The 57,671-nt window shown below is 65.7% G+C and carries 43 protein-coding genes (1 of these 43 running past the window's edge); 18 read left to right on the top strand and 25 right to left on the bottom strand.

Features of this window, described 5'->3' with window-relative positions:
- From ACFPME_RS00280 to ACFPME_RS00250, 7 genes are all read left to right on the top strand, one after another.
- Nucleotides 1-561, top strand: the end of a protein-coding gene (locus ACFPME_RS00280; protein WP_377300858.1) for an NAD(P)/FAD-dependent oxidoreductase. It extends 741 nt beyond the left edge of the window; the window shows 561 of its 1,302 coding nt (coding positions 742-1,302); the start codon falls outside the window, past its left edge; it ends in the stop codon at nt 559-561.
- Complete coding sequence (locus ACFPME_RS00275) at nt 558-764, top strand: YgaP family membrane protein (RefSeq protein WP_377300856.1); 207 nt, start codon at nt 558-560, stop codon at nt 762-764. Before ACFPME_RS00280 ends, ACFPME_RS00275 begins: the two co-directional genes overlap by 4 nt.
- 22 nt (nt 765-786) lie before the next feature.
- On the top strand, nt 787-1,170 hold the full coding sequence (locus ACFPME_RS00270; RefSeq protein WP_377300854.1) for a DUF302 domain-containing protein: 384 nt from the start codon (nt 787-789) through the stop codon (nt 1,168-1,170).
- Nucleotides 1,170-2,243 (top strand): efflux RND transporter periplasmic adaptor subunit, encoded by a 1,074-nt coding sequence (locus ACFPME_RS00265; RefSeq protein WP_377300852.1) that lies wholly within the window; start codon nt 1,170-1,172, stop codon nt 2,241-2,243. The genes ACFPME_RS00270 and ACFPME_RS00265 overlap by 1 nt, the downstream gene beginning before the upstream one ends.
- Nucleotides 2,240-5,476 carry an efflux RND transporter permease subunit gene (locus tag ACFPME_RS00260; protein ID WP_377300850.1) on the top strand — a complete coding sequence of 1,079 codons (3,237 nt, stop codon included), beginning with the start codon at nt 2,240-2,242 and terminating at the stop codon, nt 5,474-5,476. The genes ACFPME_RS00265 and ACFPME_RS00260 overlap by 4 nt, the downstream gene beginning before the upstream one ends.
- Nucleotides 5,477-5,824: 348 nt before the next feature.
- Nucleotides 5,825-6,031 carry a dodecin family protein gene (locus tag ACFPME_RS00255; protein ID WP_377300848.1) on the top strand — a complete coding sequence of 69 codons (207 nt, stop codon included), beginning with the start codon at nt 5,825-5,827 and terminating at the stop codon, nt 6,029-6,031.
- Nucleotides 6,032-6,091: 60 nt separating this feature from the next.
- Nucleotides 6,092-6,775: a phosphoribosyltransferase gene (locus tag ACFPME_RS00250; RefSeq protein ID WP_377300846.1), complete on the top strand. Its 684-nt coding sequence runs from the start codon at nt 6,092-6,094 to the stop codon at nt 6,773-6,775.
- 259 nt (nt 6,776-7,034) lie between these two features.
- On the opposite strand, the gene ACFPME_RS00245 is transcribed toward ACFPME_RS00250, so the two are convergent.
- From ACFPME_RS00245 to ACFPME_RS00235, 3 genes are read right to left on the bottom strand one after another with little or no spacing between them, the layout of a single operon-like run.
- Nucleotides 7,035-7,739, bottom strand: coding sequence for an ABC transporter ATP-binding protein (locus ACFPME_RS00245; RefSeq protein ID WP_377300844.1), 705 nt, complete (start codon nt 7,737-7,739; stop codon nt 7,035-7,037).
- Complete coding sequence (locus ACFPME_RS00240) at nt 7,739-8,986, bottom strand: ABC transporter permease (protein ID WP_377300842.1); 1,248 nt, start codon at nt 8,984-8,986, stop codon at nt 7,739-7,741. Before ACFPME_RS00240 ends, ACFPME_RS00245 begins: the two co-directional genes overlap by 1 nt.
- Nucleotides 8,983-9,960, bottom strand: coding sequence for an efflux RND transporter periplasmic adaptor subunit (locus ACFPME_RS00235; RefSeq protein WP_377300840.1), 978 nt, complete (start codon nt 9,958-9,960; stop codon nt 8,983-8,985). The genes ACFPME_RS00240 and ACFPME_RS00235 overlap by 4 nt, the downstream gene beginning before the upstream one ends.
- A 495-nt stretch (nt 9,961-10,455) precedes the next feature.
- Between ACFPME_RS00235 and ACFPME_RS00230 the strand changes: the two genes are divergently transcribed.
- Nucleotides 10,456-10,899: an Hsp20/alpha crystallin family protein gene (locus ACFPME_RS00230; protein ID WP_377300838.1), complete on the top strand. Its 444-nt coding sequence runs from the start codon at nt 10,456-10,458 to the stop codon at nt 10,897-10,899.
- Nucleotides 10,900-11,088: 189 nt separating this feature from the next.
- On the opposite strand, the gene ACFPME_RS00225 is transcribed toward ACFPME_RS00230, so the two are convergent.
- Both ACFPME_RS00225 and ACFPME_RS00220 read right to left on the bottom strand, forming a co-directional pair.
- Entirely contained in the window at nt 11,089-11,703 is a 615-nt protein-coding gene (locus ACFPME_RS00225) for a phosphatase PAP2 family protein (RefSeq protein ID WP_377300835.1), read from the bottom strand.
- A 50-nt stretch (nt 11,704-11,753) separates the two neighbouring features.
- Complete coding sequence (locus tag ACFPME_RS00220; RefSeq protein WP_377300833.1) at nt 11,754-12,065, bottom strand: hypothetical protein; 312 nt, start codon at nt 12,063-12,065, stop codon at nt 11,754-11,756.
- Between the two features lie 266 nt (nt 12,066-12,331).
- Between ACFPME_RS00220 and ACFPME_RS00215 the strand changes: the two genes are divergently transcribed.
- The gene (locus ACFPME_RS00215; RefSeq protein ID WP_377300831.1) at nt 12,332-13,846 is read left to right on the top strand and encodes a sensor histidine kinase; all 1,515 of its coding nucleotides are present in this window, start codon (nt 12,332-12,334) and stop codon (nt 13,844-13,846) included.
- A 106-nt stretch (nt 13,847-13,952) separates the two neighbouring features.
- Here the strand turns inward: ACFPME_RS00215 and ACFPME_RS00210 are convergent, their stop codons facing one another.
- The 9 genes from ACFPME_RS00210 to ACFPME_RS00170 all read right to left on the bottom strand — a co-directional run bounded on the left by ACFPME_RS00210 (nt 13,953) and on the right by ACFPME_RS00170 (nt 25,520).
- A complete protein-coding gene (locus ACFPME_RS00210) occupies nt 13,953-15,422 on the bottom strand; it encodes an acetyl-CoA hydrolase/transferase family protein (protein ID WP_377302790.1) in 1,470 nt (489 codons plus the stop codon).
- A gap of 279 nt (nt 15,423-15,701) precedes the next feature.
- Complete coding sequence (locus tag ACFPME_RS00205; protein ID WP_377300829.1) at nt 15,702-17,144, bottom strand: APC family permease; 1,443 nt, start codon at nt 17,142-17,144, stop codon at nt 15,702-15,704.
- 204 nt (nt 17,145-17,348) lie between these two features.
- Nucleotides 17,349-18,794 (bottom strand): sugar porter family MFS transporter, encoded by a 1,446-nt coding sequence (locus ACFPME_RS00200; protein ID WP_377300827.1) that lies wholly within the window; start codon nt 18,792-18,794, stop codon nt 17,349-17,351.
- A 109-nt stretch (nt 18,795-18,903) separates the two neighbouring features.
- Nucleotides 18,904-19,827: an SMP-30/gluconolactonase/LRE family protein gene (locus ACFPME_RS00195; RefSeq protein WP_377300825.1), complete on the bottom strand. Its 924-nt coding sequence runs from the start codon at nt 19,825-19,827 to the stop codon at nt 18,904-18,906.
- The gene (locus tag ACFPME_RS00190; protein WP_377300823.1) at nt 19,824-20,588 is read right to left on the bottom strand and encodes an SDR family NAD(P)-dependent oxidoreductase; all 765 of its coding nucleotides are present in this window, start codon (nt 20,586-20,588) and stop codon (nt 19,824-19,826) included. Before ACFPME_RS00190 ends, ACFPME_RS00195 begins: the two co-directional genes overlap by 4 nt.
- Before the next feature lie 40 nt (nt 20,589-20,628).
- Nucleotides 20,629-21,777, bottom strand: coding sequence for a galactonate dehydratase (dgoD, locus tag ACFPME_RS00185; RefSeq protein ID WP_377300821.1), 1,149 nt, complete (start codon nt 21,775-21,777; stop codon nt 20,629-20,631).
- Nucleotides 21,774-22,415: a 2-dehydro-3-deoxy-6-phosphogalactonate aldolase gene (locus tag ACFPME_RS00180; protein WP_377300819.1), complete on the bottom strand. Its 642-nt coding sequence runs from the start codon at nt 22,413-22,415 to the stop codon at nt 21,774-21,776. Before ACFPME_RS00180 ends, dgoD begins: the two co-directional genes overlap by 4 nt.
- Nucleotides 22,409-23,353 carry a 2-dehydro-3-deoxygalactonokinase gene (locus ACFPME_RS00175; protein ID WP_377300817.1) on the bottom strand — a complete coding sequence of 315 codons (945 nt, stop codon included), beginning with the start codon at nt 23,351-23,353 and terminating at the stop codon, nt 22,409-22,411. The genes ACFPME_RS00180 and ACFPME_RS00175 overlap by 7 nt, the downstream gene beginning before the upstream one ends.
- A 34-nt stretch (nt 23,354-23,387) precedes the next feature.
- Nucleotides 23,388-25,520, bottom strand: a complete 2,133-nt coding sequence (locus ACFPME_RS00170; protein WP_377300815.1) for a beta-galactosidase — start codon at nt 25,518-25,520, stop codon at nt 23,388-23,390.
- A gap of 77 nt (nt 25,521-25,597) precedes the next feature.
- Here ACFPME_RS00170 and ACFPME_RS00165 point away from each other — a divergent pair, with 77 nt between their 5' ends.
- Nucleotides 25,598-26,620 carry a phosphotransferase gene (locus ACFPME_RS00165; protein WP_377300813.1) on the top strand — a complete coding sequence of 341 codons (1,023 nt, stop codon included), beginning with the start codon at nt 25,598-25,600 and terminating at the stop codon, nt 26,618-26,620.
- The gene (locus ACFPME_RS00160; RefSeq protein WP_377300811.1) at nt 26,613-27,947 is read left to right on the top strand and encodes an aminotransferase class III-fold pyridoxal phosphate-dependent enzyme; all 1,335 of its coding nucleotides are present in this window, start codon (nt 26,613-26,615) and stop codon (nt 27,945-27,947) included. The genes ACFPME_RS00165 and ACFPME_RS00160 overlap by 8 nt, the downstream gene beginning before the upstream one ends.
- 337 nt (nt 27,948-28,284) lie before the next feature.
- Here ACFPME_RS00160 and ACFPME_RS00155 read toward each other — a convergent pair whose 3' ends face one another.
- Nucleotides 28,285-29,199 (bottom strand): FadR/GntR family transcriptional regulator, encoded by a 915-nt coding sequence (locus ACFPME_RS00155; protein ID WP_377300809.1) that lies wholly within the window; start codon nt 29,197-29,199, stop codon nt 28,285-28,287.
- Nucleotides 29,200-29,543: 344 nt separating this feature from the next.
- On the opposite strand from ACFPME_RS00155, the gene ACFPME_RS00150 reads away from it, so the two are divergent.
- The 3 genes from ACFPME_RS00150 (at nt 29,544) to ACFPME_RS00140 (ending at nt 37,517) form a co-directional block, all read left to right on the top strand.
- Nucleotides 29,544-32,105 (top strand): TonB-dependent receptor, encoded by a 2,562-nt coding sequence (locus ACFPME_RS00150; protein ID WP_377300807.1) that lies wholly within the window; start codon nt 29,544-29,546, stop codon nt 32,103-32,105.
- Between the two features lie 144 nt (nt 32,106-32,249).
- Nucleotides 32,250-34,250: an MGH1-like glycoside hydrolase domain-containing protein gene (locus ACFPME_RS00145; protein ID WP_377300805.1), complete on the top strand. Its 2,001-nt coding sequence runs from the start codon at nt 32,250-32,252 to the stop codon at nt 34,248-34,250.
- Nucleotides 34,251-34,964: 714 nt separating this feature from the next.
- On the top strand, nt 34,965-37,517 hold the full coding sequence (locus tag ACFPME_RS00140; protein ID WP_377300803.1) for a M9 family metallopeptidase: 2,553 nt from the start codon (nt 34,965-34,967) through the stop codon (nt 37,515-37,517).
- Nucleotides 37,518-38,222: 705 nt separating this feature from the next.
- On the opposite strand, the gene ACFPME_RS00135 is transcribed toward ACFPME_RS00140, so the two are convergent.
- The 9 genes from ACFPME_RS00135 to ACFPME_RS00095 form a co-directional block, all read right to left on the bottom strand.
- Nucleotides 38,223-39,791 carry an APC family permease gene (locus ACFPME_RS00135; RefSeq protein ID WP_377300801.1) on the bottom strand — a complete coding sequence of 523 codons (1,569 nt, stop codon included), beginning with the start codon at nt 39,789-39,791 and terminating at the stop codon, nt 38,223-38,225.
- Between the two features lie 114 nt (nt 39,792-39,905).
- Nucleotides 39,906-41,684: a DUF885 domain-containing protein gene (locus ACFPME_RS00130; RefSeq protein WP_377300799.1), complete on the bottom strand. Its 1,779-nt coding sequence runs from the start codon at nt 41,682-41,684 to the stop codon at nt 39,906-39,908.
- A 36-nt stretch (nt 41,685-41,720) separates the two neighbouring features.
- Nucleotides 41,721-42,938, bottom strand: a complete 1,218-nt coding sequence (locus ACFPME_RS00125) for a M24 family metallopeptidase (RefSeq protein WP_377300797.1) — start codon at nt 42,936-42,938, stop codon at nt 41,721-41,723.
- The gene (locus tag ACFPME_RS00120; protein WP_377300795.1) at nt 42,935-44,533 is read right to left on the bottom strand and encodes an aldehyde dehydrogenase (NADP(+)); all 1,599 of its coding nucleotides are present in this window, start codon (nt 44,531-44,533) and stop codon (nt 42,935-42,937) included. Before ACFPME_RS00120 ends, ACFPME_RS00125 begins: the two co-directional genes overlap by 4 nt.
- Before the next feature lies 1 nt (nt 44,534).
- A complete protein-coding gene (locus ACFPME_RS00115) occupies nt 44,535-45,440 on the bottom strand; it encodes a dihydrodipicolinate synthase family protein (RefSeq protein WP_377300793.1) in 906 nt (301 codons plus the stop codon).
- Nucleotides 45,437-46,744, bottom strand: coding sequence for an FAD-dependent oxidoreductase (locus tag ACFPME_RS00110; RefSeq protein WP_377300791.1), 1,308 nt, complete (start codon nt 46,742-46,744; stop codon nt 45,437-45,439). Before ACFPME_RS00110 ends, ACFPME_RS00115 begins: the two co-directional genes overlap by 4 nt.
- Nucleotides 46,737-46,982 carry a (2Fe-2S)-binding protein gene (locus ACFPME_RS00105; RefSeq protein ID WP_377300788.1) on the bottom strand — a complete coding sequence of 82 codons (246 nt, stop codon included), beginning with the start codon at nt 46,980-46,982 and terminating at the stop codon, nt 46,737-46,739. Before ACFPME_RS00105 ends, ACFPME_RS00110 begins: the two co-directional genes overlap by 8 nt.
- Nucleotides 46,979-48,079, bottom strand: coding sequence for an NAD(P)/FAD-dependent oxidoreductase (locus tag ACFPME_RS00100; protein WP_377300786.1), 1,101 nt, complete (start codon nt 48,077-48,079; stop codon nt 46,979-46,981). The genes ACFPME_RS00105 and ACFPME_RS00100 overlap by 4 nt, the downstream gene beginning before the upstream one ends.
- The gene (locus ACFPME_RS00095; RefSeq protein WP_377300784.1) at nt 48,076-49,017 is read right to left on the bottom strand and encodes a 4-hydroxyproline epimerase; all 942 of its coding nucleotides are present in this window, start codon (nt 49,015-49,017) and stop codon (nt 48,076-48,078) included. The genes ACFPME_RS00100 and ACFPME_RS00095 overlap by 4 nt, the downstream gene beginning before the upstream one ends.
- 152 nt (nt 49,018-49,169) lie before the next feature.
- Between ACFPME_RS00095 and ACFPME_RS00090 the strand changes: the two genes are divergently transcribed.
- From ACFPME_RS00090 to ACFPME_RS00080, 3 genes are all read left to right on the top strand, one after another.
- Complete coding sequence (locus tag ACFPME_RS00090; protein ID WP_377300782.1) at nt 49,170-49,883, top strand: AraC family transcriptional regulator; 714 nt, start codon at nt 49,170-49,172, stop codon at nt 49,881-49,883.
- 414 nt (nt 49,884-50,297) lie between these two features.
- A complete protein-coding gene (locus tag ACFPME_RS00085; protein WP_377300779.1) occupies nt 50,298-53,357 on the top strand; it encodes a TonB-dependent receptor in 3,060 nt (1,019 codons plus the stop codon).
- A gap of 406 nt (nt 53,358-53,763) precedes the next feature.
- On the top strand, nt 53,764-55,269 hold the full coding sequence (locus ACFPME_RS00080; protein ID WP_377300777.1) for a peptide MFS transporter: 1,506 nt from the start codon (nt 53,764-53,766) through the stop codon (nt 55,267-55,269).
- Between the two features lie 209 nt (nt 55,270-55,478).
- Here the strand turns inward: ACFPME_RS00080 and ACFPME_RS00075 are convergent, their stop codons facing one another.
- The gene (locus tag ACFPME_RS00075) at nt 55,479-55,613 is read right to left on the bottom strand and encodes a hypothetical protein (protein ID WP_377300772.1); all 135 of its coding nucleotides are present in this window, start codon (nt 55,611-55,613) and stop codon (nt 55,479-55,481) included.
- A 256-nt stretch (nt 55,614-55,869) separates the two neighbouring features.
- Between ACFPME_RS00075 and ACFPME_RS00070 the strand changes: the two genes are divergently transcribed.
- Nucleotides 55,870-57,057 (top strand): polysaccharide pyruvyl transferase family protein, encoded by a 1,188-nt coding sequence (locus ACFPME_RS00070; protein WP_377300770.1) that lies wholly within the window; start codon nt 55,870-55,872, stop codon nt 57,055-57,057.
- Nucleotides 57,058-57,671: the final 614 nt, after the last annotated feature.

Here is a 57,671-nt window from a genome sequence, read left to right as displayed (position 1 = left end):
GAGACCGAGCTGCCGTTCGCGTTCGCCATGCTGCTGCCCGCGTTCACCGGCGTGGACGCGGTGCGCGGCATCGATGGGCTGACCAATCCGCGCGGCTTCGTGCTGATCGACCAGCACCAGCGCAACCCGCGCTTCGCCAACGTGTTTGCCGCCGGTGTGTGCGTCGCAATCCCGCCGGTCGAAGCGACGCCGGTGCCGACCGGCGCGCCGAAGACCGGCTTCATGATCGAGTCGATGGTCACTGCCATCGCGCACAACCTGCGCGACGAACTGGCCGGCAAGCCGGGCGAGGCGCGCGCGACGTGGAATGCCGTATGCCTGGCCGACATGGGCAATACCGGCGTGGCGTTCGTCGCGCTGCCGCAGATCCCGCCGCGCAATGTCACCTGGGCGAAGGAGGGCAGGTGGGTGCACCTGGCCAAGCTCGCCTTCGAGAAGTACTACCTGCACAAGATCCGCAGCGGCCATACCGAGCCGGTGTACGAGAAATACGCGTTCAAGCTGCTCGGCATCGAGCGGCTCAGGCCACCCGCCAAACACCTCGAAGGAGATCTGCCATGAACATCGATCGCGTGGTGCTGGCGTTCGCCGGCAGCATGGTGCTGTTGTCGGTCGCGCTGGCCTGGTGGGTGGCGCCCGCCTGGCTGTGGCTGGCTGTGTTCGTCGGGGCCAACCTGCTGCAATCGGCATTTACCGGTTTCTGCCCGCTGGCGCGGATCCTCAAGAGCTTCGGGCTCAAGCCCGGCTGCGCCTTTCCCCGCTGACTTCATCGTCCAGGAGCCCGCCGTGTACTACCTCAAAGACACCGCCAAACCCTTCGCCCAGGCCGCCGACGACCTCGATGCCGCCGTGCGCCGCCACGGCTTCGGCGTGCTGCACGTGCATGACATCGGCGCGACGCTGCGCGGCAAGGGCGTGCCATTCGAGCGCGAGTGCAAGGTATTCGAGGTATGCAACCCGCAGCAGGCGGCGAAAGTGATGGAGACGGACATGCGCCTGAACATGGCGCTGCCCTGCCGCATCTCGGTCTATACCGACGGCGGGCGCACGCATATCGGCATGATCGAGCCGGAGCGCATGCTCGGCATGCTGTCGACCGATGCGGCGCTGCAGCCGATCGCGGCCGAGGTCGAGGCGCAGACGCGCCAGATGATCGACGAGGCCTGCTGATGCGCCTGCGCCTGCTGCTCGGTCCGGCGCTGGTCCTCGCGTTGCTGGCCGGTTGCCGGCGCAACGAGCCGCCGCCCGTCCATGCGCAAGCGCCGTCGACCGGGTTGGCCAGCCGCGTGGTGCACCTGCAGGAGGCGCCGCGCGAACAGGCCTGGGACGGCGTGGTGGAGGCGGTCAACCAGGCCACCGTGTCGGCGCAGACCGCCGCCCGCGTGGTCGAGCTGCCGTACGACGTCAACGACACCGTGCCCGAGGGCGCGGTGATCGTGCGCTTCACCGACATCGAGCAGAAATCCGCGCACAACCGGGCGCAGGCGCAGATCGCCGCGGCGCAGGCCGCCTACGACGAGGCTGCTGCGTCCTACCAGCGCGTCGCGGCGATCGCCGCGCGCGGGCTGATCTCGCGCCAGCAGCTGGACCAGGAACGCGCCCGCCGCGATGCGGCGCTGGCCGCGTTGCACGCGTCGCAGGCGCAGTTGCGCGAGATCGGCCAGCAGCTCGACTACACGGTGGTGCGCGCGCCCTATGCCGGTATCGTCACGCGGCGCTACGTGCAGGTCGGCGAGTCGGTGCAGCCGGGCCAGCCGCTGATCGCCGGCGTCTCGTTGAAGGATCTGCGCGTGACCGTGCAGGTGCCGCAGAGTGCGGCCGAAGCGATCCGCCGGCAGAACCATGCCGAGGTGCTGCTCGACGACGGCGCGCGCCGGGTCGTCGCGACCAGGCTCACCGTGTTTCCCTACGCCGATCCGGACACGCACAGCTTCAGCGTGCGGCTGGAGCTGCCCGGCGAGGACACCGGCCTGTATCCCGGAATGACGGTCAAGGTGGCCTTCGCGATCGCGCGCGAGCGCCGGCTGCTGGTCCCGGCCTCCGCGCTGGTGCAGCGCGGCGAGCTGCAGGGCGTCTACGTGCTGGCCCAGGGCGGCCCGCAGCTGCGCCAGCTGCGCACCGGCGCGCGCTACGGCGAGGCGGTGGAAGTGCTGGCCGGGCTGGACGACGGCGAGCGCATCGCCACCGATCCGGCGGCGGCCGCGCGCTGGATCGGTGCCCACCGTGGCGGGGCCGCGCCATGAGCGAGCCGTCGCTCGGCTTGTCGGGACGCATCGCGCGCGCTTTCCAGGCTTCCCCGCTGACCCCGATCCTGGCAATTGCCGCGCTGCTGCTCGGGCTGGCCGCGGCGGTGATCACCCCGCGCGAGGAAGAGCCGCAGATCGACGTGACCATGGCCAACGTGATGGTGCCGTTCCCCGGCGCCGACGTGCGCGACGTGGAAAACCTGGTGGCCTTCCCGCTGGAGCAGAAGCTGGCCGAGATCGAAGGCATCAAGCACGTCTACTCGGTGAGCCGGCCCGGCCTGGCGATGCTCACCGTCGAGTTCCAGGTCGGCGTGCCGCGGCAGAGCGCGATCGTGCGGCTGTACAACCAGGTGTTCCAGAACCAGGACTTCGTCCCGCCGGGGCTGGGCGTGGGGCCGCCGCTGATCCGGCCGATGGGCATCGACGACGTGCCGGTGATGGCGCTGACGCTGTGGAGCGATGCCCCCGCGCAGAACCCGACCCGGCTGGCCGAGGTCGCGCACACGCTGGAGACCGAACTCAAGCGCGTGCCCGGCACACGCGACGTCTATACGATCGGCGGCCCCACCCGCGCGGTGGTGGTGGAGCTCGACGCGGCGAAGCTGGCCGCCTACGGCATGGCGGTCGGCGATCTCGCCGCGGCACTCAAGGCGGCCAACGTGGTCACCCAGGCGGGCGATCGCATCGGTGCCGGCCGCGACGTGCCGGTAACCGCCGGTACCTTTCTGGCCAATGCCGGCGACGTGGCGCAACTGGTGATCGGCCTGAAGCACGGTCAGCCGGTGTTCCTGTCCGACGTGGCACGCATCCATGCCGGCGCGGACCTGCCCGGCCGCTACGTCTGGTTCGGCGCGCCGGCCGCCAGGGGCGGCCCGGCTGGCAACGCGCCGGCGGTGACCATCGCGGTGGCGAAGAAGCCGGGCAGCAACGCCGCCGACATCACCACCGCGATCGACCAGCGGCTCGCCGCGCTGCGCAACGTGGTGATCCCGGCCGACGTCCACGTCACGGTCACCCGCGACTACGGCCGGACCGCCACCGACAAGGCCGACAAGCTGATCCACAAGCTGATCTTCGCCACCGGTTCGGTGGTGCTGCTGGTGCTGTTCGCGCTGGGCTGGCGCGAGGCGATCGTGGTCGGCAGCGCGGTGATCATCACGCTGATGCTGACCCTGTTCGCCTCGTGGGCGATGGGCTTCACCATCAACCGCGTGTCGCTGTTCGCGCTGATCTTCTCGATCGGCATCCTGGTCGACGACGCGATCGTGATCGTGGAGAACATCCACCGGCACATGGCGCTCGGCGGACGCACCCTGCGCGAGGCGATCCCGGAGGCGGTCAGCGAGGTCGGCGGGCCGACCATCCTGGCCACTTTCACGGTGATCGCCGCGCTGCTGCCGATGGCTTTCGTCTCCGGCCTGATGGGGCCGTACATGCGGCCGATCCCGATCAACGCCTCGGCCGGCATGTTGCTGTCGCTGGCGGTGGCACTCATCGTCACGCCGTGGCTGGCGCTCAAGCTGCTGCGCCATCCGCCACCGCCGCGCGAAGGCGAAGGTGGCGGCGCCGGGGCGCACGAAGCATCGGGCAGCCGCCTGCTCGGCCTGTTCCAGCGCGTGATGCGGCCGTTCATCGCCGGCGAACGGGCGCGTCGGCGCCGGCGCCTGCTGTTCGCGGCGATGGGCGTGCTGGTGCTTGCTGCGGTGGCGCTGGTGGTGGTCAAGGCGGTGGTCCTGAAGATGCTGCCGTTCGACAACAAGTCCGAGTTCCAGGTGGTGGTCGACATGCCCGAGGGCTCCACTCTGGAGCGCACCAACCAGCTGCTCGGCGAGCTGGCCGGCGCGGTGGCCACGCTGCCCGAGGTCGCCAACTGGCAGGCCTACGCCGGCACCGCCGCGCCGATCACCTTCAACGGGCTGGTGCGCCAGTACTACCTGCGCAGCGGTGCCAATGTGGGCGACCTGCAGGTCAACCTGGTCGACAAAAGCGAGCGTAACCGGCAGAGCCATGCCACCGCGCTGGCAATCCGTCCTGCGCTGGCAGGCATCGGCGCGCGCTACGGCGCGTCGGTGAAGATCGTCGAGGTGCCGCCCGGCCCGCCGGTGCTGGCGCCGATCGTGGCCGAGGTATACGGCCCGGACGACGACACGATACGGCGTACCGCACTGGCGCTGGCGCAGCGCTTCAAGGCCAACGGCGACGTGGTCGACATCGACACCAGCGTCGAGGCAGCCGCGCCGCGCGAGGTGATGGTGGTCGACCGCGAGCGTGCCGCGCGGCTGGGGCTGGACCAGGCCGGCATCGCGCAGGCGCTGCGTACCGCACTGTCCGGCGAGGACGCCACCTGGCTGATGGACGGTCATGCCCGCTACGCGGTGCCGGTGCGCCTGCGCCTGCCGGCCGGCGACCAGGCGTCGCTGGCGCAGTTGCTGGCGCTGCGTGTGCGCGCCCAGGGCGGTGCGCTGGTGCCGCTGTCCGAGGTGGTCAGCGTGCGTCCGGCGACGTGGGAACAGGCGATCTACCACAAGGACCTGCTGCCCTACGCGTTCGTTACCGGCGACGATGCCGGCGCCACCGACAGTCCGCTGTACGGCATGTTCAGCCTGGTCGGCACGCTGCGCGGCCACGACGTTGCCGGCGCGCGCCTGCAGCAGCATTTCATCGCCCAGCCCGACGACATCAGCGCACCGTCGGTGAAGTGGGACGGCGAGTGGCAGATCACCTACGAGACCTTCCGCGACATGGGCCTGGCCTATTCGGTCGGGTTGCTGCTGATCTACCTGCTGGTGGTCGGCCAGTTCAAGAGCTACGTGGTGCCGCTGATCATCATGGCGCCGATCCCGCTGACCGTGATCGGCGTGATGCCCGGTCACGCGCTGGTCGGCGCGCAGTACACCGCCACCTCGATGATCGGCATGATCGCCCTGGCCGGCATCATCGTGCGCAACTCGATCCTGCTGATCGACTTCATCAACCATGCGCTCGCGGCCGGCCGGCCGCTGGCCGAGGCGGTGATCGATGCGGCTGCGGTGCGCGCCAAGCCGATCGTGCTGACCGGCGTGGCGGCGATGGTCGGCGGTTTCTTCATCATTGACGACCCGATCTTCCAGGGCCTGGCGGTGTCGCTGATCTTCGGCATCCTGGTGTCGACCGTGCTGACCCTGCTGGTGATTCCGCTGCTCTATTACGCCTGGCTGGCACACCAGGCACCGCAACCGGAAGCGTCATGAAGTGAGCGGAATGCAGCCGCATCGGATGGCCCATGGCCCAGCGGGGTGATACCGAATCCCACGCGCTTGCCCGCGGGCAGCCTGCGGCAGGTCGCCGCCACCCCGGTGCGCGCTGGTCCAGTCCACCTGCGGACGGTGCGCGACCGGCGACGGAGCCGAGACAGACTTTCTCCACAGCCCTCCATGCGCTCGATCGAGTCCGGTCAACCTCGACCATGCCCGCACAGTCGGGTTGCAGCGTAGTTGATCCGGATCAAACCCACCGCCGGCAGGGCGTCTAGGGTGAAGCCCGGGCTGGGCCGATGGGACCGGGTCAGCTCGACCAGGCCATCACCGGAGGAACCCGCCATGAATCGCGTCGCCAAGGTCATCGAAATCATTTCCGAATCGCCCGACAGCGTGGAGGACGCCGTACAGCAGGGCATCGAGCGGGCCGCCAAGACGCTGGACGGCATCAAGGGGGCGTGGATCAGCGAGACCAAGGTGGTCACCGACCCGGACGGAAGGATCATTGCGTGGCGGGTGTGCCTGCGGGTGAGCTTCATCCTCGACTGAGCATCGGTCGTTGCGGAACCCGCCTGATAGCGGCGTGCGCGCCGCACCAGGAGTCTTGCCATGAATGCGTCGTCGTCAAACCGGGACGCCTGCTTTGTCGATCGCGCGGACGCCGCGCGCCAGCTGGCCAAGGTGCTGGGCCACTACCGCGGGCTGCAGCCGCTGGTTCTTGCCATCCCGCGCGGGGGCCTGCCGATCGGCCGGATCGTCGCCAACGCGCTGGACGGCGAGCTGGACGTGGTGCTGGTGCGCAAGCTTTGCTCGCCGATCAACAGCGAGGTGGCGATTGGCGCCATCGACGAACAGGGGCGGGTGCAATTGAACGCCCTGGCGGGCGTTCTGGACGCGGAAAACCGGCATATCCGGGCCGAAGCAGCCCGGCAACTGGCCGTCATCCGCAAGCGCCGCGCCGCCTGCACCCCGGGTCGGCAGACGGTGGATGCCCACGGCCGCCTGATGATCGTGGTGGACGATGGCCTGGCAACCGGAGCGACCATGCGGGCAGCCCTGGAAGCTGTACGCCAGCAGCATCCGGCCAGACTGGTCGCTGCGGTGCCGGTGGCTGCGCCCGGAAGCCTCGACGACTTGGCCGGCCTCGCCGACGAAGTGACATGCCTGCATGCCCCGGCGCATTTCCGGGCAATCAGAGCGTTCTATCAGGACTTCGGGCCCGTCGACGACCGGGAGGTTCTGGAGCTGCTGTCTGCGCCGACCGTTGCCGTCAAATCACCTGTGAATCCGTAGGGCCTGCATGGCCGGATGTGCGCCTGCCTGGCGAACTGGCGGCACTGTTCCGATGCGCAGGGCCTGGCGCCGTCGGATCGTGGCAGCGGCGGCCGTTTCGATATCGCGACCCCGGCCGATCGGACTGGCCCCGGTGGTAGCCCGTCTCCGCCGCGACCGGCTGCCGGCTTGCCTGCCGGCGGGTTTGTCCGGCGCCGACGCGGACACGCGCACTGCCTTGGCGGCCGCCGCGGAGCGCGCGCGACCGCGCCGGCGCTGGTCATGCCAGGCGGCGAGGACCCGGGTCTTCCTGGCTCTCGATATGGCCGTCGACCACGCGGATGCGCCGGTCTGCCTGGGCCGCAAAGTCCGTATCGTGCGTCACCACGGCCACCGCACGTCCCTGCGTGTGCGCCAGCGAGAGGATCGTGCGCTGCACATTGCGGCTGGCCACGCTGTCGAGGTTGCCGGTCGGCTCATCGGCCAGCACCAGCATGGGATCGTTGGCCAGCGCGCGGGCGATCGCCACGCGCTGGCTCTGGCCGCCTGAAAGCTGGCGCGGCCACTTGTCGAACTGCGCGCCGAGGTCCAGGCCGGCGAGCAGCGCCTGCGCCCGCTCGCGGATGACGGCATCATCGTAGGCACCGAGGCGGCGCATCGGCAGCATCACGTTCTCGCCGGCGCTGAACTCCGGCAGCAGGAAATGCGACTGGAACACGAAGCCGATCTTGCACAGCCGCGCCTGCGAACGCTCCGCTTCGCCGTAGCCTGCGGTGTCCTCGCCGCCGAGCCAGACCCGGCCTTCGCTGGGCAGGTCCAGCAATCCCATCAGGTAGAGCAGCGAGGACTTGCCCGAGCCGGAGGGTCCGGTGACAGCCACGCATTCGCCGCGGTCGATACGCAGGCTGACGTCGCTGACCAGGGTGACCGGCACTTCCGCCTCCAGCCGGCGCGTCACGTGGTCGAGGCGGATCGCGTCAGCCATCAGGTGCCACCGCGCAGCACGTCCACCGGCTCGACCTTGGCCGCGCGGCGCGCCGGCAGGAAGGCGGCGGTCATCGCTGCCAGCATCGCCACGCCGCCGGCCAGCAGGAACTGCATCGGGCTCCAGTCGATCGCCAGGTAGTTGGGGTCGGTGCTGCCGGGAATGCGGAAGTGCACGCGCGCCAGCCCGGCCATGAACGCGCAGCCCAGGCCGATGCCAAAGACATTGCCGACCGCCCCAATCAACACGCCCTGCGCGAGAAACATGCGCTCGATGTCGCGGGCCCGGAAACCCATCGCGCGCAGGATCGCAATGTCGCGCTGCTTCTCCAGCACCACCGTGGAGATCACGTTGTAGATGCCGAACGCCGCCACCACCAGCACCGCGCCGACCACCGCGAACATGATCACGCTGCGGATCGCCAGCGCACTCATCAAGTCCTCCGAGCGCTCTTGCCAGGAGACCGTCTTGTAGCCGACCCGCTGCTCGATGCGCGACGCTTCGGTGCGGGCCGCGTTCGGGTCGGCCAGCTTGATCACGATGGTGTTGATCCGGTTTGGCCGTTCCAGCAGCGATTGCACGCGCTTGAGGGCGACGAACGCCTGGCGCGCGTCGACATCCGAACGCCCGGTGTGGAACAGGCCGACGATCTTGAACGTGCGCACCTGCCCGGTGGTACTGGCCACGCGCAGGTTGTTGCCCAGCGAAAAACTCATCAGTCGCGCCAGCTCGTCGCCGACCACGATGCCGTTCGGATTGACCGCCAGATCGTCGAGCGAACCGCGCACCATGTAGCGCTGGAGGGTCGATACGCGCGTGTACTCATTGGCGACGATGCCATTGAGCGAGACTGCGCGATCCTTGCCGGCGAAGGTGACCAGGGCCTGCTCGGTCAGCACCGCCGAGGCCTGCAGGCCCGGCGTGCGCCTGAGAAAGTCCAGGATCTGCGGATAGCCGCGGATGCCACGCATCTCGGTCTGCGGCACCGGATGGTGAAGTTGCACCGCGGCGCCGGGAAAGCGTTCCACCACCGGCTGCCGGCTCGGGTTGCGGTACTGGTCCTCGATGGTGATGTGCGGCGCGTTGTCGACCAGGCGGCGGATGATGTCCAGTTCCGAGCCGCGCATCATGGCCGAGATCGACAGGAAGAACGACACGCCCAGCACCACGCCGAGCAGGGAGACGATGCTCTGGCGCCTGCGTGCCAGCAGGTGCCGCGCGGCGATGGCGATGAGCAGGCGGATCATTGCTGCGATCCGCCCGATGCCACGCGCACCTTGCCGCCCTCGCGCATCGCGCCGGTCGGAGCGGCCACGACCACGTCGTCGGGCGACAGACCCGCAGCAATCTCCACTTGGCGCTCGCCGCGGATGCCGGCGGAGACACGCCGCGACTGCAGGCGGCCGGCCCGCACCAGCCACACCCGATCACCGTCCAGGGCGGTCTCCGGCAACAGCAACGCGTCATCGTGCCGGCGCACGATGATGTTCACTTCAGCCGTCATGCCAACGTGCAACGGCGTGGTTCCTTCTATCGCGATGCGCACGCGATAGCTGCGCGCGGTGGGGTCGCCCTTGGGCGTGATGCTGCGCACGCGGCCCTGGAACACCTGCCCCGGGAAGGCGTCCGCGCGGATCAGCACGGGCTGCCCAACCGCCACCCGCGCGATGTCTTCCTCGTCGACGTCGGCGGTAATCCGCGGCGGCGAGGCGACGGCGAGCCAGAACACCACCTGGCCGGGCGTCATCAGCTGGCCGATCTCGCCGTCGCGGCGGATCACGCTGCCGTCGGTCGGCGCCAGCAACCGGGCAAAGTGCAGTTCGGCCGCGGCGCGGCTGGCCGCCGAGCGTGCCGAGAGCCACTCCGCGCGGACCTTGTCGTACTGCGTGCGCGCAATCACGCCACGCGGGAGCAGGGCGGCGTAGCGCATGTACTCGGCATGGGCGAACGCCTCCTGCGAGCGCAGCTGTGCCAGGTTGCTGGCAAGGTCGGTGTCCTCCAGCCGCGCCAGCTGCTGGCCGGCACGCACGCGCTCGCCTTCATCGACATTCAGTTCGATCAGCCGCGCGGTGATGCGCGCGGCGATCGGCAGCATGATGGTGGGCTCCACCGTGCCGGTCGCGTACACCGCCTCGATCGCCACCCCGCGGTGCGCATGCGTGACCGCCATGCGTGGCGGCAGCGTCCACCATGTCGCCAGGGCGCCCAATCCCACGAGCACGATGAGGCTGATCGTCCAGGCGGCTGCGTGTTGGCGCCGCGGCGGCCGACGGGGTGCAGCCTCGGTGGCAGCCACCGGTTTCTCGAAAGGTGTGTCAGCTGGCATTGGCATGCTCCGGTTGGCGCAGGCGTGGCCATGCCGGCACGTCGAGCATAGGCAGCCGTCGGTAACTGGCCTTTGACGCACGTCAACGAGATTCCGCTGCCGCTCCCCCTTGCCCGTACGTCGTGAAAGGTTGCCTGGCCGGCGGGAAGCCGACGATCAGGCGGAGCGTGGCGGCGCACCTGCACGGATTCGCCGTCGCGGCGCTGAACTTCGCCTGCGACGTTGCGCGCAATGCTCCGCCGAAGGTGTCTCGCTGCGAATCGGCTGGACAGGTGCGCGCCGATTGATGTCGATCAAGCCGCCACGGCGGCGGGCGGCGTAGCGTCGAAGCCGGATCCGTCGGGCGACTGCCCGAAGGCCGCCCCCAACCTCAGCACCGGAGTCCCCGCCATGACCACGCTTTCCCGCTGGAATCCCCTGAAGTCGCTCGCCCGCGCCGACGTGAGCGAGTTCGACGACTTCTTCCGCAGCTTTGGCCTGCGCCCCGTGTTCAAGGACGTCCAACTCGCCCCGGAGATCCGCATCGATGTCATCGAGAACGACGATGCCTACGACATCAGCGCGGATGTGCCCGGCGTGCGCAAGGAAGACATCGACATCGCCGTCGCCGGCAACCAGGTCTCCATCACCGCCGAGAGCCGGCGCGAGTCGGAGAAAAAGAATGGCGACCGCGCGGTTGTCAGCGAGCGCTGCTACGGGCAGGCGTTCCGCTCGTTCAGCCTGTCCAGCGACGTGGACGAAGCCAAGGCCGAAGCCCGCTATGAAAACGGCGTGCTGACCCTGCACCTGCCGAAGAAGGCGGATGGCCATCAGCGGCACATCAAGGTCAGCTGACCGCGCGTCGTTGCCGCATGGGCCCTCTTATCCACGCCTTTCGCGGTGGTCGTTTCCTGCGTGTCGGGCGGTCGACCCGGATCTGCCGGGGCGATCCGCCCGGCGCAGCAGGGCAAAGTCGACGATCCTCGGGCCGCGCCCGGGCCACACCGGCAGAACGGAGTCGGGGATCCCGCTACCTGGTGGCCGCTAAGGCTTGAAATGATGCACGTATCCCACGCTGAAGCCTCCCGGCAGCCAGCCGACGATCAGTGGCGAATCGCGGTGCGACGCCCAGACTCCGATACCGGCGCCGACCGCCGCCCCAACCAGCACGTCGCTCTGCCAGTGGGCATGGACTTTCATGCGGGCGACCGCGTCGTAGGCGGGCAGCAGGGCCAGGGCATAGACGGCCGGATGATCGTCGCCGTAAGTCAGGATGAAGGGAGTCACCGCCGCGGACAGCGCTGCGACTTCCCCGCTGGGGAAGCTTTGCCCATGCTTGAAGAACCGGTTGGGATCGCTCGTCTGCGACGGGCGTTCGCGGCCGAAAGCGTACTTGAGCGCCTGCGTGCTCACGCCGGTAACCACCATGGCATCGACCGAGCGCCAGAAAGTGTCGCCGAGCTCGTCGTGGTCCCCGAAGGCAAGTGCCCCGACGCCGACGGTGACGATGCTCCCGTACAGCAGCACCTTCTGGTCGCTTCGCTTCCAGATGCCGCTGTTGTCGTAGTGGAGACGGTGATCGATACCCAGCGGACCGCCACCGGCGCAGGCGGCCTCCACGGGTACCAGCACGAGCAGCAAGAACAGGAATAAGCGCATGGCATGCCTCCGGCGTTCGAGCAAGGTTTATGGCCAGCCTGGAAAGGCGCTCAGTCGCTTTTCTTTCGACTGGCGGCCAAAGTCATCAGGCAACCGACCGCCATGACGTTGGCTGCGCAGGTGGCCGTGACGCTCCCGGCTGCCAGCGGACCGGCCACGAGGGAGGCGCCTCGGATCAGGATGATGCGCTCCGGCGAGGCCGGTGACTTGACCTCGGTCAAAGGCCTCGCCGCACCGTCCTGCATGGTGGCCGCATGAAACCCCCAGCCAACGCCACGCCGGCGCTGCATGCGGTCGACGTGGGCATCTCGTCGGCCAACGCTGGGGAGATCGCCCGCGACGGCGCCGATGCGATCGCCCACCGCCGTGCACGCCCTCTCACCCCGCTGGTATCCATGCTGCCGTGCGACGGCATGCGTATCGCCAGCTTGCGCATACGGCCTTCATGGTCGGATTTCCGACTGCGACCAGCTGCGCGCAGCCGTGGTGGGCTGGCCGGGGTGCAAGAGACGACGGGCCCAGCCGGCGGCTCGTCGACTCATCGTCAACACGAAGTAGACGTTTCCTTGCCCGCCTGTTCCCCAGGCATGAGTGAGGCTGAGGTTTGCACCGTAAGGAGATTCCATTTGTGGAACGGCTGCTGCAGGGACTCATCGATCTCATGCCGGTGGGCGTGTGGGTCGCCAACAACAAGGGACGGTTCGTGCGCATGAACCGCGCCGCGCGCCGCATCTGGCGCGCGGAGGCGCACGAGAACCTGCAGGACATGGCCTCGTTCCGGGCCTGGAGCGTGGATTCCGGCGAGGAGCTCACATCGGGGGACTGGGGCCTTCAGCAGGCGCTCCGTCATGGAAAGACCTCCGAGCGGCTGATGCGCATTCGCTGCCTCGATGGCAGTGAACGGACCATCGTCAACACGGCGGCGCCGTTGTCCGACGGCCGGGGCCGGATCAGCGGTGCGGTTGCCATCAATGAGGATGTCACCGATCTGCTCGCCATCCGCTCGCTCAGCGACAGGCGCGGAGAACTGTTGCAGACGGTGCTCGACCTCCTGCCCGTGGGCGTTTTCCGTTTCGACGAGAACGGGCGGATCGCCGAGGCGAATCCGGCGGCCCGACGTTTATGGGGACTGGACGACTACAGCCCGCTTCCGGATATCGGCAACTTCCAGACCTGGGACGTGGCCACGGGTGAACGGGTCATGCCCGGGGGGTGGGCTTCGAGCCAGGCCTTGCGCCGTGGCGAGGCCATCCGCGAGGAGCTGCTGGATATCCGCGGTTTCAACGGGTCCACGCGCACGATCTTCAACTCGGCAGCGTCGCTGCACCTGCATCAGGTGCAGCCCATCGGTGCCGTTGCCGTCAACCAGGACGTTTCCTCGCTGTACCGCACGCAGCAGCAGCTGCGCGCCGCGGTGCGGGACCGGGAAGAACTGCTGGCATTTGTCGCCCATGACCTGCGCAATCCGCTCGCCGGCCTGATGCTCCTGGCCAGTTCGATGGAACACATGGCCAGCGACTCCGCTAACCCTGCCGAGATCGCAGCGCTGGCCGGCAGCATGCAGAAGCGCGTGCGCGAACTGGCGGGCCTGGTCGACGACCTCCTGGCGATCAGTGCCGGCACGCTTGCCGATGCTTCCATGCTAGACCTGCAGAAGACGAACCCCGGGCAGGTGATCCACGACGCCGTGGAGCAGCACACCGATTTGTTCGAGGCACGCGGCATTCATCTGGTGGGCCAGGTGAACCCCGGCTTGCCTGCGGTGATGGCCGATCGGAAGCGCCTGCAGCGGGTCTGGAACAATCTGCTCGACAATGCCCTCAAGCATACCGAGCCGGGTGGCCAGGTGACTGTCGGCGCCGTAAGCCACGGCGCCGTCACCTTCCATATCTCGAACAGCGGCCTGGCGCTCTCCAAGGATCAGATGCGCGAGATGTTCCGGCCCTTCTGGCAGGCCGGGCGCGACCGCCGGGGTGTCGGACTCGGCCTGTCGATCGCGCGGGCCATCATCGAGGCCCATGGCGGCACCATCTGGGCCGAGAGCGCCCAAGGCCAGCGGGTGTGCATGAAGTTCGAGTTGCCGCGCATCGAGTTGACGCGACCGGTCCAGCAAGAGCTCAGCATGCCGGCCCCGGAAGCTTGAGGGGCGGCAACCCATCGCCGCCCCGGCCGACGCGGAGATACCGGAACGAAACCTCGCGATGTCCACTTCCTCAACCCTCGGCCAGCCAGGTGGCCGGCAGGGTCGGCTAGGAGCGCATGGACCCGGTCTCGATGAACCGCTGGTGCCAGGACAGCGCCTCGGTCAGCAGCGAGGGCGATTGCTGGCCGTAAGCGTGTGCGCAGGCGCGCTCGAAGTAGTCGGACAGAGCGGGACGGTAATCCGGATGCACGCAGCGCGCGATGATCAGGCGTGCGCGCTGCTTGGGCGACAGGCCGCGCAGGTCGGCCAGCCCCTGCTCGGTCACCAGCACCTGCACGTCCTGCGGGATGTGGTCGACATGACTGGCCTGCGGGACAAGGGTGGAAATGTGCCCGTCCTTGGCAGTGGAGGGCGTCATGAAGATCGAGATGTAGGCATTGCGCGCGAAGTCGCCGGAGCCGCCGATGCCGTTCTGGATGCGCGAGCCCATGACGTGGGTGGAATTGACGCAGCCATAGATGTCCGCCTCGATCATGCCGTTCATCGCCAGGCAGCCGAGCCGGCGAATCACCTCCGGATGGTTGCTGATTTCCTGGGGGCGCAGGATCACCCGATCCCTGAACTGCGCCGCTTCGGCGTTGAACCGGTGCGCGGCCCCCGGGCTGAGCGAGAAACCGGTCGCCGAGGCGACCTGCAGGCGTCCGGCGATGAGCAGGTCCAGCATGCCGTCCTGGATCACTTCGGTGTAGGCGGTCATCCGTTCGAACGGCCCGTCGAGCAAGCTGCCGAGCACCGCGTTGGGGATGTTGCCGACACCGGACTGGATCGGCAGCAGCGAGGCCGGCAGGCGCCCCATCTTCACCTCGTGACACAGGAACTCCAGCAGGTGGCCGGCGATGGCGCGCGCCGCCGCATCGGGTGCGCGGAACGGCAGGTTGCGGTCTGGCGATTCGGTCTCCACCACCGCGACGACCTTGTCCGGATCGCAGCGGAAACGCGGCTCGCCGACGCGGTCGCCCGGCTTGAGGATGGGAATGGGCACCCGGTGCGGGGGCAGCGCGGTGCCGTAGTAGATGTCATGCATGCCCTCCAGCGCCGCGCTTTGCCAGCGGTTGACCTCGACGATCACCTGGCGCGCCTGATCGATCCAGGTCTTGTTGTTGCCGACCGAGGAGGAGGGCACCAGCGAGCCGTCCGATGCGATGGCGCTGACCTCGATCACCGCCGTGTCCAGCGGCCCCAGGAAGCCTTGCGCGGCCATCGGCGCGACCTGGCTCAGGTGCAGGTCGAAATACTCCATCTGCCCCGTGTTGATCTGCTCGCGCACCAGCGGATCGGAGTTGTAGGGCAGGCGGAACTCGATGCCATGGGCGCGTGCCAGCGCGCCGTCGAGTTCCGGGCCGGTCGAGGCGCCGGTCCACACACGGACCTGGAATGGGCGCCCTGCGGCGTGCTCGGCCTCGATGCGCGCGGCGAGCGCCATCGGCACCGCCTTGGGATAACCCGAACCGGTGAAGCCACTCATGCCGACCGTGCTACCCGGGGCGATGAAAGCCGCGGCGTCGGCCGCCCCCATCACCTTGCCCCGCAGCCGCGTGCACTTGATCCGCTCGTCCACTGGGACTTCCTCCACCGTTGCGGCGCTTCTGCATGCCATGGAACGGTACTTGCCATTTCCTCAAAGGTCGAATCCGGATGCGGTGGAAGGCGTTGTCGAGGCCGAGCGTGGTCCGACGTTGGCACCTTCGCGACCGGGTCTTCCGGCTGGCTTTGCACCCACCGTCCGCAGCCCGGCAGGCGGCGCCTCGACGCGCTCGACGTGTGGCTGCAGGGCCGCCGCGCGGCACCCGGGTCGTCAGCGCGAAGCTCCCGCCGGCAGTGTGTCGGCCCTCCGCTGGCCATGCCGGTAGAACATCAGCCCGATGCCGATCAGCAGCACCGAGCCACCCACCACCTTGAGCAGGAACAGGCCGGGGTTGCTGCTGTTGGCGGGTGGGATCATCGAGGTGACGATCGCCAGCAAGGTGACTGCGAAACCGGTCAGCCCGGCCAGCCAGCAGCCGAGGGTGCCGCCGGGCGACAGGTTGACGCCGTCGTTGCGGCCGGCGGCGCGGCGGCGCAGCAGCGGGAAGGCCAGCAGGATGTAGAGCAGCGGCAGCAGCGACATGATGGCGGTCATGTCGACCAGGATGATGTACGCCTCGTGGATGCTGGAGCCGGACAACGCCGCGGCGAGCACCAGCGAGGTCAGGATGCCCTGGGTGAGCAGGGCCACATGGGGCGTGCCGTGCCTGGGGTGCAGGCGGCCCAGGGCGGCGGGCAGGTAGCGATCGACGCCCACGACGAAGGGCAGCCGCGCCGTGCCCGTGATCCAGGCGGAGATGGAGCCGATCGTGCCGACCGTGACGAGCGCCGCGGTCAGCGGTCCGAACATCGGCAGGCCGATCCGTTCGCCGATCGCCGCCAGCGCCTGGGGAATCCCGGCAATGATGTCGATCGTCGAGGCAGGCAGCGCGATCAGCAGGGATGCCGTGCCGGCAATATAGATGGCTGCGATGACCACGCAGGAAATCAGCGTGGCGCGCGGAATCTGCCGGCGCGGATCCTTGATTTCCCCGCCGAGTATCAGCCCGAGTTCGAGGCCCTGGAAGGCGAGGGCCATCGTCGCGAAGGTGGAAAAGGTCGCGAGCTTGCCGAAGTCCGGCGACACGTTCGCCGTGGTGATCGTCGTGGCCGGACCGAAGCGGTAAGCGGCCAGCGCGCCGGCGGCGAGGATGAGTGCCGCCGCCGACCAGGTCGCGATGCCGCCGATGTTCTGCAGCCACTTGGCGCGTTCGAGGCCGAGGATGCCGAGCCCGGTCGCGGCCCACAGCACCGTCAGGCAGTAGGCGAGGTGGTAGCTGCTGTCGCCGGCATGCGCCAGCCAGCGGTCGCCGCCGACGTGCAGGAAGATGCCGGCGCTGAACAGCAGCGCGAACGGGAAATAGACCAGGTTGGAGACCCAGTACGTCCAGCCGGCGATGAAGCCGTGCATATCGCCGAACGCCGTCTTCGACCACAGGTACAGGCCGCCCTCTCCGGGCACGCGCGAACTCAGCTCGAGCACCGCCAGCGCCAGGGGAATGAAGAAACCCACGAGGCCCAGCAGCCACAGCAGCAGGCTAGACGGCCCGACCTGGGCCGCCATCGACAGCCAGCGCAACGCCACGATCGCCGCGATGTTGAACAGCACCAGATCCCTGGTGCCGAGCACGCGACGCAGGCTCGGTTCATTTTTCTCTGCCGGCGCTGTGGCCATCGTGTGCTTTCCCCAGGTGAACATTGCAACGACAAGGCGCGGTGTTTGAAAGGTGCCAAGGAAGTTCTTTGCCCGTCGTCCCAGATTTCGCTGGACGGACGAGCTACTCAGACCGTCCCTGAATACGCCCGAGCTCGATGCCACGATGGCGGCAGGATGCATCGCCTGTCGTACATCCAAACCATCGCAGCACAGTCGCCGGAATCAGGCGGCGGTGTCTTCCGTTGCCGGCCTGCTGAAACCGTGTGCCGCAGCCGAGGCTTCATGGCCGATCTCGCGCAACGGCTTGCCCGCCATGAGGTTGCGTTCGATCTGCTCCAGCGTGACGTTCTTCGTCTCCGGGATCAGCCAGAAAGTGATCAGCAGGAACACCCCGTTGAGTGCTGCGTAAAGCCAGAACGTGGCCGCGTTGCCCACGCTGTTGAGCAGGGTCAGGAAGGTCGCGCCCACGATCATGTTGGCCACCCAGTTGGTGACGGTGGAGCAGCCGATGCCGAAGTCGCGGCCCTTCAGCGGCTGCACTTCCGAGCACAGCGTCCAGATCAGCGGACCGGCCGACATCGCGAAGCCCACGATGAACAGCAGCAGCATCGCCACCGTGAAGAGTTGCTCGGCGTGCGTGGCGATGCCCAGGTGCATCATCGCGCCGACCAGGCCCAGCCCGATCGCCATCACGCTGAAGCCCGCATACAGGATCGGCTTGCGCCCAAGCCGGTCGACCAGCCCGATCGCGATGAAGGTCGCCAGCACATTGGTCAGCCCCACCACCGCGGTAAACCACATCTGCGCCGTGGTGGCGTAGCCCATGTCCTGGAAAATGCGCGGCGCGTAGTACATCACCACGTTCATGCCGGTGAACTGCTGCATCAACTGCAACAGCACGCCCAGCCCCACCGAGCGGCGGAAGTTCGGGTTCTGCAGGAACAGGTGCCAGCCGCGCTGCGGTGTCTTCAACTGCTCCTCGATGTCGGCCACTTCGCGGGCGACATGGTCGGCATCGCCGCGCAGCTTCTGCAGCACCGCGGTGGCCTCCTGCTTGCGCCCGCGCATCATCAGCCAGCGCGGGCTGTCCGGCAGCAGGAACAGGCCGAGCAGGAACAGCACGCCGGGGATCGCGATGATCCCCAGCATCCAGCGCCAGTTGCCGCTGTAGCTGAACGCGGTATTGGACAGGAAGGCCACCAGGATGCCGATGGTGATCATCAACTGGTACAGCGAGATCATCGCGCCGCGGGTGTTCTCCGGCGCCACCTCGGCCAGGTACAGCGGCGCGGTGAAGGTGGCCACGCCGATCGCCAGGCCCAGGATCACCCGCGCCGCGATCAGCGTCTGCGGCGACCATGCTCCACCGCTGAGCAGCGAGCCGATGACGAACAGCACGCCGGCCAGGATCAGCGAACGCTTGCGCCCCAGCGCCGCCGACATCCAGCCCGCACCGAGCGCGCCGATCGCCGCGCCCAGCATCATCGAACTGACGATCCACTCGATCATGTGGTCGGAGATCTGGAACTCTTTCTGGATGAACTGGGTGGCCCCGGAGATCACCCCGATGTCCAGGCCGAACATCAGCCCGGCCAGCGCGGCCAGCGCGCAGGTGAAAATGGCGGTGGTCTTCGGTCGCACGATGGCGCTTGCTGCAATGGCGTTCATGAACTCTCCCCGGATTCGGAATGCGGTCAGCGGTGTGGATACAGATGGTCGTGCAGGGTCCCGTTCGCGGGCGATGCCTGGTTGGACGGCATCGCCCGCGAGCGGGCTCCTACGACGGCGATAGGTGTGCCTCCGGTATGCCGGCGAAACGCGCTTCGGTCAGGCCGTGCACGTCGACGGCGGTGGCGAACACGGCGCCATTCGACGGTTCATCGCGCAGGTCATCGGCCGAGAGGCCCTCGCGCGCGCTGGTGATGTACAGCGTGTCCAGCGTTGCGCCACCCAGCGCGGGTCGTGTGGGTTGCCGGGCCGGCAGGCGAACGATGGTGTCCTCGCGGCCGTTGGCGCGGTAACGCACCACGCGCGCCATGCCCCACTGCGCACTCCACACGCCGCCCTCGGCATCCACCGTCGCGCCATCGGGTTCGCCCACGATGTCGCGCAGGTCGACGAAGGTGCGCGGCGAATCCAGCGTGCCGTCGGCGGCGTAATTGCAGCACTGGATGCGTCGCGTGGGCGAGTCGCAGTAGTACATCGTGCCGCCGTCGGGGCTGAAGGCGAGGCTGTTGCCGATCGCCACCGGTGGCAGCGGCAGACGTTCCAGGCCGAGGTCGGCGTTCAAGCGGTAGAAGCCGCCGATGGCGCGTTTCGTTTCGCCGGCTGGCGGCTCGTGCAGGGTGCCGAACACGAAGCGGCCCTGGCGGTCGCACACGCCGTCGTTGAGCCGGGTCGGCAGGCCCGGCTCCACCTCGACGATCGGCAGCAACAGCCCGCTGCCGAGCTGGAAGAACGCCAGCTTCGAAGCCAGTCCCAGCAACAGCCAGCCCTCCGCCTCGCACAGCGCGAACGAGGCCAGCCGTTCGGGCAGTTGCCATTGCCGCGTGCTGCGGTCGCCTGGCGTGTAGCGCCACAGCGTGGCGGCGTGGATGTCGGTCCAGTACAGCGCCTGCGCGCGCGGGCACCACAGCACGCCTTCGCCCAGGCGGTTGCCCACCTCCAGCACGGCGCGCGCATGCAGCACTGCGCCGCTCACACCCAGCCGCCGTCGACGATGAAATCCTTGCCGGTGATCATGCGGCTGTCGTCGGCGGCGAGGAACAGCGCCACCCGCGCCACGTCGTCCGCCAGCACGTGGCCGGGCAGGCATTGCGCGTGGGCTATCTCGGCTTCGCCGGCGGCGTCCAGCCACAGGCGTCGCTGCTTCTCGGTGATCACCCAGCCGGGCACCAGGCAGTTGATGCGGATGCGCAGGCGGCCCAGCTCGCGCGCGAGCCCCGCGACCAGACCGTGGATGGCGGCCTTGGCCATGGTGTACATCGGGTAGCCGCCGTTCTTGATCAGCCAGCTGGTGGAGCCCAGGCAGATCACCGAGCCACCGCCCAGCGCGGCCATGTCCGCCACCACGGCCTGGGTGGCGAAGTACTGGTGGCGCAGGTTCACCGCCACGTTGCGGTCGAACTCGGCCGGCGTGGTCTGCGCGAAATCATGCCGCACGTCGTTGGCGGCGTTGTTGACCAGCACCGAAATCGGGCCGATCGCCGCGCGGGCCTGCGCGATCGCCTGGCCCAGCGCAGCGAGATCGGTGAGGTCGCAGGCGATGAACAACGGCCGATGGGCGACATCGGCGAGAGCATCGAGCAGCGATTGCGCCGACGCGGTATCCACGTCGAGAAAGGCCACCCGCGCACCCTGGCGCGCGAAGTGCCCAACGAAGGCCGCGCCGATGCCGCTGGCGCCGCCGGTGATCAGCACGCTGCGGTCGATCAGGCTGGGATAGCTGGCGAACGAAGGCATCAGCAGGCTCCGGACTCGGGGGAAGGTGCGGCCGGCATGCTCACCATTCGGCGACGCTGCCGTCGTCGTGGCGCCACAGCGGGTTGCGCCAGCGGTGGCCGAGCTTGGCCCGTTCGGCCACGTAGGCTTCGTTGATCTCGATGCCTAGGCCGGGGCCGCCGGGAATCGCGACATAGCCGTCCTCGTAGGCGAACACGTTGCGATCGACCACGTAGTCGAGCAGGTCGTTGGCGGCGTTGTAGTGGATGCCCAGGCTCTGCTCCTGGATGAAGGCGTTGTGGCAGACCGCATCCAGTTGCAGGTTCGCCGCCAGCGCGATCGGCCCCAGCGGGCAATGCAGCGCCAGCGCCACGTCGTAGGCCTCGGCCATCGCGGCGATCTTGCGCGTCTCGGTGATGCCGCCGGCATGCGAGGGATCGGGCTGGATGATGTCCACGCCGCCACGCTCCAGCACGCGCTTGAAGTCGTAGCGCGAATACAGCCGCTCGCCCAGCGCGATCGGCGCGGGGGCGATGCTGGCGAGCTCGGGGATAGCATCCAGATGCTCGGACAGCACCGGCTCCTCGATGAACATCAACTTGTATGGCGCCAGTTCGCGCATCAGCACCTTGGCCATCGGCTTGTGCACGCGGCCGTGGAAATCGAGGGCCAGGCCGACGTGCGGGCCGACCGCCTCGCGCACGGCCTGCACGTTCTCCAGCACGCGCTCGACCTTGGCGTAGCTGTCGACGAAGTGCATCTCCTCGGTGCCATTCATCTTGACCGCGGTAAAGCCATGCTCGACCGCGGCCCGGGCGGCATTGGCGGTGTCCGCCGGGCGGTCGCCGCCGATCCACGAATACACGCGGATGCGCTCGCGCACCGGGCCGCCGAGCAGTTCATGCACCGGGACGCCGAGATGCTTGCCCTTGATGTCCCAAAGCGCCTGGTCGACGCCTGCGATGGCGCTCATCAGGATCGGGCCGCCGCGGTAGAAACTGCCGCGGTACATCACGTTCCACAGGTCCTCGATGCGGCGGGGATCCTTGCCCACCAGGTAGTCGGAAAGTTCGTCCACGGCGGCGGCCACGGTATGCGCGCGACCTTCGACCACCGGCTCGCCCCAGCCGCAGATGCCGGCATCGGTATCGATGCGCAGGAACAGCCAGCGCGGGGGCACCAGGAAGGTGGTGAGTTTGGTGATCTTCATGCACGGTGTTCCTGCGACTTCCGAGAGACCGCCCACGCTTGCGCGAAAGCGTGGGCGCGACGGGCGACTTCACCGACATCGATGCCGGGCGCGTACAGCGCGGAACCGATGCCGAACCCTTGCGCGCCGGCCGCAACCCACGGCGCCATGTTGCCGGGGACGATACCGCCGACCGGCAGCACCGGTACCCCGGCCGGCAGGACCGCACGCCAGGCCTTGAGTCCCGCAGGCGACACCTGCTCGGCGGGAAACAGTTTCAGCCCGTCGGCACCGGCCGCCAGTGCCGCGAAAGCCTCGGTGGGTGTGGCGACCCCCGGCACGCAGACCATGCCAGCCTGCTTGGCGGCACGGATCACGGCGGTATCGGCGTGCGGCATCACGATCAGACGGCCACCGGCGGCGGCGACCTGTTTCACCTGGGCTGGCGTCATCACGGTGCCCGCGCCGATGAGGCAATCGTCGCCCAGGGCGCTGCATAAGCGACGGATGCTCTCCATCGGCTGCGGCGAGTTGAGCGGCACTTCCAGCACGCGAAAGCCGGCGTCGGCAAGTACATGGCCGATGCCCGCGGCTTCGTCGGGGCCGATGCCACGCAGGATCGCGACCAGGGGCAGGGGATCGAGCCAGGAGTTCAGCATGAAGAAGTTTCCTTGGGCGCCCTGGACGAGCCGGCGCGGGCCAGGCCGATATCGCAGGCGATCTGCCACAACCCGCGCGCGGCGACGTCCACCAGGGGCTCGGCAAGGTCGAGGTCGAAGCGTGCCGCAGCCAGCCGGTAACGCGCGCACAGCGCGGCATCGCCAATCAGCTGGAGCGGTGCATCGTGGCGGAAGCGATTCATGGCAAGACAGGAACGCAGCTCCTCTCCGATCAGCAGGCCGGAGAGGTACTCGGGCACAGCGTCCGGTGCCAACGCACCGTCGAGCATCAACGCGCGCGCGGAGAACAGCCGGCTGAATGCACCGGCGCTGCCGCTGTCGCGCACCGCGACGACGCCACGCGCAAACGCGTCAGGATCCGCCGCGGCCTCGCCCGAGCCAGCGCAGAGGATCGAATGCTGGCGCAGCAGCGCAAACAGTTCGCCCGTCATCACGGTGCAGAAATCGGCCACGGTGCCATGGCGCACGCGGGCCCACTTGCTGTGCGTGCCTGGCAGGATCCAGGTGGAATCGGGGATGAGCGCCGGGCGCAAGGCAAGGGCGCCAAGCAGCTGGGTTTCCTCGCCGCGCATTACGTCAGGTCCCTGCCGGTTGCGCAGGCCGGGAACGATATGGACGTCCAGACCATCGGCGGCGCGCAGGCTGCGGACGACGCCGCCGAGCCGCGCCGTGTCGGCGGGTAACTCCAGGTACGGCACCTCCAGCCAGCCCTGGCGGCTGCCGACCATGCCACAGGCCAGCCGGGGCAGCCGGGGCCAGCCTGCGGTGATCCCGGCCAACGCGGCATCGAAACCGCCATCCGGCAGATGGCGAGTGCCCCAGGGGCGCGCCCGGGTCTCGCGGATCTCGCCAGCCTCATCGAGCCAGTAGGCACGCAGGCTGGTGGTGCCCCAGTCGAGTGCGATCAGGCCGTTCATGGGCGCGGGCACCGCGCTGCGGTTGTCACGCGCATCATGGCGAGGCGTCCTTCCAGACCAGCGTCTGCGCCGGCGCCAGCGGCGCCTGGCCGTGCACGATTCCTGCCGCCGCGGGAAGCGCGGGTGCAAACGGCTGCGGGTTGTAGTTCACCATGAAATAGAACCCGCCGCGCCAGTCGATGAACACGCCTGGGGGCAGATCCTCGATCGCCACGCCGGCCCGCTGGTAGACGCCGCGCACGATATCGCGTTCCAGCGCACCGTCATCGGTCGACACGCCAATCATGGTGACGCTGCCCTTGCCCAGCTTGCGGGTGGTCGCCGCCGCCTTGCCGGCGTAGTAGTGATCGGCATAGGTGGCGAGCATCACGGTGCCTGGCCGTGGCGAGAGAATGTCGGCCCAGCGATGCCACGCGTGCGTCTTGCCGCCCGCGGTCACCTGTGCGCTGGCGCTCGACGGCAGCATGTCGAAGCCGTCCACATCGGCACCGATCAGGTCGAGGATCGGCGCATACCACGGTCCTTCATGGAAATGGCCGAGCTCGTTTTTCTGCCCGGTGCGGCTGGTCAGGATCAAATGGCCGCCCTGTTCGACATACCGACGCCATTTCTTAGCCAGGGCCTCGCTGACCATCTGGTAGGCCGGCGCGATCAGGAACGGGTAGCGGCTGAAATCATCGTCTTCGGCGATGAAATCCATCGGCGCGCCGGTGCTCTTCACCACCTGCGTATAGGTGTTGCGGTAGGCCCAGCTGTGCCACAAGGTGGTCTGCGGCTGGATCTCCAGATCCCAGAAAACGTCATGGCTCCACAGATAGCCGGTGTATCGCGCGGCCATTCGCGAGGGCAGTTTGGCCTGGGCGTCGAGCTTCGCTTCGAGCGACTTGATCTCGTGCATCGTGTCGACGAATTCGCGACCGGTGCGCGAGAGCGTCACGCCGTCGGTGCCGACGATGCCTTCGTGGTACATCTCGCTGCCGCGCAGCGGATGGCGATAGCGATAGGTACTGAGCAGGGACGCGCCGGAAGAGAAGGCATGCCAGATCCACATGCTGACGGCGCCAGGCATCGGCTGCGGATTGATCGCGCCCCAATTCACCTGGCCCGGCTGCAATTCCATCACGCCGAACGTGCCGGTCATGGGCCGGAAATACGCCGCGGCCTCCATCAGGTTGGCGGGCTTGCCGATGGCGTAGCTGTCGCCGCCCAGCACATTCGCACCGGCGACCGGATAGAGCGTGAAGGTCGGGAAATCCATGCCGTGGCTGCGCCGTGGATCGGTGGCCGTGGTGACATTGGTGTAGTTGGTGGTCACCCATTGTCCCGGGCGTGCGTAGCGCTTGATGAGTGCTGCCTGGGCGTCGAGGAAGTGCGCCGTGGTGTCGGCCTGGAAGCGGGCGAAATCGAGCTGCGCATGCGGGCTGAGCTTGTCTTCGGCGGCGAGCGTGGCATTGGGCAGGCGCACTTCCTTGAAACGGGCGTAGCGACTGCTCCAGAACGAGCCGCCCCAGACGGCATTCATGGCATCGATGCTGCCGTATCTCTCTCGCAGCCAGCGCTGGAACGCCTCGCGCGCGCTGTCGCTGTAATCGAGGAAGGTGCCCGGTTCGTTGTCCACCTGCCAGCCCCAGACGCGGCGGTCGTGGCCGTAACGCTGGGCCATGGCGGTGACCAGCCGCGTCACGAAGGCCTCGTATTTCGGATTGGCCAGCGACACTTCGGCGCGGATGCCGTGTTCGTGGCGTTGGCCGTGCTCGTCCACCCGGTACACCTCCGGGTAGCGCTCGCCCATCCAGCTCGGCGGCGCCGCCGAGGGTGTGCCGAGGATGACGCGCAGCCCGGCCTTGTCGGCCAGCTCGATGGCGTGATCGAGCCACTCGAAATCGAAGCGGCCTTCCTCCGGCTCAAGGTACGTCCAGCTGAACTCGGCCATGTGGGTGAAGTCGAAGCCGAGCCTGGCCATGCCATTGAAGTCGCGTCGCCACTGGCTGCGCGGCCACTGCTCCGGGTAATAGAACGCGCCAAAACTCATCGGTTCGCGCTGATGCAGCAGGGCCGCGCCCTGAACCGGCGCCGGGTGTTGCCCGCCGGGCTCGGCCGAGGTAGCCGCGGCGGTGCCGATCATCGCGGCGGCGGCCAGCACCGCCGTAAGCAAGGGCCGAAACATGGGGTGCGCCTTCGGTGAAATTCAAATGTCAACTTATACTACTATTCAGGCTCCCGCAATATTTTGTGCGCAAGCTTATGGACCTTCTGACCCCCGCCGCGGCGTTGGCGCTGGCCGACCGGCACTGGCGCATCCATGGCGATATTTGCGCGCTGCCATCCTATGCCGATCAGAACTTCCGCATCCGCGCCGAACATGGCGATTATGTGCTGAAGGTAGCGCACCCTTCGTGGTCGCGGATGGATCTGGACCTCGAGAACCAGGCCATGATGACGCTGGCCGGGCGCGAGCCGGCGTTGCAATGGCCGCGGGTGCAGCTCGCCGTGGACGGCGAGCACCTGCTGACCCTGCCGATGGCGGGGCAGGCGTGCCAGGTGCGCATGCTGAGCTACGTGCCGGGCACGACGTATGCGGAGGCCATCGTCGGCTTGCCGTTGACCCGGCGCGCGGCCTTGCACGAGAGCCTAGGCAGTGCGGTCGGCCGGCTGACGCGCGGGCTGCAGGGTTTTCATCATCCCGCTGCCGACCGCGCGCACAACTGGAACCTGCTGCGCCTGCCGACGCTGCGTGGCGAAATCGCCCATATCGAGGATGCCGGACTGCGCGCCATCGTGCAGCCGCACGTCGAGGCGTTCTGCGCCCACCTGCCGCAATGGCGGGCGGATCTGCCGATCACCGTGCTGCACAACGATGCCAACGACCTGAACGTGATCGTGGCCGATGGCGACGGGGGTGGAAAGCGGGTCAGCGCGGTGATCGATTTCGGCGACATGTGCACCAGCTTCCGCCTGGCCGACCTGGCGATCGCCTGCACCTACGCCATGCAGCACGAGGCCGATCCGGTGGCCTGCGCGCGCACCATCGTTCGCGGCTATCTGGCGCAGTGCCCCTTGCTTCGCGCCGAGCTTGAGCAACTGCATGCCTTCATTCTTGCGCGACTTTGCCATAGCGTGCTGATGGCGACGCGTGCGCATCGGGACGAGCCCGACAACCCGTTCATCCTCGTGTCGCAGCAAGGCGTGCGTGCGTTGTTGCGCGAACTCGCCGGCGTCGGCCATGACGCCATCGTCGGCCCCTTTCTGGAACCCAGCCATGATTGACCCCACCTCTTCCGGCCCGGCATCCCACGGCGTGCCGCAACGTAGCAATGCCGACATTCTGCGCCTGCGCAAGCAGCTGCTGAATCCGACCCTCAGCGTGTCCTACAACGAGCCGCTCAAGATCGTTCGCGGCGAAGGCGTCTGGCTGTATGACCAGCATGGCCAGCCCTACCTGGACATGGTCAACAACGTCTGCCATGTCGGGCATTGCCATCCGCGCGTGGTCGCGGCCGGGCAGGCGCAGATGGCGCGGCTCAACACCAACACCCGCTATCTGCACGACAATATCGTCGAGTACGCGTTGTGCCTGACGGCGACCCTGCCGGAGCCGCTGTCGGTCGTGTTCCTCACCAACTCCGGCACCGAGGCGAACGACCTCGCGCTGCGTCTGGCGCGGGCGCATACCCGCGCGCGGGGCGTGATCGTGGTGGATCACGCCTACCACGGCCATTCGCCCTCGATGGTCGAGCTGAGCCCGTACAAGTTCAATGGCAAGGGCGGGCAGGGGCAGGCATCGCATGTGGGCGTGGTGGCCATGCCTGACGTTTATCGCGGGCCTTTCCGCGAGCCTTCCGAGGCCGGTCGGCAGTACGGCGCAATGTTGCAGCCCGCCATCGAAAACCTGCGCCAGCAGGACATCGCCACGGCGGCGTTCTACTGCGAATCGCTGCTGGGTTGCGGTGGCCAGATCGTGCTGCCGGAAGGCTATCTGGCCGAAGCCTACGCGAAGCTGCGCGCAGCCGGCGGCGTGTGCCTGGCCGATGAGGTGCAGGTCGGCTTCGGCCGGGTGGGCGAACATTTCTGGGCGTTCGAACGCCAGGGCGTGGTGCCGGATATCGTCACCATGGGCAAGCCGATGGGTAACGGCCATCCCATGGGTGCCGTGGTGACCACGCCGGAGATCGCCGCCAGCTTCGTCAACGGCATGGAGTACTTCAACACCTTTGGCGGCAACCCGGTGTCCTGCGCGATCGCGCTGGCCGTACTCGATGTGATCGCCGACGAGAAGCTGCAGGAGAACGCGCGTCGCGTCGGCGGTTTCCTGCTGGACGGACTGCGCGAACTGCAGCAACGGCACGATGCCATCGGCGATGTGCGCGGGTGCGGCCTGTTCATCGGCGTCGAACTGGTGCGCGATCGCGCGGCGCGAACCCCCGACCAGCCGAAGGCCAGGGCGGTGGTGGAGGCGATGAAGGCACGTCACGTGCTGCTCTCCACCGAAGGCCCGGACGACAACGTGCTGAAGATCAAGCCGCCGATCGTGTTCAGCCAGGCCAACGCCGAAGAGTTCCTGGACAAGCTCGACCAGGGGCTGCGCGAGTCGTAGCCCGCTTGCGCGGGCCAGGTGTCGGCGACCGCCGGCTCGGTGCGTGTGCCGGTCGACGGGCGTCGGCGTGTCGCTACAGGGAGCCTGGAAAACCGGCAACGAAACGTCATCCCGGCGTTCGCCCGGGGCGACGAGCTTGAATCGGGCTTCCGGAGCCACCGATAGATCACACGTTGCGGGTACCCACGGCCACTCGCCGCTGTAAGGCAGATGCCGACCCACTTCTGCTTTTTTCTCGCATGGCCGATGAATCGGCAGCGACTAACAGCGTCACGGTCACCGGTTGCCGGAACTATTGGCCATGGCGATCGGCACAACCGCGGCAACGAAATGCAGCTCAGGCGGTTTTCCGGGAGGTTCCCTTGCGCTTCTTGCGGAGGTTGGCCAGCGAATCCTCGATCATGCTTTGCATCGCCTTGCGGGCGACGTCCGGTTGCTGGCGGCGGATCGCTTCAAGCACTTTCTGATGGCGTGGCAGGGAATACTTGAAGTCGCCGGCGGTTTTCGCCGACAACACGAAGAACATCCCGAGCGCGCTTTCGACCACCGAGAACAGCGAGATCATCAGTTCGTTGCCGGTCGCCTGCAGCACTGCGTCATGAAAGCCGAGATCTGCGGCCGCCCACTCTTCGGAGTCCCGCGCAGCTTCCATCTTCCGGTAGGCCAGGTCCACCTTGCCCAACTGGGCTGCGGTACGTCGGCGTGCCGCCGCCGCCGCTGCCGCCGGCTCGATGATCTCGCGCATCTCCACCAGTTTCTCGATGAAGTCGTCGGTCGGCATCGAGGCGCAGCGCCACGAAAGGACATCCGCATCAAGTTGGTTCCAGAAGTGCGTCGCACGTACACGAGTACCCACTCGCGGGCGGGACTCGATCAGGCCCTTGGCGGACAGCACCTTCAACGCCTCGCGCAGGGCCGTGCGGCTGACATCCATGCTTTCGGCAAGATCCTCCTCGCGGGGCAGCACATCGCCGGGGCGCAAGTCGCCGACGACAATCCGCTTGCCCAACTCACGGATCACATGGCCGTGCAGATTGCGTGAGTCCGTAGCCTTCATTGTCAACTTCTCTCCGCGGTAAGGGCGCTTCCAGCATTTCACGCAGTCATGGCATGAAGTGGCGGATCGGATGTTGCGGTGCGGTAGCACTCGAAATTTATCATACAAACGTACTGGAGGAAGGGCGTGCGCCTTGGGAATGCTCCGCCGCGCGAGTCCGGCCGCAGCGCCTTGAATGCAGGCACGCTCAAGCACGGACCTGATCCGGCCGCGAACCGCGCGGCGGGGTTCGGGCGGGCGGCAACGTGCAGGTGCGTCCTTCCTTGCACGCGTCGAGTCGCCATTCGCGGCAGGGCTTCCGCAGCGCGCGATTGCGCGCGCTCCCTTCGCTGCTCTTTCGTATTTTATACTATAGTAGTACAAATGGATTCTTCTGGGTTAGGATGCGAGCTCGCCGCTCCAGCATCCGTGGCACGGATGGCGCGAGAAGAGGCGGGGCAGTTTCAGGAACCACGCGGGAATGACTGGCGTGCAGGCATGACTGCCTCGGGTCCAGGCAAACAACCATCATCCATTTGTCTCGGGGAGGAGATTTCATCATGAGAAGTTGCAGGCAGATCAATCGTCGGGCTCTAAGTGTTGCCATCGGCGTCATGCTGGCGGCCGGTTCCGTCCAGGCACAGGACACCGCGCCGCAGGCGACGACGTCCCCGGCCTCACCATCCCAAACCACGCCAACCGACCACGGCAGGAAGAAGCCGGCCTCGCCGTCATCCGCGCAAACGCTCGACCAGATCGTGGTCACCGGCAACTCCGCCTTCGGCGGCATCAAGAAGATCGATGCCAGCTACTCGATCACCACGGCGACGAGCGAGCAGATCAAGGAACTCAATCCGATCAGCGTGGCGGACCTGCTGAAGATCTCGCCGGGCGTCTTTCCGGAATCCTCGGGTGGCCAGACCGGGGCGAACATCGAAGTTGCCGGTTTCCCGTCCGACAGTGGCGCACCGTTCGTCACCCTGCAGATGAACGGGTCGCCGCTTTTCCCGAAATGGGATTACTTCACCGACGCGATGTTCCGTCTCGATGACACCATCGACCGCGTCGAGGCCGTGCAGGGCGGCACGTCAGTCCTGTACGGCAACGGCCAACCCGGACTCATTGCGAACTTCATTCTCAAGGAGGGCTCCTCAACGCCTACCGGCAGCATCGGCGTGACCTATGGGTCGGAGGGCATGGTTCGTCTCGATGGCTTCTACGGCTTCCCCATCGGCGGCAAGGACAGCGGCTGGTACGGCAGCATCGGCGGCTTCTGGCGCAAATCCGATGGCGTGCGCGCCCCCCAGTTCCCCGCCGACAAGGGTGGCCAGCTCACCGCGACCTTGAGCCACGACCTTGCCCATGGTTCGATCATGTTCTACGCGCGGGCACTGAAGGACAAGAACCAGTTCGTCACCGACACGCCGATTTTCAACCCCGCGCCCGGCCAGTTTTCAGCCTATCCGGGTTTCAGTCCGTTGACCGGCACCTTTGGCAGCAATGCGGATCGGCACCAGTTTCTCGAGACGACGCCATGCTTCACCGCAGGTTGCAAGCCGGGCGGTGTCAACATCGACATGGCCAACGGCGAGGGCGGCGACATCCACATGCTCGGCGCCAACCTGGACCTGGAGTTCGACAATGGCTGGTCGCTGTCGGACAAGGCACTGTTCGTCGCCGGTCACATGGATATCAACGCGTTCTTCAGTACGGGTGACAATCCGACCACGCTGGGCAACTTCATTGCCGGCGCTGCATCGGACTTCGGGCTTCCCTCCAACCTCACCGCGACTGCCACTTACACCAACGGCAAGGCGGCGGACATGAACGAGAACGTGACCGTCCAGAACCCCGAGTTCATTCCCAAGAAAATCCAGTCGGCCAGCAATGAGTTTCGTCTGAGCAAGGAGCTTTTCGAGGGCAACACCCTGACGGTCGGCAACTACACGGCGGTGTACTCCATGCACCACGCCGAGTACGACGGCCTCAATCAGCTGCTGCAGGCGAAGAACAATCCCAACCCGATCGTGGTGAATCTGAGCGATGGCACGAACAACTACGCCTTGACCGACGCGCAAGGCCTGTTCTGGAACGCCAATCCGCAGTCATGGATGGCATTCAACGAACGCTGGCACGCCACGACCACGGCGTTCTTCGTTGCCGACGAATGGAACATTGGCAAGTGGCGGTTCGACGGAGGCATGCGCATCCAGCATGACAGTATCGGTGGCCGGTTCCAGAACACGACCTCCGGCGACCTCGATGCCAATCCGAACACCGTGTACAACAACAATGCCGAGTACCTGACGGACAGTTTCGATCATCCTTCGGGTTCGCGGAGCGCATCGTCGTGGACCCTGGGCGCGAACTACGCGCTGAGCGGCAACATGAGCGCCTATGCGCGCGTCAACGAAGGCGTGTTCCTGCCAAGCTTCGACGATATCGTGAACCTTGCGAGGCCGCCGGTGGAGAACATCCACAACATGGAACTCGGCTTCAAGTACCAGGCGCCATGGATCTACGCCGACATCAGTGTCTATCGGCGGCTGTTCCATGGCATACCGTACTCGATCGATCTCCCTACCGGTCAGATCAACCTCGTCTATGGCTCGGTGACCAAGGGCGTCAACACGCAGGTGACGGTCACGCCATTCGAGCATTTCTCGATTGCGTTGAGTGGCAATTACATGGACGGCCACTACTCGGGCTACAACGACTGCGTGCCTTACGTCGCGCAGGATGGCAGCGAACGGTGCGACACCATCAGCGGCATGCGCCTGTCCCGTCAGCCGAAGTTCCAGTATCGGCTGACTCCGGCCTATGTGGTGCCAACCAGCTGGGGCAGCATGAAGTTCTGGCTCACTTACGAAGGTGTGGGCAATCGTTATGGCGACCGGCTGCAGCAACAGCCGCTGGGCAACTATCACGACATCGCCATCGGTGCGATCGCCAACATCGGCCAGAACTGGATGTTGACCTTGCGTGGTACCAATATCACCAACGAGATAGGCATCACCGAAGGCAACGCCCGCCTGTTCGGCTTCGCCAGCGGCGGCGGGGTGATTCTCGCCCGCTCGATCGAAGGACGTGAGGTCAACTTCCAGGTGAAGTACAAGTTCTGAAGAGTGGGGCAACGGCTGCCGCTGTTGCCCGGCAACCCGCGTTGCACAGGTTGCATCCGCCACCGATGCAACGCGGGCGTCAGACTGCGCCTGGGCTTGATCCGGATCTTTTCACCAGCGGCCTGCAGCAAGGAGCGACACGTCATGCGCCCATTCCCGAGATCCCTGCTCGTCGCTGTGGTGGTCGCCATCCTTGGCTCAGGCGGCGGTGTCGCCCGCGCCGAGCCAGTCGAACACCGGGCCGATACCACCACAAGCTATGTCGACGTGCTCGACCTGCATGGTGCGCCACGGGCACCTGCGGATCGAAGCTTCAATATCTTTTTCGACGCCGGGGCCTGGCACGGCTATAGCCTGCCGGTTGCCGGCGATACGGCGACGGGTTTTTCCGGCCCGTTCGTGCATAGCCTGGACAATGGCCGATGGGTGGGCGCGCGCTTTGCCCAGTTGGCACTGCGCAATGCCATCAGCAAGCAGCCCATCGCCCTGAGTCCCGCCGGAAGCCATGCATTTCCGGGCTATCTGGTACGCCAGTTTTCCGGCCCCGAGCTGACAGTGCGCCAGACCCTGTTCTTTGCCGATTCCTGGCATGCGCTGGTGCGGATCGAGCTGACGGCGACGACGTCGCAAGAGGTGGATCTTTCCGTTGCCGGGCGCGTGATGTCGCCGCAGGGAGCGAAGCTGGTCGAGGATGGCGACGCGGTGACGCAGACCTTCGTCAACTCGAATTCGAAGCTGAGTACGCGACTTCACGCCGAAGGGATTTCCGCCTATCGGGTCACGTTGTCGGCGGGTGACTATCGAATCGCCCTGAACCGGCCCCTGCAGCTGAAGCCCAATCAAACCGCCACGGTTTTTGTCGAGCAGACCCTGGTCTATGACGCCCGTGCCGAGACGCCGCCGCCCGTCGATTACGCCACGGCCTGGGCCAGGAACCGCGCGCGCTGGGCCGGCTATCTGGGATCCGTCGCGCCGAGCCACATCCCCGGCTTGCCCGACGCGACGGCACGACGGGTTTCGGTGAAGGCCATGCTGACCTTGCTGGGAAACTGGCGTGCGGCGCGTGGCGATCTGCATCACGACGGCGTCATCCCTTCGTATTCCAACCCCGATTTCAATGGATTCTGGGCCTGGGATTCGTGGAAGCATGCGGCCGCGCTGGCGCGCTTTGCTCCCGATCTAGCGCGCGACCAGATGCGCGCCATGTTCGACTACCAGGCCGCCGACGGCATGGTTCCCGATTGCCTTTATCTGGACAAGGCGGGCAACAACTGGCGCGACAGCAAGCCGCCGCTGGCGGTTTGGGCGGTGTTGGAAATCTATCGCGCCACCAACGACAAGGCCTTCCTGGCCGAAATGTACGACAAGCTGGTGCGCTATCACCGCTGGTGGTTCGCGGCGCGCGATCACGATCACAACGGCGTGGCCGAATATGGTTCGACCGACGGGACCAAGGTAGCCGCAAAATGGGAAAGCGGCATGGACAACGGCGTCCGCTTCGACGCCATCGCCATGCTGAAGAACGGCGACGGCGCATGGTCCATGGATCAGGAGTCGGTCGATCTGAATGCGTACCTGTACAAGGAGAAGTCCGACCTCGCGCAGCTCGCAGCCATCCTCGGCAAGACGCAGGATCGTGCGCGCTGGCTGAAGGAGGCCACGACGATGAAGGCCGTCATCCAGGCGAGCATGTTCGACAAGACGCGTGATTACTTTTTCGATCGCAAACTCGGCAGCGGCACTCCCGTGCAGGTTTATGGTTCGGAAGGCTGGGCGCCGCTGTGGGCGGGCGTGGCAAGCCCTGCTCAGGCCAGGTCGGTGATCCGGGTGATGCTTGACCCGCGCAAGTTCGCCACCGTCATGCCGTTCGCCACACTCGCTGCAGACGACCCGCGCTTTTCCCCGATCAAGGGCTACTGGCGCGGCCCGGTATGGCTCGATCAAGCCTATTTCGGCGTTGAAGCTCTCAGGCGCTATGGCAATGACCGTCAGGCCGATGACATGGCCCGCCGCCTGGTGCTCCATGCCAAGGGTCTGACGCAGCAGGCATCCATGTATGAGAACTACGATCCGTTGACCGGCCAGGGCTATCAATCACCCAATTTCAGCTGGTCTGCCGCCAGCTACCTGCTTTTGTTGCAGTGAGTTCCACCTCGGCCCGCCCGGCGAATGGGAGAGGACGCCGACGCGATCTGACTGCTGAAGGGCATGTCGATGATCGGTCTGAGAACATGCCTGTGCCGGATCGGATGGCGGCTTTCGATGGCCAGCCGAGATCTCGCGAGCTGGGGCCACTCCCATCAGCACGCCTGCCATGCCAGTGGCGGGGTCATTCATCGTGCCGGCGGGCTTTGGCCCGCATGCGGCGGTAGAACGCCAGCGTGTGTTCGATGAAGCCCATCGCCCGCGGATGCGGCGAGCCGACGCCAACCCGCAACTGACCATTCGCCGGTTGGCCGGTCGTTGAAGATCGAGCCTGTGATGCATCTGCGTAGGTACCTGGCCGCAACGTCGCGCCATGAGCCCTCCCCACAAGCTTCCTGCCGAATTCAGCACTATTCCCGAACAAGATCGCCTAGAGCAGCCGCGTGGCCGCCACGTAGCATGGCAATCAGCTCGTCGATGCGATGAAAAACGAACTCAACAGGTGTTCATCGCCGCCACGAGTCAGGCCACGGGGGGTCTTCAATATGAGAGGGGAATATGGATATATACGCGCGAAAATCACTTTCGCGATGCGTCAGCTTGTTGCTATTGACGGTCGGAAGCAGTTTGCCGCTTTGTGCGGCACAGACTAAAACGCAAACACGATCGCCGGCGCCGGTAGCCGCCGCAGCTCGCACCACGGCACCGTCGCCAATGATTCGACATCAGCAGGCACGGCCGCTCAAGCCCAGCGAACGACCACCGCAGTCATCGTCTCGCGAACACCTTTACAGCGACTACGATCGTCCGGAACGCAATCAATCGCCGCAGCTGCGTGCAAACATGGCAGCGGCAGCTGCTGCCTGCGATGTCAACGCATTCGCGTCGGCCAGCGGAAGCAGTCTCGTCAGCCTGGTCCGCGGCTCATCGGTCGACGGCTGCATCAACACTTTGTTCAGCCTGTCGGGCGTCAGCGCGGGGCAGGTGTTCAACGAAGCCAAGATGGTCACCATCGCCAATGCCTTGCGCACCGATGCCGGCAGCTACGCCGGCGACAACAACACCGGCACCCTCCAGCTGATCCTGTTCCTGCGGGCGGGCTACTATGTGCAGTACAGCGACCCTGCCGATGTCGGTACCTACGGTACCGCGCTCAAGGGAGCGATACGGCCGGCGCTGGATGCGTTCGTGGCCAATTCGCATTTCCGTGATGTCAATGACAGCCATGGAGCCGTGCTGGCGGAATTCGTCACGTTGATCGACAGCTCGGGCGAAAACGCCCACCAGATGAATACGGTCAAGGGACTGCTCGACCGCTACAGCGCCAGCTACCACTCGTACTGGTACATGATGTCGGCAGTCAACAATGTATTCACCGTGCTGTTCCGCGGTCACTACAATGCTGATTTCGTGGCGCTCGTGAAAAGCGATGCCACTATCACGACGAGCCTTTCGGGGTTCGTGTCGCGCAATGCCGCCGAAGTCGGTACCGACAACGAGTACCTGCTGTCCAATGCCAGTCGCGAACTGGCACGGTTCATCCAGTACCCGACGCTGCAACCCACGGTGAAGCCCCAGGTCGCCAGCATCCTGTCACGCTACAGCATGACCGGTGCGGGTGCGTCGATCTGGGTCGGTACAGCCGATGTCGTTGATTTTTACGACCACGCGGACTGCAGCTATTTCGGTATCTGCAATTTCCGTAGTCAACTGGAGCAGGTCGTACTGCCGATCACGACCCAGTGCAGCCCGGACTTGCGCCTGCGCGCCCAGGCCCTCACTCCGGCCCAGGTTACCGACACCTGCAACAAGGTCATCAACGAGGAGTCGTACTTCCACAACCGGGTGAATGATGGTGGTACGCCGGTGGCGAACGACCACAACACCATGCTCGAGCTGGTGATCTTCCACTCGAGTTCGGACTACCAGACGTACTCCGGCGTGATCTTCGGCAACGACACCAACAACGGCGGCATGTACCTCGAGGGCGATCCGTCCGATCCGGCCAACCAGCCGCGCTTCGTAGCGTATGAGGCCGAATGGATGCGGCCGACTTTCGAGGTGTGGAATCTCACCCACGAATACGTGCATTACCTGGATGGCCGCTTCGACATGTACGGCGATTTCAATGCTGCCATGAGCGTACCGAGCGTCTGGTGGGTGGAGGGCCTCGCCGAATACGTGTCGTACAGCTACCGCGGCATTCCTTACCCGGAAGCGATTGCCGATGCGGGCACCCGGCAGTTCCCGCTAAGCACGGTGTTCGACAACGACTACAACAGTGGCCAGGAACGCGTCTATCGCTGGGGCTACCTGGGCGCGCGCTACATGTTCGAGAAGCAGTCGCAGGATGTCGGGAAGGTCCTTGGCTACTTCCGCCCGGGCAACTACACCGGCTACGCCGGCTACCTGCAGTCAATCCACAACACCCATGACAGCGACTGGAACCAGTGGCTGAGCTGCCTGAACGCCAACCAGGGCGATACGTCCACCTGCGGCGGGACCACTACGCCCCCGCCACCCACGGACCCGCCGCCGACCGATCCGCCGCCGACCAATCTGCCGGAATGTCCCGGATCCTCGGGTCAGCTTGCCGATGGTTGCCAGGTCAGCAATGTGCAGGCCACGCGTGCCGGCGACAGCGAGTACTTCTACATCTACCTGCCCGCCGGCACCTCGTCCCTGACGATCGCCACGACTGGCGGCACCGGCAATGCCGACCTGTACGTGAGCGGTCGTGGATGGCCATCCACGACGGACTATGACAAGCGTTCGACTGGCAGCACCAACACGGAGAGCGTCAGCATCACGCCGTCCGCTGCGGGTGGCTACTACTACGTGGCCGTGGTTGCCCAGACGCCGTATTCCGGTGTCGCGGTCAGTGCTTCACTGGGTGGCGGGTCCACCACGCCTCCGCCAGTCACCTGGCCGGAATGCACGGGCGATGCCAGCGTGCTGACCAGCGGTTGCCAGCACAGCAATGTGCAGGCCACCCGCGTGGGCGATACCGAGTACTTCTACATCATGGTACCTAACGGCACGACTGGCCTGCATGTGGAAACCGCCGGTGGCACGGGCAATGCCGACCTGTACGTCAGCGGCCGCGGCTGGCCATCGGCGACCGACAACGACATGGCGTCGGCGCACAGCAGCAACGGCGAGTCGATAGACATCGCCCAGCCCTTGGGCAACACGTATTACTACGTGGCCGTGACAGCTGCCTCACCCTATTCTGGTGTTGCAGTTAGGGCCAAGCTGACTCCATAAGAAGTGTTGCATCCCGGTAGCAGGCAAACGCATGTGTGGTTTGCCTGCTACCGGATGTTGGGCCATATGCGGCAGCTATCGGAAGCCAAAGCCTTTGGCGGTACAAGCCGTGACATCGTCCTCGCAAAAGTCTTGGGCGCAGTCGGTCGATGTGAAGCTGGTGAGCGGCAACTCCGGTCGAGGCGATCCTCCCGGCACAACCACCGCGAAGATGGCGAAGTGATCGAGCGTGGGGGAGACCCCGGCCGACTGGAGCATGGCCAAGCGCCCCCAGAAGAACAGGCAGACACGCTCAACCAAGTAGCATGGCGAGGGCTGCGGCGGCCAAAAGCCTGTGATCACCCACAACCTCGTGCACCTGGCATGGCTGCAAGAAGGCGATCCGGAGCAGCGCGAAAGGGCGAGCCACCGAAAGCCACAATATGGAATATTCTCGGCCGTGAGCTTGGCGGTGACGCGGTTGCCTCGGTTTCAACGAGCCCAAGGTAGGTTGTTCGAGGCGCCCTGAAGGAAGCGGAAGCGGAACCGACATCACGAGTGCGCACTTCACGCTCAATCCGAAGCTCGCCATTGCTTCGAACGGTTCTTGGACGCTCCCAAGCATTTCGGACTTCGCGGATGCCCGCATCAATGTCCATGAACGCCCTCGGCAACGCCCGGGGCCCGTCACGTCGCAAACGCTGGACAGATGCGTGCGCCAGGCACTCAGTCGTCTTCGCTGCCCAGGTTGAGCAGGTGGGCCGGCAGTCCGGTGCGGGTGCCCCAGTGATAGATGAACAGCGCGACCGCGGCGGCGGCCACCGAATCCCAAGGATGGCCGAGAAGACCGCGGCCGCCGAAGGTGCCCAGATAGGACAACAGGATGATCAGCGCGTAGTAGGCAAGCAGCCACAAGGACGAATACACCTCCTGGCGCAGCTTGGAGCGGCCTTCGGGCTGAGGCAGCTTGCACAGGATGTAGACCACGAACAGCGCAATCTGCAGACCCAGCAGCCACGACACCGTCTGCCAGCTCGACCAGTACACGATCAAGGTGGCCACCATGAAGGAGAGCGGGCCGAGCAGGCCGAAGCCACGCACCAGGAACGGCCGCGGCAGTTCCGGTGCGGTGCGGCGCAGGGCCCCCACGGTGATGGGCGCCACGGCATAGCTCAGCACCAGGGCAGCCGACACCACGCTGATCAGGGCCTGCCACGACGGAAACGGCAACGTCCAGAACACCGACAGCGCAAAACTCAGCCACAGCGCAGGGCGCGGGATACCGGAGTTGGCATCGACCCGCGCAAACAGTTTGAAGAACGAGCCACTGCGTGCCCATCCATAGACCACGCGGGGCGTGGCGTTCATATAGATGTTGCCGGTGCCGCTGGGCGAGATCGCGGCGTCGCATACCACCAGTGCAGCCAGCCAGCCGACGCCCAGGGTGATGGCGATATCGTGGTAGGGCAGCGAGAACATCGCACCAATCCTGCCCCAGCCCTGCGCCAGCATGGGGGTGGGAATGCTGCCCAGGAAGGCCACCTGCAGCAGCAGATAGATCACGGTGGACAACACCACCGACAGGATCAGGGCGATCGGAATCGTGCGCTGAGGGTCACGTACCTCGCTGGCCACCGAGATAATCGGCGTCAGTCCCAGATAGGCGAAGATGATGCCGCCAGCGGAGACCGCTTCCTCCACGCCACTGAAGCCGTAGGGCGCAAAACCGTGCACGCTCATGTTCTGCGGCTGGAAGTGTGAGAGCAGTATGACGATGACCAGCAGGGGTACGATGAATTTGAAGATGCTGATGAGGTTGTTGGCTCTGGCAAAGGTCTTCACGCTGAAATAGTTGAGCGCAAAGAACAGCGTCAGCAGTGCCAGCTGCACCAGCCAGCCCAGTAACGTGGGTGCGCCGCTCGCGTTGCGATTCAAGGCGGGAAACCAGGCAGCCGCATATTGGCGACAGGCCACGGTCTCGATGGCGATGAGGCTGGAAAACGCGATCAGGGTGATGAAGCCCATCAGCGAACCCAGCAACAGGCCATGCGAGTATTCCGGATATCGCACCACGCCGCCGGCGCGCGGCAACGCCGCACCCAGCTCGCAGTACACCAGGCCCAGCAGCAGCACCGCCGCACCGCCGATCAGCCAGGACAAGATTCCGGCCGGGCCGGCGATGGCGGAGACATGGCTGGCCGCGAACAACCAGCCTGAACCAAAGATGGCGCCCAGGCCGATGAAGGTCAGGTCGGCGAGGCCCAGCTGTCGATGAAACTTTCCCGTCGAGGGCATGGGACGTGGTCCGGCGGAGGCTTGGAGGAGGCCTGTGATCGCAACGCGCGATCACAGGGAAGAGTGCGGGCTTTCGGCATTGCATTGGCCTGCGCCCGCGCAGCGCCGCGGTTGTCAGGGCGACTTGCAGTCGCAGGGCTTCTCGTCGGCGTAGGGCGATTTACCGCCGCTGGCGATGAAGCGGTCGACCTGCTGCTGCAACACCGGCAGCGGCACTGAGCCCAGCGCCAGGACGGTGTCGTGGAAGGCGCGCAGATCGAAGCGCTCGCCCAGTGCTTTCTCGGCGCGTGCACGCGCGTCCACGATGGCCATTTCGCCAAGGTAGTAAGCCAGTGCCTGGCCTGGCCACGCGATGTAGCGATCGACCTCGGTCTCGATCTCGTGTTCGCCCAGCGCGGTGTTCTCGCGCATGTAGACGAGCGCCTGTTCGCGAATCCAGCCCAGATGATGGATGCCGGTATCGACTACCAGCCGGCAGGCCCGCCACATCTGGTAGCCGAGATAGCCGAAGCGGTCATAAGGCGTGTCGTAAAGGCCCATCTCCACGCCTAGCCGCTCCGAGTACAGCGCCCAGCCTTCGCCATAGGCGGAGAGGTAGGTGGCGCGGCGAAATGGCGGCAATCCTTCGTGCTCGGTTGCAAGCGGCATCTGCAGGCCATGGCCTGGCGAGGATTCGTGCAGGGTCAAGGCGGTGAGCGCGTACAGCGGGCGCGAACGCAGGTCGTAGGTGTTGACCATGTAGTAGCCGGCGCCGCCGCGTCCCCCGGTATAGTAGGGCGCCAGCTCGGCCGGCACCGGCTCGATCACGAAGCGCTGGCGTGGCAGCCGGCCGACATACTCGCCGATTTTCCCATTGACCCGATTGGCGATCCAGGCAGCCTGCTTGAGCAGTTCATCGGCGCTCTTCGGATAGAACTTCGGATCGGTGCGCAGGTAGTGCAGGAACTCGGCGAAGCTTCCGTTGAAGCCGGTTTCGCGGATCGTCTGCCCCATCTCCGCGCGCAGGCGCGCGACCTCGCGCAGGCCCAGTGCGTGGATCGCGTCGGGACTCATGTCCAGCGTGGTGTATTTGCGGATCTGGGACTGGTAGAACGCCTTGCCGTCCGGCATCGCCTCGGCGGCCAGGCTGTTGCGCGACTGCTTCATGTACACATTGCGCATGAAGCCGAGCAGCCGCGCGTGGGCCGGCGCGACTGCATCGTGGATGGCGGCGATGCCCTCCGCGCGCAGGCGCGCCTGCTCGTCCTCCGGGATGTTCACGGGCATCTGCCGGAACGGCGTGTAGAACACGCTGTCCCTGTCGCGGGCGTGGGCCACCTCGGCGATAGCCTGGTCGCGTCCAGCCAAGGTCACCCGCGGGACGCTGAAGCCGCGCGCGAGCCCGAGGCGCATGTTCGCGATCTGCTCGTCGAAGTAGCGCGGGATGTCACACAGCTGTCCGATGTAGCGGCGGTAGTCGGCTGCGTCGTGCAGCGGCCGACGCGCGGTGAAGCCGAGGTTGCCCCAGAACGAGGTGTCGCTGTTGAACGGCATCTGCCATGTGCGGAAGCGCTGGTCGGCCAGCAGGGTTTCGACTTGGTTGCGGTAGACCAGGTAACTCACGCGTTCATCGCCGTGCAATGCATCCACCGGGATGGCGTCGAGTCGCTTCATTACATCGGTCCAGTAGCGTTCGCGCGCGGCCTGGGTGGCGGCGTCGACCCGCGGCAGGTGATCGGCCGGTTGCGCGTGGGTGTCCTCATCGTCGGCACCGGCGAACTGGGCCTGTCGCCACGTCCACTCCTGGCTGGACAGCGCGTGGAAGCGCCTGGCGGCATCGTCGTTCGCGGCAGCGGCGATGGTTACGATGCCGAGGCAGGCGAGGGTGCCGAGGCGGACGATCAACTTGGACATGGTGGCGCTCCGGTGGCGCGGATCAAGGCATGCTGGTCAGGCGAAGGGCTGGTCGATGGCAGGGGAGGGCTCGGTGAACCAGGCCGCACCGTCGGCCGTTACGTGGAAATGGTCTTCCAGGCGAATGCCGAAGCGGTCGGGCAGCACGATCATGGGTTCGTTGCTGCAGCACATGCCCAGCTCCAGCGCGGTGGTATTGCCGCGTACCAGGTACGGCGTCTCGTGGACACTCAGGCCGCAGCCGTGGCCGGTGCGGTGGGGAATGCCAGGCAGGCGGTAGTCCGGTCCCAAGCCGGCTCGCTCGACCACGGCACGCGCGGCGGCATCCACCGCTTCGCACGGCACCCCGGGACGCACCGCGTCGAACGCGGCACGCTGCGCGGCCTTTTCCAACGACCAGATCCGCGCCTGTTCCTCGTTCGGGCGGCCATACACATAGCAGCGCGTGATGTCGGAGTTGTAGCCCTGCACGGTGCAGCCGGTGTCGATCAGCACCAGCTCGTTCGGGGCGAGCCGCTGTTCGCCGGGAATGCCGTGTGGATAAGCCGTGGCCTGGCCGAACTGGACGATGCAGAAGGTGGAGCCGTTGTCGGCGCCCAGGGCGCGATGTGCCTCGTCGATGAAATGCACCAGTGCATGGTTGCTGATGCCTTCGTGGAGCACGCCTGCCGCAAGCCGCTGCACTTGCAGCGTCATCGCGGTGGCCTGCTGCATCAGGGCCAGCTCGGCGATGGACTTGCGCACGCGGCAGCCGTCGATGATCGGGCTGGCGTCGACGAGGCGATGCTCGCCCAGCACGGCCTGCAGGCGCGTGGCGACGGTGTACGCCGCCGCTGGATCGAGCGCGAGGTTGCCGGCATGGCGCTCGCGCAACCCCGCCGCCACCAAGGCATGCGGATCTTCGTGTTCCTCCCACGCGCGGAGTTCGGCGTCGATCCGGAGCACGTGTTCGAGCGAGCCGGTCTCGAACCCAGGACAGATCAGAATGGGCTCGCCGCGCGCCGTCAGAAGCAGGCCGACCAGCCGCTCGCTGGCGCCCCAGGCGACACCGGTGAAGTAGCGCAGCGACGCGCCGGCGGTCACCAGCAGCGCATCCACGCCCTGCTCGCGCATCAGCACGCGCGCTCGCACAAGGCGCTGCTGGTACTCGTCGCGATCGATCGGAGCCGCAATGACTGGCCAGCGTGACAGACCGGCGCGTGCCTGCGCGAGATCGAGGCCGCCGATCTGTTGGTGGGTATGCGCGTTCGTCATGGTGCAGCACTCCGTCCGGGGTCAAGGTCGTCGTTGCGCCAGTGGCCGTCCACCTGTCGCGCGACGCCGCCGGGATTGCGGTCGCGCAGCTCCGGCGGCAGCAGCGCATCGGCGACGTTGTCGTAGCAGTGCAGCGCGGTAAAACGGCGGATGGCCGCCGGCATGCCTACCGCTGTGAAGCCGGGATGGCTGGTGCTCGGGTATGGCCCGCCGTGGTTCATCGCGGCACTCACGGCTACGCCGGTCGGCATGCGATTGGCGACCAGCCGGCCGACCCGCGGGCGCAGGACCCGCGCGAGGTTCGCCATGCCGTCGTCGCTGCCATCGGTGGCGCCGTAGAGCGTGCCGGTGAGGTTGCCTTCGAGGCTTGCCGCCAGAGCCAGCATCTCGTCGGCATCGCGCGTGCGCACCAGCAGGCTGGCCGGGCCGAACGCCTCGCGCTGCAGCTTGGCAGGATGCTTGAGGAACGCCCTTGCGCTTACCTGCAGCAAGGTGGGCCGGTAGCGGTAACCGGGTCCGGCGGAGGTGCCGCCGGCAAGACAGGTTGCGCCCCAGTCACGCAGCGCGGTCACCGCCTGGTCCAGCTGCTCCAGCACGCCGCGTGAGAACAGCACGCCCGGCGGTGCGGCATTGAACAGCCCGATGGCCGCGGTGACGAACGCGTCGCCGGCGGCATCATCCGGTACGACGACGAGGCCGGGGTTGGTGCAGAACTGCCCGCTACCCATCGTGCACGAAGTGAAGAACTCCTGGGCGAGCGCGGCGCCGCGTTCGGCCAATGCGCCGGGCAACAGGAACACCGGATTGACACTGGACATCTCCATGTACGCCGGAATGCCCGCCCGATCGGCCGCCGCCTTCAGCGCGAGACCGCCGTTGCGGCTGCCGGTGAAGCCGATCGCGCCGAGCCGTGCGTCCCCCGCCAGTCGCAAGCCCAGGTGCTGACTGAAGTGGTAAAGCAACTGGACTGATGCAGCGGGAAGGCCGGCCTGCAGCAAGGCCCGGTGAGCGAGCTCGGCCAGTCGCTGGCTGGTGGCCGGATGCGAAGGATGCGCCTTGGCGATCACTGGATTGCGCGCCGCGATGGCCGAGGCGAAATCGCTGCCGGCCACGGCATTGAACGCAAGCGGGAAATTGTTCGGACCGAAGATCAGCACGGGCTTGTGCAACGGTGCGTAGTGCGCACGCAGGCCGGCGGTGGTATCGATGACCGGCTGGGTCCAGGCGAAGCTGCGCACTGCCTGCGCGGCCAGCCGCAACTGCCGGCTGGTGCGTGGAAGCTCCACCGCCGCAAGCCGGGTTTCCGCCGGCAGCGCGGTTTCGGCGTGAGCCAGCGCGACCAGCGTTTTCGCATCCTCGTCGATAGCCTGGGCGTAGCCGTCGAGAAAGTCCGCGATACGCGATGGCGGCGCCGCTGCGAGTTCGCCGGCCGCGGCGCAAGCGCTGGCCAGTGCCGCTTCCAGGTCGCTCTCGCCGCTGACCGGAAAGGCCGGCCCGATCGCTTCGCCGGTAGCCGGGTCGACGGCACGGAAGCATTCGGACGATTCGCATGCGGCACGCCATTCGCCCGCGATCAGCAAGGACTGGGCAGCCATCTCAGAGTTCCGGGCGGGTGGCGATCGCCTGCTTGATCACGCGCATCGCGGCCTCGCGTTCGGCCCCTTCGATTGCCAACCGTGGCGCACGCACGCGCTCGTTGCCTAGGCCTACCGCCTGCTGTACCAGCTTGATCAGCTGGACAAACTTCGGCACGGTGTCGAGCCGCAACAGAGGCAGGAACCATGCGTAGAGCTCGGCGGCAGCGGCGGAACCGCCTTCGCGGGCCAGCTCGAACAGGCGCACCGATTCCTTTGGGTACGCGTTCACGAGCCCGGCGATCCAGCCGGTGGCACCCATGCTGACGCCTTCAACCAGGGCGTCATCCATGCCCACCAGCAGTTCCAGCCGATTACTGAGCAGGGATTTCAGCGCAGCGAAGCGACGCACATCGCCAGAGGATTCCTTCACCGCCTGCACGTTGGCGTGTTCAGCCGCCAGCGCGGCAATCTGCTCCGGCGAGAAGTCGGTCTTGTACGCCACCGGATTGTTGTAGAGCATGCACGGCAAGTCAGTAGCGGCGATCACCGCGCTTACGTGGGCGCTCATCTCGCGCCAGTCGGAGGAATACACGTACGGCGGCAGCACCATCAACGCGGCGCAACCCTCGGCCTTGGCCGCCTGCGCCAGCCGCACCCCCTCGTTGGTGGACAGGGCGGCGATGCCCGGGATCACCGGTGCACGGTCGCCAACCGCTGCCACGAGGGTGCGCATGATCGCGACCTTTTCGTCGAAGCTGAGCGTCGCCGCTTCGCCCAGCGAGCCCAGTGGCACGATGCCCGTGCAGCCCGCATCGAGCAGCTTGCGCGCATGTTGGGCGAGAAAATCGTGATCGACCTGGCCGTCACCGGTGAATGGCGTGGTGATGGCAGGAATGACGCCGTGCCAGAGGGTGTACTTGGTCATGCGTAGGTGCCTCGAGAGTCATCGGTAGGAAGGTTGGGAACATCGGTGGCGGCCAACGTGGACAGGCGCGCCGGAAAGAGGGGCGGGCGGATCCCGCTGCGCGGAAAGCGGCCTAGTTCGGCCAGCGCCGTGCCGCATATGCGGCCCTGGCAGGCGCCCATGCCGCAGCGCGTGGCGAGCCTGGCCGCGCGAGCGTCGGTGAAGCCATCCAGCGCCGCGAGCGTCACGTCTTCACAACGGCAGATGACGGTGTCGGCGCCGGCCAGCGCGCGCGCGCGCGCGTCGAGCGCGAAGTGCAGCGCCAGCAGGCCCGCGAAACGGCGTGCACGATGGCGCGAAGGGAGCAGGGCGGTCGCTGCTGCCGTGGATCCAGCGGCGGCATGGCCGGCCATGCTCCCCTCGATGCGTGCAGCGGCGAGCCCGGCGATACCGCACGTTTCCCCCGCTGCGTACACGTTCGCGGTACTGGTGCGCAGCAAGTCATCCACCTGCACGCAAGGATGGATGCGGGTGTGATCCAGCGCGCAGCCAAGCATGGTGGCCAGCTCGACGTTGGGTACCAGGCCGTAGCCGATCGCGAGCAGATCGCAGGGGATGCGCAATGGGCCGCGCGGATCATCGACGTCGACGCCGCATAGCGCGTCGCGGCCATGCGCCATGCGGACAACCGAGCCGCAACGATAGGGAATGCCGGCGAGTCTCGCGCGCAGAACCGCTGCTTGCGCCGCGCGTACGGGCCAGCGCCACAACTGCATCGCAAACGCGGCTACCGCCGCTGTCGGCGCCTGCTCGTAGATGCCCAGTACGTGAGCCCCATGCCGACGCAACGTGGCCGCGGCGGCCAGCAGCAGCGGGCCGCTGCCCGCCACCACGACGCGCTTGCCATGGACAGGCCAGCCCTGCTTGGCCAGCGCCTGGATGCCTCCGGCACCGGTCACGCCGGGCAGTGTCCAGCCCGGAAACGGCAGGAGCAGTTCGCGCGCGCCGGTGGCCAACACCATTGAACCAAAAGATAGTTGAACCGATACGCGCGGCGTTTCCACCAGCAGTGTTCGATGATCGGCAGCGATCACCTGATGCCGCGGCAGCCATTCCACGTGTCCGCGTGTGCGGGCGAGCAGGTTGAAGGCTTTCCGCGCAGGTTGCGGCGTGCCGTGAAGCACATCGTGGCGCCATACCTGGCCGCCATGACGGGCCTGCGCGTCAAGCAGGCCGACCCGTGCGCCATGGCTGGCGGCAGCCTGCGCTGCCGCCAGCCCTGCCGGGCCTGCACCGACCACCAGGACGTCGTAGTGCTCAGTCATCGGTCTCGACCTGCATGCCGTCTCGCACCGGGGTCATGCATGCACGTACATGCGGCGTGCCATTGATCCGTACGCGGCATTCGAAGCACACGCCCATGCCGCAGAGCGGTGCACGCGGTTCGCCGCGCACGGAGCGGCGGAAGCATACCGGGGCACCGACTGCGACCGCTGCGGCCACGCTGGCGGTCGCCGGTACGGTGAGGGCGTGGCCGTTGACCACGACGCATACGGTCTTCATGCGAGTACCCGCGCGGGCGCATAGGGCGACGGATCGATCGCGGGCGCACGGCCCATCAGCAAGTCCACCAGCAGCCGGGCGCTCCCCAGTGCGGTGGTCACGCCCAGTCCCTCATGGCCCGCTGCAACCCACACGTCGGCATGATCGGGTACGGCACCGAGATAGGGGCGACCGTCGGGCGTTGCCGGGCGCAGCCCCGTCCATGCCCTCACGGACTGCAGTTCGCGCAGCATGGGCATGAACTGGAAGGCACGCTCCAGCATGCGCCGCAGCATTGCGGGGGATATCGCCGAATCGAAAACATCGGATTCGCGCGACGAGCCGATCAGGATCTGCCCGGTCGGGCGCGGTTGCACGTTGAAGGCGACGCTGCTGCCCTCGCGGCTGTGGGCACTTTCGGCATAACCGAGTTCGAGCACCTGGTGCCGCAGCAACCCCGGGTAGCGTTCGGTAATGAGCAGATGCCCCTTGCGCGGGCGCATCGGCAACTGTGGAAGCAGGTCGGGCAAGGCACAGCCGGTTGCAACCAGGGTGGGCCCGCTGAGGACCGTGCCATCGTCCAGCGTCACGGTGGCGCGGCCCAAGCGGCAGGCGGAACGGCCCAGGTACAGTTGGGCGCCGCGTTGCTGCGCGCGTCTTACCAGGTGGAGTGCTACCCGTGGCGGATAGATCACCGCCTCGCGCGGTACCAGCATGCCGCCGCACAGGCCCGGAGCCAGCGCCGGTTCGAGATCGTACAACGCGCGCGCATCGACGGCATGGGCCTCCCCGCCGGAGGTATTGAGACGCTCGACGCGTATCGCGATGCCGGCTGCCTCCGCTTCGCTGCGGGCGATCCACAACGTGCCGCAGCGGCTGAATTCGGCTTCCGGGAGCTCGGCAAATCCCTCCCAGTGCTGCAGCGAATAGCGCGCCAGCGCAAGTTCGGCTGGATCATCGTCCATCGCCACGAGGTGCCCCATCGCGCAGGCGGTGGCGCCACCGCCGATCGGGCCCGGTTCCACGATCGCGACGCGAAGTCCGGCGGCCGTTGCCTCATCGGCGCAGCTGGCGCCGACGATGCCGGCACCAACCACGATGAGGTCGTAGCCGTTCATTCCGCGCCGCTGCCCCAGGCAAACGGGTCATCGTCATCGATCAGCAGGGTGGCTTGAGCCGTAATGTGCGCAATGCCGGTGATCTGCGGCAGCACGCCCCGAGTCCCAGGCGTGTAGTGCGCCTCGAACACGCTGCCCAGGATGCTCTCCTGACGCCAGATCTCGCATGGTGCCAGCTTGCCGTCGGCAGCGAGGCAGGCCAGCTTGGCGCTGGTGCCGGTGCCGCACGGCGATCGGTCGTAGGCCATGCCGGGGCAGAGCACGAAGTTGCGCGCATCGATGCCGGGCGTGGTGGACGGCGCGTTGATTTCGATATGGTCGATTTCGCCGGCATCCGCACCGCAGATGCCAGCCTTCTCCAGCGTGTGCCGGATCGCCTCGGTATAGGCGGTGAGCTCGCGGTGATTGCCGATGTCCAGCGGCAGCGGCGCATCCTTGGTGATGAAGAACCAGTTGCCACCCCAGGCGACATCGCCGCGCACGCTGCCGTAGCCCGGCACGTCGATGCGCAGGGCAGCGGCATGACGGTAGCTTTCGACGTTGTCGATGGAGACGCGCCCGTCTTCGTGCAGTATCACGCCCACGGTACCTACCGGCGTGTCGACGGTGTGCCGGCCGGGCGCGATGCGCCCCAGATGCGCCAGCGTGCGGACCACGCCGATGGTGCCGTGCCCACACATGCCGAGGTAGCCGACATTGTTGAAGAAGATCACCCCGGTGCAGGCGCCCGGGCTGTGGGCTGGCCGCAACAGAGCGCCGACCATGGTGTTCGACCCGCGCGGCTCGCAGGCAACCGCGCTGCGCCAGGCGTCGTGGTGGTCGCGAAAGTACTGGCGCTGTTCGGCGAGGTTGCCGCCGCCCAGATCGGGCAGGCCGCCAATGACGACCCGGGTGGGTTCGCCGCCGGTGTGCGAATCGATGACATGGATGGTATGCATGCCGCTATGTTCGTCGCGCGCGCGTTCGAACGTCTAGGCAAGCTTGCTGCAGTCAGATGCGGAATTCGGCACAATGCATGTTGGCGTCTTAGTATGCTTGTTACTGTCGGAGCATACCGTGCAGCTCGGTCGGGGATTCCGGGGAAAGCCGTATGGACGTGAAGATTTCAGCAGGTGAATTGCAGACCCTGTTCGACGCGTTGCCGGACGTTGTGTTCTTCGTCAAGGACCGCGCCGGGCGTTACACGCATGCCAATCTCACCCTCGTGCGGCGGTTGGGGCTCAAACGCCGCGAGGATGTACTCGGCCGCAATGTGACCGAGCTTTTCCCTAGCACGCTTGGTACCTCGTACGCATCGCAGGATCGCCGCGCACTGGCGGGCGAGTCCATCGAGAACCAGCTCGAGGTCCACATCCTGACCAATCGCGTGCCGGGCTGGTGCCTTACCCGCAAGTATCCGTTGCGCTCGCACGCGGGGATCTGCGGCGTGGTGGGCATCTCGCGCGATCTCAACAAGCCGGACGGAAGGCATCCGACTTATCCGAGACTCATCCGCGTGATGGACTATCTGCAGGATCACTACGCGGAAAGGGTGAGGGTACATACGCTGGCCAGTCTTGCCGAGGTGTCGGTGGCGCAACTGGAGCGGCATTTCCGGCGCGTGTTCCAGCTCACTCCGCAACAGGCGCTGACCAAGCTGCGCATCGAAGCGGCGATGCGGTTGTTGCAGGGCTGCGACAGCGTGGCGGATATCGGGCTGGCCTGCGGATTCACCGATCAGAGCGCGTTTGCGCGGCAGTTCAAGGCCACGGTGGGCATGACGCCGCGGGAGTATCGCGGTCTGTATGTTGCCGCGAAGTTCTGACCGAATCCCCGCGAACTCGAGGCCGCATGCGGATAGCGGCGCGCCATGGCATCCGGCGCTGGCGCAACTGGCCGGCCATCGGTAGTTGATCAAAATGAATTGCGCTTGGCACGTAATTTTGTGCGGAACTCCGCACGCGTGGCGCAAGAATTCGACAAGACGCTGCATGTTGCGCATCCCACCATGTGCTGGGTTCTGCGTTTTTGTTCCGGTCTCGCCAGGGGGCATCGCTTCGGACGAAGCACGCGCAGGTCAGCCTGTTCGCATGAGCGTCGCAGGTTGTGTCCGTGGGGACGGGCACAGCGGGGGAGGGCGCCGCAGAACCCCAAACACCACCCAAATAGCTTACCGATGGCTGCTCAGGATCAGGGCGTCATACGGATCCCAATGAATGATGATCTGGAGAAAGCACTGATGAACGATCATTCCCTGCTGCAGAGAGCCCCATTTCGTCGCAACATCCTGACCCTCGCTCTGGTGATGGGATTGGGTACGGCGGGTGCGGCACATAGCCAGGCGACGACAGGCACCATTTTCGGACAGGTGCCGGCTGGAGCCGGCGACGCAGTCGCGATCAGGAGCTCCTCCGGCATTACCCGCCAGGTAGCGGTGGATGCACAGGGACGCTATTCGCTAGCCGCGTTGCCGCTGGGGACCTATACCGTCACCCTGGTAAGGGATGGGGCGACGGTGGATTCGCGCTCGAATGTCACCTTGCGCGTGGGTGCAGGAACGGAGGTTTCCTTCACGGCGCCCGGTTCGACGGGCACGAAGAACCTCGAAGCAGTCACCGTGAGCGCCAATGCGCTGCCCGCCATCGACGTCACTGGCGTCGACTCGCGCACCGTGATCACCGCCGAGCAGCTGGCCCGGCTGCCACTGGCGCGCAGTGCCGAGGCCATCGCGCTGCTCGCACCTGGCGTGGTCGAAGGCAGCGGCTATTTTGACGGCCCGACCGGCGGCTCGGTGGTTTCCTTCGGCGGCTCCGCGGTCACCGAGAACGCCTATTACATCAACGGGTTCAACACGACCGACCCGCTGAGCAACTTCGGCGGCTTTGCGCTGCCCTACGGGTCGATCGACCAGCAGGAGATTCTCAGTGGCGGCTACGGTGCCGCCTACGGACGCTCCGATGGCGGCGTGATCAGTCAGGTCGGCAAGCGTGGCACCAATGAATGGCACTTCGGCGGCCAAGTGCTGTGGACGCCGGCATTCGCCCGCGGCGACCAGAAGGATATCCACTTCGTCACCGGCTCCGATCGGGGCAAGTTGTATGACAGCAACAGCCAGGACAAGTCGTGGACCACGGTGGTCAGTGCCTACGCCGGTGGCCCGCTGATCAAGGACAAGCTGTTCCTGTTCGCCTCGATGGAGGCCGAGCGGCGGCAGGGCAACACCATCGGCAACACCGATGCGCCATTCAATACCAAATATCGTAACGACTATCCCAAGTGGTATGCGAAGCTGGACTGGAACATCACGGACAGCAACATCCTGGAAGTGACTGGCGCTTCCACCAAACGATCCTATTCGGCGGATCGCCTGGCCTATGACTACGACACGGGAAGGACGGGGAACCTGGCCAACAGGGCGATCCCGACCAAGACCGGTGCGGATCTGTATGTCGGAAAGTTCACCAGCTATCTCACCGATGAACTGACCTTCTCCGCCATGTACGGGCGCATGGACGGCACCTACTTCAACCAGGTAACCAACCTGTACCCGAACATTGGACGCCTCTACAGCGCCAGCAAGCAGAATCCGGCCCTGAACGGTGGCACGACCATCATCAGTCCGCAAACTCTGGGCGCGATCAACGACCCGACCCATACGTCGCGCAATACCAACCTTCGTTTCGATCTGAGTTATCGGCTCGGCAGCCACACCCTTTCGGCCGGTATCGATAACCAGACCATCGAGGACAACAACGACGGTAACAAGATGGCTGACCCGGGCTACGGTTGGGAATACAACAAGGGCGCCGCGGGCACCCCGATCATCGGTGTGCCCGGCGCTGATCCGTACGTTGCTGCACCGGGTACCTACCCGGGTGGCGCAACCGGCTACTACGTGGCGAAGTACCGCCGCTACGGCGGTGGTTCGGTTCGCGTGGAACAACGCGCGCAGTACATCGAAGACAGCTGGCAGGTCAGTGACCGCTGGTTGCTCAAGCTGGGCCTGCGAAACGATCAGTTCACCAACTACAACCCGGGCGGCGAAGCCTACCTGCGTCTGACCAAACCCCAGTGGGCCCCACGCGCCGGCTTCAGCTGGGATGTCAATGGCGACTCCAGCTTCAAGGTCTACGGGAACGCAGGCCGCTATTTCCTGGCGCTTCCCGCGACCGTGGCGATGCGCCAGGCGGGTGCCCCGCTGTACACGCGCGAATACTTCACCTACACCGGCATCGATTCCAATGGTCAGCCGACCGGGCTCACGCCGATCGATACCAGTCGTGGCCCGGGGGCACCGATCTCGGCCAATCGCGAGTATGGCCAGTCGCATGATCCGAAGATGGTGACGGCCACCAATCTGAAGTCGGAGTACCAGGACGAATTCATCCTGGGATTCGATAAAAAACTCGGGGATGCCTGGGTCTACGGTGCCAAGGCCAGCTACCGGAATCTGCGCACCGCCATCGATGATTACGGCGACTCCGGCGCCATCGCGGCCAAGATGGATCGCATGGGTATCGACCCCAGCACCTATGACGCCAACGCGATTTCCGGTGCCTATCTGTTCAACCCGGGGCGCACCAATATTCTCAAGGTACAGAAGTACGACGGCAGCTACTACTCGGTGCCGATGACCACGGCAGATTTCGGTTTCTCGTCCGGGATCAAGCGTCATTACTACGGACTGGACCTGTTCCTCGAGCATCCGTTTGACGGGAAGTGGTACGGCAAGGTCGACTACCTGTTTTCGCGCAGCTACGGCAACAGCGAGGGCCAAGTGCGTTCGGATATCGGTCAGGTGGACGTATCCGCCACGGTGGACTGGGATTACGCACAAGTCATGGAGTACGCCAACGGCGAACTCTCCAACAGTCGCCGCCATCAGATCAAGGCGTATGGCTCCTACCAGCTGACGCCTGAGTGGATGTTGTCCGGCAACCTGGCCATCATTTCCGGTGCGCCGCGCAGTTGTCTTGGCATGTACGGCCTGGGCGAGACCAACCCGGGACTTGGCTACGGCGCCTACTACCACTGGTGTGCCGGCAAAGTGTCGCGACCGGGCGATGCCGGCCACAATCCATGGCAGTACACCGTCAGTCTGAGCACCGAGTACCGGCCCTTGTGGGCCGACAAGAAGCTCGGCTTCAATGTGATGGTCTACAACGTGTTCAACAATCGGGTGACCACGCAGACCGACCCGTTCTTCGGTGCGACCGGTGGCGAGTACACCACCTACCGCATGGCGGTATCCCAGTCCCAACCTCGCTATGTCCGTTTCGGCGTGACGTACGATTTTTAGCAGCTTGTGAAATATCCGCTGGTACGGCTTACAAATGAGCATGAATGGATCGGGTGCGCATAGCATCTGTCCGCCGCGGTAGCCGGATGGGCAGGTGTGCTGGAGTCGGCAGTCGGGAGTGCGCAAGAAAGGCACTCCCGACGTCCTCCGGATGCGTAGTTCAAAAAGTGAACGGGTTGCCAAGACAGCCTTGCTCAGACAGTTTCCCCAAGGCTCAGCCGGCACAGGACGTGGCGGCTTTTTTTTTGAAAGCCCATCGCTTGCGCAAGTTGCAAATGGATGAATGCGCGGGCGGCCATGTAGTCAGACGTTGACGTTCGATGCGTTGTTCCGCAAAGGCCGCCTGGCATCGGCTACGCCTCGCCGAAGAGCTCCTCACGCCGCTTCGCCAGCCCAAAGGGAACCCATGAACCAGACCGCCGAAACCATGCCGCCCGCCATGCCCCACTACCCGCAACTGCTAGGCCACCCGCGTCCGCTGTGGATGCTGTTCATGACCGAGTTCTGGGAGCGCTTCGCCTTCTACAGCGTGAGTTGGGCGATGGCGCTGTATGCCGTGGCGCAGTTCTACCATGGCGATCCAACAGGTCAGGGGTGGGCCGGTACGACCTTCGGCACCTACACTGCTTTGATCTTCGGCACAGGCATTTTCGGAGGCTACGTGGCCGACAAGCTGATCGGCTACCAGCGCGCAATTCTGGTCGGAGCACTGGTGATGGCAGCAGGCCTGTTCGTGCTCGCCGTACCGAGCAAGCTGGCCTTCCTGATGGGTTTGTCGATGGTGATCGTCGGCGACGGCCTGTTCAAGCCGAATATTTCTTCCATGGTAGGCCAGCTCTATGGCCGCGATGACCCGAGGCGCGATCGCGGGTTCACGCTGTTCTACATGGGCATCAACGCGGGTGCGCTCTTGGCGCCGCTGCTCACCGGCTGGCTGGCTGCCACCTTCACCGCCACACCTCTGGAACAGAACTACAAGCTGGTGTTCATCGCAGCTGGCATCGGCATGGTGCTCAGCTTCCTGTGGTTCTGGTTCGGTCGCCGCCAGCTCGGTACTGTGGGCCGGCCGCCATCAGACCGGATGGGGCGCTCACGCGTGTTAGCCGTGATGGCTGGTGCGCTGGCATCGGTACCGCTGGTGTACCTGCTGCTGTCGAGGGTCGGTACGTTGGGGTTGCAATGGTTGATCGGGGCGCTCGCGGTGGGGGTGGCCGTACTGCTGGTCAGGGAGGCGCGACTGGATGACCGCATCCGACTTGATCGCGTCTGGGCCATGCTGATCATATTCGCCTTCAATGTGTTGTTCTGGATGTTCTATTACCAGCTCGGCAGTTCGTTCAATTTTCTGGCGCAGAATCTGGTCGATCGTCAGATGTTCGACTGGGAGTTTCCAGTGAGCTGGTTCCAGTCGATCAGTCCGCTCACCATCATCCTGCTGGCCCCGGCGCTCAGTCTGGTTTGGGGTTGGTTGGATCGGTACCGGGTCGAGCCCTCGATCCCGCGCAAATTCGGGTTCGGCCTGATCTTCAATGGCCTGGGATTCCTGGTACTGATGTATGCATTGGCTCACCTGTTGGGGGGCAACGGGCTGATCCCGTTCTGGCCCTTGGCTGCCTGCTATACGTTGCAGACATTGGGGGAGTTGTGTCTGTCACCGATTGGATTGTCCATGGTTACCAAGCTGGCACCGCCGCGGTTGGTCGGGCTGGCGATGGGCGGCTGGTTCCTGTCGACGGCAGCGGGCGGCAATTTGTCGGGCCTGCTGGCCAGCTACATCAGCGGCGCGCACGGCATGACGGCGGCCTCCGCATTGTCCGGCTTCACTTTCGGGTTCTGGCTGCTTCTGGGCGCAGGTGTGGTGCTGCTACTGATCTCGCCGCGGATCAACAAACTGATGCATGGGGTGAAGTAGGCCGGCGATATGTCAGCTTGATGGGAGTTTGCAGTAAGACTTGGCGCAGCCTTCCGGCTGTAAAGTTAAGTGCGAGTACCGCAGACACGCCACTCCCGGCTTGAATGGGCGCGGATCGAGCGAGGCGCGTTATCCGGGATGGAACTCGCCAAGATCGGCATCAAGAAAATGTCTTGAGCCCCCTCTTGGCATCTACCGCGCAAACTATTTCAGGGCCGGCCATGTTCGACCGACCACGGCAAGGCGGCGCGCAGGGCGAGCACGTCAGTTTGTTCAGCAGGGCGCCGGCCCTGAATCATCACCGCCTCGATGGCGCGCAACAGCACGCGGCGCAGCGCATGCATCGCCAAGCCACTTCTGCGATACTTTGGTCTCGCGCATGGCGCGTCTCTTCTCGGCTTCCCAACTCATGGGGATGACGGCATCCTGGGCGCGCTGTTCCTTCAATCGGCACCCAAGGTGTTGATCGAACGAGAATATTCGTAGGCTACCAATTCAGTCTCTGACCCGTTTGCTCCTCAGCCTGTTCAGTTGATCAGGGAGGGGATTTTCGTGACAAGCAACTCCAGGCTTCGAACCACATTCACCGGCTACTACGGGATGAACAATTTCGGCGACGATTTGTTTGGCGTGGTTTGCAGTGCGGCAGCGCGAAACTACTGGGATGGTGATCCCAGACTTGTCGGTCCGGCGATCCGAGATGTCGACGCACGCTACACCATGCCTTCGTGGTACCCGACTTCCATCTACGGTGCATTGGGCCCGCTCGGCCGGGCCAGTCGATTCTATAGTTTCGTGCGCGGACTTTCCGATTCGGATGTAATGGTCATGGGCGGTGGCTCCATAATAGGGGGGCCACCTACATCGACATTTCGCCAGAAAATGATGATTTCTGCACGTCGTGCCGGCAAACTGCAACTCGCGGCAGTCGGCGTGTCGATCGGCCCGATCGATAATGCAGAGTTGGAAGATTCTGTCGCTGATTTCATCGGTTGCTTTGACTACATAGCGGTGCGCGACAAGCGGTCTTACGACCTTGCCGTAGAAATAGGGGACGCTAAAAAAACCCATCACGGACGCGATCTGGCAGGTCTGCTACCCCTCATCGCCGCCGTTTCGCCCAATGCCCGGGGACTGGCCGAACAGCGCGGGAGCAGTCCGATTCGTCTTGGCGTCGCGCTCTGCAATTACGAGGTCACCGACAGCAACTATGCTGCACCCGCTAAGCAGGACTTGCTGTCGTCGCTGACATGTGAATTGGTGCAACTGGCTGCTTTGCGGCCATTGCAGGTCGATATTTTCAGCCTCAACGAACATCCTGTACACGGAGATTACGCATTATCTTCGGCTTTGGAACAAAACCTTCTTGAGCGTGGTGTCGTTGCCCGAGTGCGACGTTATCGCGACCGAAGTCCTCTTTCCATGGTTCAGGCTATCGGGGAGTGCGACGCTTTCATAAGCGCGCGTCTGCATGGCGCTATCGTTGCCTATTTGCAGGGCATGCCATTCGCCATCGTCGATTACCATCCGAAATGCAATGATTTCGCCGATGAAATCGGCCTGCCGTCGACACTTCGGATTACTGCAGATGGAGGTGATGTCTCGGCTGCAATTGGCGATGCGCTTTCGAGCATGCTGAATTCTGGAAATGGGCCGACACTTTCCCGGGAGATTTATTCGCAGCAGGCACAGGATATATTCAGATGCGCTCCTTGGTCAGCTGCGTCGATGGTTCAAAGATCGGCGCGTGGCACCGCAACAAGGCCCACTGATCCAAGACCCAGTTGAGCGTTTCCGCGATCTCGCTGTCTGGGTATGGCGCAAGATACCGCCGCCTTTACTCCGGGCCGCTCGCTGATCACTGCTTGCCGGAGAAGAACGCAACGCCAAGCCTGATCGCCTGGGCGCTCCGCTACAGATGCTCGATCGGCATATCGTCGTCGCGGTGCTGGCCCCGGGGGGGCGATGCGAAGCTGGTGAGCGGCAACCCGGTCGGGTGATAGCTCCGGCAAAGCAACCGCGAAGATGGCGGAGGGATCGAGCGCGGGGAAGACCCCGGCCGACTTGTAGCCCAGAAGGACAGGGAGGCTGGACCAGAAGGCATGGCGAGGGCTGCGGCGGCTACAAGCTGCACGCGAACACGGAAAGGGGTTGGGCGTCATCGGTAATTCCCCGCAGATTAGCTGACGCCAGAAGTGGAACTTTCTCGTAGCCTTTCCCGAGGAGGTTCCATGAAAAAAATCCCGATTTACCGATAGCCAGATCCTGGCCGTACCGACGTCCCCCCGCTTTGAGTAGCGGGTGGGTTTAGAGTCCGGTGTTACTTTAACTGCTTCGCGTAGGCGGCCGGTGTCAGCCCGCCCAATGCCCTCTTCGGTCGCTCCTCGTTGTATTCCCGCCGC

The sequence above is a fragment of the Rhodanobacter umsongensis genome, assembly GCF_042654965.1.
Classification (GTDB): domain Bacteria; phylum Pseudomonadota; class Gammaproteobacteria; order Xanthomonadales; family Rhodanobacteraceae; genus Rhodanobacter; species Rhodanobacter umsongensis.
The sequence above is the reverse complement of the archived record's forward strand: the minus strand, read 5'-3'. Positions and strand labels throughout refer to the sequence as shown.

Bases quoted from the DNA above. Each gene is read 5' to 3' on its own strand.
- ACFPME_RS00275 (WP_377300856.1), top strand. From the start codon at position 558: ATGAACATCGATCGCGTGGTGCTGGCGTTCGCCGGCAGCATGGTGCTG.
- ACFPME_RS00265 (WP_377300852.1), top strand. From the start codon at position 1,170: ATGCGCCTGCGCCTGCTGCTCGGTCCGGCGCTGGTCCTCGCGTTGCTG.
- ACFPME_RS00260 (WP_377300850.1), top strand. From the start codon at position 2,240: ATGAGCGAGCCGTCGCTCGGCTTGTCGGGACGCATCGCGCGCGCTTTC.
- ACFPME_RS00255 (WP_377300848.1), top strand. From the start codon at position 5,825: ATGAATCGCGTCGCCAAGGTCATCGAAATCATTTCCGAATCGCCCGAC.
- ACFPME_RS00250 (WP_377300846.1), top strand. From the start codon at position 6,092: ATGAATGCGTCGTCGTCAAACCGGGACGCCTGCTTTGTCGATCGCGCG.
- ACFPME_RS00245 (WP_377300844.1), bottom strand. From the start codon at position 7,739: ATGGCTGACGCGATCCGCCTCGACCACGTGACGCGCCGGCTGGAGGCG.
- ACFPME_RS00240 (WP_377300842.1), bottom strand. From the start codon at position 8,986: ATGATCCGCCTGCTCATCGCCATCGCCGCGCGGCACCTGCTGGCACGC.
- ACFPME_RS00230 (WP_377300838.1), top strand. From the start codon at position 10,456: ATGACCACGCTTTCCCGCTGGAATCCCCTGAAGTCGCTCGCCCGCGCC.
- ACFPME_RS00225 (WP_377300835.1), bottom strand. From the start codon at position 11,703: ATGCGCTTATTCCTGTTCTTGCTGCTCGTGCTGGTACCCGTGGAGGCC.
- ACFPME_RS00210 (WP_377302790.1), bottom strand. From the start codon at position 15,422: ATGGGGGCGGCCGACGCCGCGGCTTTCATCGCCCCGGGTAGCACGGTC.
- ACFPME_RS00205 (WP_377300829.1), bottom strand. From the start codon at position 17,144: ATGGCCACAGCGCCGGCAGAGAAAAATGAACCGAGCCTGCGTCGCGTG.
- ACFPME_RS00200 (WP_377300827.1), bottom strand. From the start codon at position 18,794: ATGAACGCCATTGCAGCAAGCGCCATCGTGCGACCGAAGACCACCGCC.
- ACFPME_RS00190 (WP_377300823.1), bottom strand. From the start codon at position 20,588: ATGCCTTCGTTCGCCAGCTATCCCAGCCTGATCGACCGCAGCGTGCTG.
- dgoD (WP_377300821.1), bottom strand. From the start codon at position 21,777: ATGAAGATCACCAAACTCACCACCTTCCTGGTGCCCCCGCGCTGGCTG.
- ACFPME_RS00180 (WP_377300819.1), bottom strand. From the start codon at position 22,415: ATGCTGAACTCCTGGCTCGATCCCCTGCCCCTGGTCGCGATCCTGCGT.
- ACFPME_RS00175 (WP_377300817.1), bottom strand. From the start codon at position 23,353: ATGAACGGCCTGATCGCACTCGACTGGGGCACCACCAGCCTGCGTGCC.
- ACFPME_RS00170 (WP_377300815.1), bottom strand. From the start codon at position 25,520: ATGTTTCGGCCCTTGCTTACGGCGGTGCTGGCCGCCGCCGCGATGATC.
- ACFPME_RS00165 (WP_377300813.1), top strand. From the start codon at position 25,598: ATGGACCTTCTGACCCCCGCCGCGGCGTTGGCGCTGGCCGACCGGCAC.
- ACFPME_RS00160 (WP_377300811.1), top strand. From the start codon at position 26,613: ATGATTGACCCCACCTCTTCCGGCCCGGCATCCCACGGCGTGCCGCAA.
- ACFPME_RS00150 (WP_377300807.1), top strand. From the start codon at position 29,544: ATGAGAAGTTGCAGGCAGATCAATCGTCGGGCTCTAAGTGTTGCCATC.
- ACFPME_RS00145 (WP_377300805.1), top strand. From the start codon at position 32,250: ATGCGCCCATTCCCGAGATCCCTGCTCGTCGCTGTGGTGGTCGCCATC.
- ACFPME_RS00140 (WP_377300803.1), top strand. From the start codon at position 34,965: ATGATTCGACATCAGCAGGCACGGCCGCTCAAGCCCAGCGAACGACCA.
- ACFPME_RS00135 (WP_377300801.1), bottom strand. From the start codon at position 39,791: ATGCCCTCGACGGGAAAGTTTCATCGACAGCTGGGCCTCGCCGACCTG.
- ACFPME_RS00130 (WP_377300799.1), bottom strand. From the start codon at position 41,684: ATGTCCAAGTTGATCGTCCGCCTCGGCACCCTCGCCTGCCTCGGCATC.
- ACFPME_RS00125 (WP_377300797.1), bottom strand. From the start codon at position 42,938: ATGACGAACGCGCATACCCACCAACAGATCGGCGGCCTCGATCTCGCG.
- ACFPME_RS00120 (WP_377300795.1), bottom strand. From the start codon at position 44,533: ATGGCTGCCCAGTCCTTGCTGATCGCGGGCGAATGGCGTGCCGCATGC.
- ACFPME_RS00115 (WP_377300793.1), bottom strand. From the start codon at position 45,440: ATGACCAAGTACACCCTCTGGCACGGCGTCATTCCTGCCATCACCACG.
- ACFPME_RS00110 (WP_377300791.1), bottom strand. From the start codon at position 46,744: ATGACTGAGCACTACGACGTCCTGGTGGTCGGTGCAGGCCCGGCAGGG.
- ACFPME_RS00105 (WP_377300788.1), bottom strand. From the start codon at position 46,982: ATGAAGACCGTATGCGTCGTGGTCAACGGCCACGCCCTCACCGTACCG.
- ACFPME_RS00100 (WP_377300786.1), bottom strand. From the start codon at position 48,079: ATGAACGGCTACGACCTCATCGTGGTTGGTGCCGGCATCGTCGGCGCC.
- ACFPME_RS00095 (WP_377300784.1), bottom strand. From the start codon at position 49,017: ATGCATACCATCCATGTCATCGATTCGCACACCGGCGGCGAACCCACC.
- ACFPME_RS00090 (WP_377300782.1), top strand. From the start codon at position 49,170: ATGGACGTGAAGATTTCAGCAGGTGAATTGCAGACCCTGTTCGACGCG.
- ACFPME_RS00085 (WP_377300779.1), top strand. From the start codon at position 50,298: ATGAACGATCATTCCCTGCTGCAGAGAGCCCCATTTCGTCGCAACATC.
- ACFPME_RS00080 (WP_377300777.1), top strand. From the start codon at position 53,764: ATGAACCAGACCGCCGAAACCATGCCGCCCGCCATGCCCCACTACCCG.
- ACFPME_RS00075 (WP_377300772.1), bottom strand. From the start codon at position 55,613: ATGCATGCGCTGCGCCGCGTGCTGTTGCGCGCCATCGAGGCGGTGATG.
- ACFPME_RS00070 (WP_377300770.1), top strand. From the start codon at position 55,870: ATGAACAATTTCGGCGACGATTTGTTTGGCGTGGTTTGCAGTGCGGCA.